Below are 56,639 nucleotides of genomic sequence, written 5' to 3' on the forward strand. Positions count from 1 at the left end.
CACCGTGATCGCCTGCGGCACCGCCGCCTACTCCGGCATGGTCGCCAAGTACGCCATCGAGAAGTGGGCGCGCGTGCCCGTCGAGGTCGAGCTGAGCCACGAGTTCCGCTACCGCGACCCGGTGCTGACGCCGCGCACCCTGGTCGTCTCGATCAGCCAGTCCGGCGAGACCATGGACACGCTGATGGCCGTCAAGTACGCCCGCGAGAAGGGCGCGAAGACGCTCTCCGTCTGCAACACCCAGGGCGCGACGATCCCGCGCGAGTCCGACGCCGTGCTCTACACCCACGCCGGCCCGGAGGTCGCGGTCGCCTCGACCAAGGCGTTCGTCGCGCAGATCGCGGCGCTCTACCTCTTCGGCCTGCACCTGGCCGCGGCGCGCGGCGCGGCCACGCCCGAGCTGATCGCCTCGCAGGCCGCCCAGCTCGCCGCGATCCCGGAGAAGCTCTCGCGCGTGCTCGACGCCTCCGAGGCGATCGCCCAGCTGGCCGGCTGGATGGCGGACACCCGCGCGGTGCTCTTCCTCGGCCGCCACGTCGGCTACCCGGTGGCGCTCGAGGGCGCGCTGAAGCTCAAGGAGCTCGCCTACATCCACGCCGAGGGCTTCGCCGCGGGTGAGCTCAAGCACGGGCCGATCGCGCTGATCGAGCCGGGCCAGGTCGTCTTCGTCATCGTGCCGAGCCCGAGCGAGTCGTACGAGCTGCAGCGCAAGGTGATCTCGAACATCCAGGAGATCAAGGCGCGCGGCGCCCGGGTGATCGCGATCGCCGAGCAGGGCGACGCCGCCGCGATCCAGATCGCCGACGAGGTCGTGCCGATCCCGCTGGCCGACCCGCTGTTCGAGCCGCTGCTCGCGGTGACGCCGCTGCAGATGTTCGCGATGGAGCTCGCCTCGGCGAAGGGCCTCGACGTCGACCAGCCGCGCAACCTCGCCAAGTCGGTCACGGTCGAGTGACCCTGCCGTGATCGTCGGGATCGGCGTGGACGTGGTGGATCTCGCGCGCTTCGAGCGGGCGATCTCCCGCACGCCCCGGCTCCGCGAGCGGCTGTTCGCCGAGAGCGAACGTGACCTGCCGACGGCCTCGCTGGCCGGACGGTTCGCGGCGAAGGAGGCGCTGATCAAGGCGCTCGGCGACTCGGCCGGCGCGCGCTGGCACGACATGGTGGTCGAGCGGGACGAGCACGGGAATCCGTCCTTCGTCCTGCACGGCGCGGCGCGCGCGGCGGCGGAGTCGCGCGGGATCGCGCGGGTGCACCTCTCGATGAGCCACGACGCCGGCGTCGCTTGCGCGTTCGTGGTGGCCGAGTCGTGATCGCGCCGCTCGCCTTCCGCGAGGCGCTGATCGATCTGGACGCCGTCGCGGCGAACACGGCGCGGCTCCGCGAGCTGACCGCTGCGCCCCGGCTGATGGCGGTCGTCAAGGCGAATGCGTACGGGCACGGCGCGCTCGCCGTCGCGCAGGCGGCGCTCGCCGGCGGCGCGGACGCGCTCGGCACGGCCGATCTCGACGAGGCGGTCGCGCTCCGCGAGGCCGGGGTCCTGGCGCCGGTGCTCTGCTGGCTGCACGACCCCGAGCAGGACTTCGACACCGCCCTCGAGCACGGGATCGAGGTCGCCGTCTCCTCGGTCGGTCAGCTCGACCGGCTGGCGCAGGCCGCTGAGGACCGCGGGGTGCGCGGGGCGGTGCAGCTCAAGGTCGACACCGGTCTCAGCCGGAACGGCGCCGCGGAGGCGGAGTGGGGGCCGCTCGCGCAGTCCCTCTTCCGCCACGCGGCGCGCGGCTCGCTGCAGCTCACCGGGCTGTTCTCGCACCTCTCGAACACCTCGCGCGAGGAGGACCTCGCGCAGCTCGCACTCCTGCGCCGGGCGGAGGAGGTGCTGCGCGCGCACGGGACGCCGGCGCCGCTGGTGCACCTGGCCGCCACGGCCGCGGCGCTCCGCCTGCCGGAGGCGCGGCTCGACCAGGTGCGGACCGGCATCGGCGTCTACGGGCTCTCGCCGTTCGACGACGAGACGTCGCTCGGACTCGGCCTCGTACCCGCGATGACCCTGCAGGGGCGCGTCGCCGGAGTCCGGCGGGTGGCCGCGGGGACGGGCGTCAGCTACGACTACGCCTACCGGGCCGCCGGCGAGACGACGCTCGCGCTGGTGCCGTTCGGCTACGCCGACGGGATCCCGCGCGCCGCGTCCGGAGTCGCCGAGGTCTCGATCGGCGGGCGCCGGCACCGCATCGCCGGGAGGGTGGCGATGGACCAGTTCGTCGTCGACGTCGGAGACGCTCCCGTCGCGGTCGGCGACCCGGTGACGCTCTGGGGCGACCCGACCACCGGGGTCCCGTCGGTCGACGAGTGGGCGCGCTGGTGCGGCACGATCAACTACGAGCTGGTCACGCGGATCGGGCACCGTGTTCCGCGCAGGACGGTCGGCGGCGCCGCGGGAGGCGTCCGTGCCTGAGCGCGACCGGTTCGCCGACAGCACCGTCGAGATCGCGGATCCGGAGGCGATGGAGGAGCTCGGCCGCTCCCTCGGCCGGGTGCTGCGCGCGGGCGACCTGCTGGTGCTGACCGGGCCGCTCGGCGCGGGCAAGACGACCTTCACCCGCGGCCTCGGCGAGGGGCTCGGGGTGCGCGGGCCGGTGACCAGCCCGACCTTCGTGATCGCGCGGACGCACCCGCCGATGCACGGCGGGCCGCCGCTCGTGCACGTGGACGCCTACCGGGTCGGCTCCGCGGTTGAGCTGGACGACCTCGACCTCGACCTCGAGCACTCGGTCGTCGTGGTCGAGTGGGGCGCCGGTCTGCTCGACGGCGTCGCCGAGTCCTGGCTCGACATCGTGATCGAGCGCCCGACCGGCGGCTCCGACGCCGAGGACGGCGAGGAGCCGATCGAGCCGCGCACGGTGCGCTTCCGCGGGACCGGCTGGCGCTGAGAGTCTCGCCGACGGGGGTCTCGATACGCCGCTGCGCGGCTACTCGACCAGCATGATCTGCCTGCTGATCGAGTAGCCCTCGGAGAGGGCCGCGGTCATGCTGATCGAGTAGCCCTCGGAGAGGGCCGCCGTCATGCTGATCGAGTAGCCCTCGGAGAGGGCCGCGGTCATGCTGATCGAGTAGCCCTCGGAGAGGCCGTATCGAGATCGATCGAGCGACTGCGGAGCGCCGCGGGCTCCTCGGTCGGTGCCCGTCCGCCCGCGGGTAGCCTGTCAGGGTGCTGCTCGCGATCGACACCTCCTCCGGAACCTCCGTCGCCGTCGTCGGCGCCGACGGGGCGGTCCGCGCCGAGCGCACCGAGACCGACACCATGCGGCACGCCGAGGTCGTCGGCCGGCTGATCCGGGAGGCCCTCGAGGCGGCCGGCATCGGCCCGGACGCGATCGAGGCCGTCGCCGTCGGCATGGGCCCCGGCCCCTTCACCGGACTCCGGGTCGGCATCGCCGCCGCCCGCGCCTTCGCGTTCGGCCGCGGCGTGCCCACCCTGCCGGTCGTCTCGCACGACGCGGTCGCGCTCGGCGCCCTGCGCCACGGCCGCGCCGCCGGCTTCCTCGTCGTCACCGACGCACGCCGCCGCGAGCTCTACTGGAGCGCCTACGCCGGCCTCAACGAGCAGGGCCTGCCCGTCCGCACCGCCGGTCCCGGCCTCGACAAGCCGCCCGCGCTGCCCTTCCCCGAGCTGCCCCGCCTCGAGGCGGAGACGGTGTCCGCCGCCGAGCTGGGCGTCGTGGCCGCGCTCACCCGCGCGGCCGGCCGCGCCCCCGCGGCGGACGAGCCGCTCTACCTCCGCTCACCCGACGTCACGCTCTCCGCCGGTCCCAAGCGGGTCACCGCGTGAGCGCGGAGCTGCGCGACGCCACGGTCCACGACCTCGACGCGATCATGGCGATCGAGGAGTCGGAGTTCACCAGCGACGCCTGGTCCCGCACGATGATGCGCGAGGAGATCCGCAGCCGGCACACCCGCTACCTGGTCGCCGAGGACGCGGGCGAGCTGGTCGGCTACGCCGGGCTGCTCTGCCCGGTCGGCGCGCACGAGGGCGACGTGCAGACCATCGCGGTGCTCGCCTCCGCCCGCCGCACCGGGCTCGGAAGGCGCCTGCTGCGCGCGCTCGTCGCCACGGCGGCGGAGCGCGGTGCCCGCGAGGTCTTCCTCGAGGTCCGCGCCGACAACCCCGTCGCCCAGTCGCTCTACCGCTCGGAGGGCTTCGAGGAGATCGGGGTCCGCCCCGCCTACTACCAGCCCGACGGCGTCGACGCGCTCGTGATGCGCGCGCCGATCGCCGCCTCTCGACAGGAGTCGCCATGACCGCCGGTCCGCTCGTCCTCGGCATCGAGACCAGCTGCGACGAGACCGGGATCGGCATCGTCCGCGGCACGACGCTGCTCGCCAACACCATCGCCTCGTCGATGGAGGAGCACGCCCGCTACGGCGGCGTCGTGCCCGAGGTCGCCGCCCGCGCGCACCTCGAGGCGCTCGAGCCGACGCTGCGGACGGCGCTCGCCGAGGCCGGCGTCTCGCTGCAGGAGCTGGACGCGATCGCGGTCACCAGTGGTCCCGGGCTCTCCGGGGCGCTGATGGTCGGCGTCGGCGCGGCCAAGGCGCTGGCGGTCTCGCTCGGGAAGCCGCTCTACGCGGTCAACCACCTCGTCGGGCACGTCGGCGCCGACGTCCTGCGCGCCGACGGCGGCGAGGGCGGTCCGGTCGAGGTGCCCACCATCGCGCTGCTCGTCTCCGGCGGGCACACCTCGCTCCTGCACGTGCGCGATCTCGTCTCCGACGTCGAGCTGCTCGGCGAGACCATCGACGACGCGGCCGGCGAGGCGTTCGACAAGGTCGCCCGCGTGCTCGGCCTGCCCTACCCCGGCGGCCCGCAGATCGACCGCGTCGCCGCCGGCGGCGATCCGCGGGCCATCCGCTTCCCCCGCGGCCTCACCCTCCCGAAGGACAGGGAGAAGCACCGCTACGACTTCTCCTTCTCGGGGCTGAAGACCGCGGTCGCGCGCTGGGTGGAGAAGCGCCAGGACGCGGGCGAGGCGGTGCCGGTCGCCGACGTCGCCGCGAGCTTCCGCGAGGCGGTCGCCGACGTGCTGCTCACCAAGGCGATCGCGGCCTGCGTCGACCGGGAGGTGCCCCGGCTGCTGCTGGGCGGGGGAGTGGTCGCCAACGCGCGGGTCCGCGAGCTCGCCGAGGAGCGCTGCGCGGCGGCGGGCATCGCGCTGCGGATCCCCCCGCTCTCGCTCTGCACCGACAACGGTGCGATGATCGCGGCGCTCGGCGCGCAGCTGATCGAGGCGGGGCACGCGCCCTCGAGCCTCTCCTTCGGCGCCGACTCCACGCTGCCCGTCACCGAGATCCAGGTGCGCTAGGCGCTCTACCGCAGTGCCGTCGCGCGTCACAAGCGCCGTCCAGGGTTTTGACAGCCCTCCGGGGACGCTGCCACGCTGAGCGCATCCACTCGTTCCTGATCAAGGGGGATCCACCATGACCGCTCCGTACACGCCCGCGTCCGATCGCTACAACATCCTGGCGATCATCGGCTTCATCGCCTCGTTCTTCGTCTCGATCGTCGGCATCGTCCTCGGCTTCATCGCCCTCTCGCAGATCAAGCGGACCGGTGAGCGCGGTCGCGGCCTCGCGATCGCCGCCGTCGTGATCGGCTTCGTCGCGATCATCATCACCATCATCTCCGCCGTCGCGCTGTTCTCCCTCGCGGGCATCGCGAGCACGACGAACTACTGATCCCCACCGCCCCGCCCCGCACGGCGGGGACGGCGGAGCGCTCGAGGAGGGCGACGTGAACGACGAGTCCACCGGCGATCCGGCACCGGGATCGGTGCCGCCCCCGCCGCCGCGGTACGCGCCGCCCTCCGGAGCACCGTCCCCCGCCTCCGCTCCGCCGGCCGCCGGTGCCGCGTCCGGCTGGACCGGGGAGGCCGTTCCCCCCGGAGCCCCGAGCGGCCAGGAGGCCTTCGACGGCTCCGCGCATCCCGGTGCTCCCGCGCCGCGCCCGCCGCTGAACGGCCTCGCCGTCGCGGCCCTGATCTGCGGCATCCTCGGGCTCGCGCCCGCCGCGATCGTCCTCGGGCACGTCGGCTTCGCGCAGGCGCGCCGCTCGGGGCAGCGCGGCCGCGGACTCGCGATCGCCGGCTTCCTCCTCGGCTACCTCGCGCTCGTGCTGCTGCTGGTCGGCGCTCTCGCCTACTCGGCCTTCGTCGGCGGACTCCGGACGGACGGCTACCTCCCGGCCTGAGCCGGTCGGCGGCCTCGTTCTAGACTTCGAGGCATGAGCGACAGCAGCCGGCCCGGGTCCGACGACCGACAGGGCCCTCCCGTCCCCCCTGCTCCCCCCGTGCCGCCGGCGCCCCCGGCCCCGCCGGTGCACTCCGGCGACACTCCGGCGCCCCCGGCCCCGCCCGCGTACTCGGGTGGCACCCCGACGGCACCGGGACAGGGCGCCCAGGACACCCCGCCGCCCGCGTACGGGACGCCGCTCCCGCCGGCCCCGAGCGCCGCGCCGCCGCAGTACGCCTACGTCCCGGCGCCCACGACGGTGCCCAAGACCCTGAGCCTCACCGGCATGATCCTCGGCATCGTCGGCCTGGTGATCTCGATCTTCGGCTGGGGCTTCGGCTTCATCCTGTCCGCGCCCGCGATCGTGCTCGGCTTCCTCGGCCGCCGTCGCGAGCCGGGAGCACGCGGCTTCGCGCTGACCGCGATCATCACCGGCATCGCCGGCGTCGTGGTCTCGCTGATCTACCTGGCCGTCACGATCGTGATCTTCGTGGTCGCCCTCGACGCGGCGACCTCCTCCTCCGGCTACTAGGCGCCGACGGCCGGTCTCAGGAGACGCGCTCGGCGAGCAGGGCGCGGTGGCGCCCCTGGATCCTGGTGAGGATCAGGACGGCGCTACCCCGCCCGGCCAGGCCGAGCTTCCTGCGGAAGCGCGCGGGGTCGACGTCGACGCCGCGCTTCTTGATCTCCAGGACGCCGATGCCGCGGGCGCGCAGCTCGCGCGCGAGGGTGCGCTCGTCCAGGGGCAGCTCCGCGAGCACGCGGAAACTCCGCAGGAACGGCGACGCGGACGGCTCGTCGCCCGTGAGGTAGGCGATGCCGGGCGAGAGCATCCGCGAGCCGCTGGTGCGGGCCAGCTCGCCGAGCAGGCGCGCGCGGATGGCCGACCCGTCCGGCTCGTGCACGAACGCGCCGAGGTCGCCCACCTCCTCGTCGTCGCTGTCGGCCGGGGCGGTGAGCTCCACGGCGCCGGTCGCCGAGAGCAGGAGCGCGGACCGGCGGACGCCCGGCCGAGCGAGCGGACCGAACCACAGGCCCGTCTCGACGAGCTCGCCGTCGACCGACACCCACTGCGCCTCCGCGTCCGCGGGGATCCGCTCGCGGTCGAAGCCAGGCCCGAGCTTCACGCCCACGGGCCGCGCCTCGGCCAGGCCGAAGGCGAAGTCGAGCGAGGGGGAGTAGTCGTCGGGATCGTCGAGGCGCCGGGTCTCCCGGTGGCCGGCGGTGCGGCGGGCCGGGTCGAGGTAGACGGCGTCGAAGCCGTCCAGGTCGAACGCCTCGGCGTCGCCGTGCACGGCCTGCGCGGAGGGGAACGGGGCGAGGTTGAAGCTGGCCAGGGTCGCGGTGATCTCGTCGGCGTCCACCGCGGTCACCTCGAGGTCGATGGCGGCCATCGCGAGCGCGTCGCCGCCGATGCCGCTGCCGAGGTCGGCGATGCGGGTGAGCCCGGCCGAGGAGAAGCGGCCGGCGTGCAGCGCCGCGACTCGGAGGCGGGTCGCCTGCTCGAGCCCGGCGTCCGTGAAGAGCATCGACAGGGCGAACTCGCCGAACTTCCCGGTCGCCTTCGCCCGCAGCCGAGCCTGGGTCAGCACGGCCGACACCAGGCCGGGGGAGTGGCCGGCGGAGCGGAGCGCGGCGACGGCGCGCACCAGGTCGTCCGCGCGGTAGCCGTCGAGCGAGTCGAGGAGCCGGAGGCCCTCGGGGGAGAGGAGCTCGACCAGCTCGGCGCGTTGCATCCGGCCATGCTAGGCCACGCCCTCCGCACGACGCGGCGCGCCTGCCTGGCACTCTGATTGCACGAGTGCCAGCGGAGCCTCTACAGTGGAGCTAGCACTCTCGGAGCGTGTCTGCCAACGGCGGCGCTCCGCCCCCGTCGTCGTCAAGAAAGAGGTCAACCGTGTCGGTGTCCATCAAGCCGCTCGAAGATCGCATCGTCATCAAGCAGGTCGAGGCCGAGCAGGTCACTGCTTCCGGTCTCGTCATCCCCGACACCGCCAAGGAGAAGCCCCAGGAGGGCGAAGTCGTCGCCGTCGGCCCCGGCCGCATCGACGACAACGGCAACCGCGTCCCGCTCGACGTGGCCGTCGGTGACAAGGTCATCTACTCCAAGTACGGCGGAACCGAGGTCAAGTTCGGTGGGGACGACCTGCTGGTCCTCTCCGCCCGCGACGTCCTCGCGGTCGTGGTCCGCTAGAGACGGATCCCCGAAGGGCCCGGCGACGCGAGTCGCCGGGCCCTTCGTCTTCCAGCGCAGTGGGCCCGGCGACGAGAGTCGCCGGGCCCTTCGTCGTGCGCCCGGTCCTCTTCGCGACCGGTGGCCTGATCCTGACGTCCGGTGACCGTTCCGGGCGGTCCGCGGGCGCCGGCCCTGCGTAGCATCGGACGGGTGCCCGCCTCCCGCCTCCCCGCCGATCCCGCCTCGCCGACGACGGGCGACGCCGCGGCCGGCGAGGGCGTCGAGGCCCTGCCCGTGAAGGGCGCCGGCGGCGCGCTGTCGTCGACCGGCCTCTGGTTCGGCTTCGCGGCCTACCTGCTCTGGGGCGCGATGCCGCTCTACTTCATCGCGATGGCCCCCGCCTCGCCGTTCGAGATCGTCGCGCTGCGCGTGCTCTTCTCGCTGGTCTTCTGCCTGCTCCTGCTCACGGTGACGCGCAGCTGGCGCGGCTTCGCGGCGCTCTTCCGCGAGCCGCGGCTGCTCGGCGTGATGGCGATCGCCGGTGTGCTGATCTACATCAACTGGCAGGTCTACGTCATCGCGACGACCACGGGCCACGTGATCGAGGCGGCCCTCGGCTACTTCATGAACCCGCTCGTCACGGTGCTGCTCGGCGTGATCGTGCTGCGCGAGCGGCTGCGGCGGGCGCAGTGGGTCGCGATGGCGATCAGCGCCGTCGCCGTCCTCGTGATCGCCGTCGGCTACGGCTCCTTCCCCTGGGTCTCGCTCGCGCTCGCCTTCTCCTTCGGCCTCTACGGCCTGGTGAAGAGCCGGGTCGGCGGCCGGATGGACGCGGTCAGCGGTCTCACGCTCGAGACGCTCTGGCTCACGCCGCTCGCGATCGTGCAGCTGCTGGTCGTCGGCTCGACGGTCGGGCTGACGCTCGCGACGGAGGGCACGGGGCACGCGCTCATCCTCGCCTCGGCCGGCATCGTCACCGCCGTGCCGCTGCTGCTCTTCGCGGGCGCCGCCCGGCGGCTGCCGCTCTCGATCGTCGGCTTCATCCAGTACCTGACGCCGGTGCTGCAGTTCGTCGTCGGCGCCTTCCTCCTGCACGAGGAGATGCCGCCGGAGCGCTGGATCGGCTTCGCGCTCGTCTGGGCGGCCCTGGCGATCTTCTCAGTCGACCTCGTCTCGGCCGAGCGCCGGAGGCGGCGCATGACGGCCGGACCTGCGGATCGCGTCGCGGGAGAGCGCTCCGACGACGAAAAGTAACGATCAGGTCGCGAAACGCATCTGAAACACCCCCGTATTGTTCACGGCTTCTCCGAAGGTTAGGTTGGCCGAGCGGTTGCCTCCGGCACCGCTCCCACGACAGAACCTCTCAAGGAGAAACATGCGCGTTCACGCGAAGGCCGGGACGGCCCGTACGCGATCCCTCCGGGCGACCCTGAGCGGGGTCGCCTTCCTGGGCGCCAGCGCTCTCGTCCTCGCCGGTTGCGCCAGCGGCGGCGGCGGAGACGCGGGCACCGACGGCGGCGAGTCCGGCGACCTGTCCCTGAAGATCGGCACGATCCTCCCGCAGACCGGCACCCTGGCCGTCCTCGGCCCGCCCGAGATCGCGGGCGTCGACCTCGCGGTCAAGGACATCAACGACGCCGCTGCCGGCCTCACCATCGATGTCGAGCAGAAGGACTCCGGCGACACCACGACGGACATCGCGACGCAGTCCGCGACCTCGCTGATCGCCGACGGCGCGAGCGTCATCATCGGTGCGGCCTCCTCGGGCGTCTCGAAGACGTTCATCGACCAGGTGACCCAGGCGGGCGTCGTCCAGATCTCGCCGGCCAACACCTCGCCGGACTTCACCACCTACGACGACGACGGCTACTACTGGCGCACCGCCCCCTCGGACGTGCTCCAGGGCCGCATCCTCGGCAACAAGATCCTCGGCGACGGCAAGACCAACGTCTCGATCCTGTACCTGAACGACGCGTACGGCACCGGCCTCGAGTCGAACATCAAGGAGACCCTCGAGGCGGGCGGCGCGACCGTCGCGGCCGAGGAGATCTTCGAGCCGGCCTCGACCGACTTCAACTCGGCGCTGACCTCGCTGCTCGCCCCGAACCCGGACGCGCTCGTCGTCATCTCGTTCGACGAGATCACCACGATCGCGGAGCAGCTCGCGGCCAAGGGCTTCGACTTCGCGAACCTCTACGGCACGGACGGCAACTACGGCGTCATCACCGATGCGGACACCAACGTCGACATCGACGGCGCCCAGTTCACCAACCCCGGTGTGCAGGCGTCCGACGAGTTCCAGTCGAACCTCCAGGCTCTCGTCGAGGAGCAGGGGAACGACGCGCTGACGGTGTTCAGCTACGCCCCCGAGTCCTACGACGCCACGGTGCTCGCCGCGCTCGCCGCGCTCAAGGGCGGCGCGACCGACGGAGCGACGATCCGCGACAACCTGCAGGACGTCTCGACCGAGGGCACGAAGTGCACCACGTTCGCCGACTGCGCCACGATGCTCGCCGACGGTGAGGACATCGACTACGACGGCCTCTCCGGCCCGATCTCGTGGGACGAGAACGGCGACCCGACCGAGGCGTCGGTGTCGATCTACAAGTACGGCCCCGGCAACGTCACCTCGTTCGAGGAGACCGTCGACGGCTCGCTGAACTAGCACCCCGCCTGCGGCTCCGGCCGCGACGCGCGAAGGGGCCCGGTCATCCGACCGGGCCCCTTCGTCGTCCCCGGGAGGCCGTCGATCGGCACGGACGCGGCGCTCAGCGCTGCAGGACCGGCGGGTGGGACCTCATGCTGATCGAGTAGCCCTCGGAGAGGGCGTATCGAGATCCACCCGGCTGGTGACGGTGGGTCTCGATACGCCGCTGCGCGGCTACTCGACCAGCATGGTCTCGCTGCGCGAGCATGACTCCGCGGCATGCACGCGGCGCACGCGCGGGTATTCCCTGCTGATCGAGCAGCCCTCGGAGAGGGCGTATCGAGATCCACCCGGCTGGTGACGGTGGGTCTCGATACGCCGCTGCGCGGCTACTCGACCAGCATGCTGGGGCCGCTCGACTCATGCTGAATGAGGGGGCCGCTCGACTGGGAGCTCATGCTGATCGAGTAGCCCTCGCAGAGGGCGTATCGAGATCCCCCCACCGGACGACGGTGGGTCTCGATACGTCCCTGCGGGACTGCTCGACCAGCACGGCCGGAGGGCGTCGGTCGCCGGTAGACCGCCGTACGACGCAGCGAGCGCGCGCCCCCGGGGGGACGCGCGCTCGACGACGTGGCGGTGCGGCCTCAGGAGGCGCGGAGGAGCTCCGCCTCCTGGGCCAGGCGGTAGGTCACGAACGAGCGGCTGTAGTTGCGGCGCTTGCCGCCGGTGGTCTCGGCGATGACGACCTGCGCGTAGACGCCGACCACGGACCAGCGCTCGTAGTCGCCGATCGCACCGGTGCCGAAGGTCGCGCCGAGGGCGACGGGTGCGGGGGTGTAGCTCTTCATGGGTCGGCTCCTTCGAAGACGGGGACCGCGGCGCCGGGAGGGGACGCGGAAGGGGAAGGAATCGGTGCCGAGGGGGGCGGGAATCCGGCCCTGATCAGGGGGAGAGGAGTCCGGTCGAGGTGTCGGCGCCGATGTTTCTTGTCCCCAAAATTACGGCACGGCGGCCGCTGTCCTGACCCTCGGGCGGGGGGTCCCAGCGCAGAGAGAGACTCGATGTCCGTGAGGCGCCGGTGGTCACTGCCAGCGGCAGGAGTCCTCGGCGATGAAGCGGTAGAGCGCCCCGCGCACGGCGTCGGAGACGCCGACCGCGACGACTCCCGACGTGCCGTCGTCGAGCGTGACGGCGACCGGGAGGAACGTGCCGCGCTTGTCCTCCGAGACGGTGTGCGTGTTGCAGTTGCTCGGCAGGATCGCGAGGTCGACGCGGGCGGCGTCCGCGTCGGCGTCCATGCGCACGCCGACGGGCCAGGCGTCCGCTCCCGAGGCGGGCCGGAGCAGGATCGTCCGGCCGATCGCCGCGATCGAGACGCCTCCGTCCGCCCCCGTGGGGGACAGGACGACCTCCAGGTGCGCGACGGGCTCTCCGCCCTCCTGCGCCACCGTGACGGCGTCTCCGGGCACGATCGACACCACCGCCGCCACGCGCTGCGCGAGGCAGTCCTCGGCGTGGATGCGCGGCAGGCTGCCGAGCGGATCGTCCGGCGCGACCACGGCCGTCCCCGACACCCCGCCCTGCGTGAAGGCGAGCCGCACGCGGGCGTCCGCGCCGGGGTCCGCGCAGTCCGGGGGAGCGAGCTGCAGCCGGAGCGCGGTCGTCGTCCCCGGGCGCACCGTGGTCGGGCCGTCGGTGGCGGCCGGGTCGGTGAAGGCGGGGGAGTCGAGCCGCGCCTCCCAGACGTCCAGGGGCTCGTCGGCGGTGTTGGTCACCAGGACCTCGAGCCGGCGGGGACCGTAGTCGTCGCGGTTCTGCTGCACGCCGACGGAGACGCCCGCCGGCAGCTCCGAGACCGGCCCGGGTGCGCAGCCGGAGAGGGGCCCCGCCGCGAGCGCGACGACGATCAGAGCGGCGCGGCGGCGCATCCGGTCCTCCTCCTCGACGACGACGGGCCCGCCCCCGCCTCTCGGCGGGTGACGGGCCCGGGGGTGCGGCGGCCTCAGCCGCCGACGGTGGGCGTGCTCGTGGTGACCTCGTTGGTCGTCGCGAGCGTGCCGAGGTAGAGCTCGATCACCTTCGGATCGTTCATCAGCTCGCGGCCGGGACCCTCGTAGGCGTCGCGGCCCTGGTCGAGCACGTAGCCGCGATCGCAGATCTGCAGCGCGCGGCGGGCGTTCTGCTCGACGATCATGATCGAGACGCCGGCGCGGTTGATCCGCTGGACGTTGACGAAGGTCTCGTCCTGGCGCATCGGCGAGAGACCGGCGCTCGGCTCGTCCAGCAGCAGCATCGACGGGTCCATCATCAGGGCCCGCGACATCGCGACCATCTGGCGCTCGCCGCCCGAGAGCGAGCCGGAGCGCTGCTTGAGGCGCTTGGTCAGCTCGGGGAAGAGCTCCGTCACGAACTCGAGGCGGTCCTTGAACATCTTCGGCTTCTGGTACATGCCCATCTCGAGGTTCTCCTCGATGGTGAGCGACGGGAAGACGTTGTTGTTCTGCGGCACGAAGCCGACGCCCTTGGAGACCAGCTTGTCGGCCTTGAAGCCGGTGATGTCCTCGCCGTTCAGCAGGACCGTTCCCTGGCGGATGTTCACCAGCCCGAACATCGCCTTGAGCAGCGTCGACTTGCCGGCACCGTTCGGGCCGATGATGCCGACGAGCTCGCCCTTCTTCACGTAGACGTTCGACCCGTTCAGGATGTTGACTCCCGGCACGTACCCCGCGTGGAGATCGTGCGTCTCGAGCGTGTTCTGGGTCACTTCTCGTCCTTTCCGAAGTCGACGGCGGGCGCGTCGGTGGTCGGCGCGATGCTCGTCGGTGCGCCGTCCGCGGGGGCGGCCGTCGCGGGGGCGGCGTCCACGGCGTGCGCGACGGCGGGGGAGGGCGCAGCGGCGGGCGCGTCGTCGTGGTGCGGGTGCACGTCGACGCCGGCCGCCTCGGCCCGCTTCTCGACGTCCTCGCGGACGAGGTCCGAGTCCATCTCCTCCGCCACCTCGAGCTGGCCCTCGATGGTGCCGAGGTCGGTGTCGTGGTGCGCGCCGAGGTAGGCGTCGATGACCGCGGGGTCGTTCATCACCGTCGAGGGCGGTCCCTCGGCGACGACCTTGCCCTCGGCCATCACGATCACCCAGTCGGCGATGGTGTTGACCATGTGCATGTCGTGCTCGACGAAGAGCACGGTCATGCCCTCGTCCTTCAGGTTGACGATGTGGCCCAGCAGCGACTGCGTCAGCGCCGGGTTCACGCCCGCCATCGGCTCGTCGAGCATGACCAGCTCGGGCTCCGACATCAGGGCGCGCGCCATCTCGAGCAGCTTCTTCTGACCGCCCGAGAGGCTGGACGCGTAGTCGTCCTTCTTGGTGTCGAGCTTGAACTTCTCCAGCAGCCGGATCGCGCGGTTCTCGATCGACTCCTCCTCCTTCGACCACAGCGGCCGGATGAGCGAGGTGAGGATGTTCTCGCCCTTCTGCCCCTTGGCGCCGAGGAGCATGTTCTCGAGCACCGTCATGCCGCCGAGGGCCTTGGTGAGCTGGAACGTGCGGACCATGCCCATCCGGGACACCTTGTAGGCGGGGACGTTCGCGAGGTTCTTGCCCTTGAAGTTCCAGCGCCCGGTGTTGGGCTTGTCGAAGCCCGTCAGCAGATTGAAGAACGTGGTCTTGCCGGCGCCGTTCGGGCCGATCAGCGCGGTGATCGAGCCGCGCGGGATCTCGACGTGGGCGACGTCGACCGCGGTCAGGCCGCCGAAGCGGCGGCTGACGCCGTCGGCGACGAGGATGGGGTCCTTCTTGACGACCCCGGGGACGATTTCCTGCTCGGTGATGTCCGAGACCGGCGTTTTAGGCAAAGTGCAGATCCTTCTTCTTGCCGAAGATGCCCTGGGGTCTGAAGATCACCAGGAGCATGAGGGCCACACCCACCACGATGAACCGGATCGGTCCGGTCTGCACGGTGGTGAGCTTGATGAGGTCGTTGTTGAGGACCCCGGTGTCGATCCCGAGCGTGAGCAGTCCGTCGGTCAGACCGAGGACGACCCAGAAGATGATCGAGCCGACGACCGGCCCGAAGACCGTCGCGGCACCGCCCAGCAGCATGATCGTGTAGAGGAAGAACGTCAGCTGGGTGCCGTAGTTGTCGGGCTGCAGCGAGCGCGGCAGGATGAACAGCGCTCCGGCCAGGCCGCCCAGCACGCCGCCGAGGATCAGCGCCTGGATCTTGTAGGAGAAGACGTTCTTGCCGAGCGAGCGCACGGCGTCCTCGTCCTCGCGGATGCCCTTGATGACGCGGCCCCAGGGGCTGCGCATCAGCAGGAAGACCAGCAGGCAGGCCAGGAGCACGAGGCCCCAGCCGACGATGCGGACCCACCACTGGTCCTGGTTGTAGGTGAGGATCCCGATCCCGAAGCGCCCCTCCGGCAGCGGGTTGAGGTCGTTGAACGCCTTCGCCGCGCCGTTGATGCCCTCCGAGCCGCCGGTCACCGCCGAGAACTCCGGTGTCTTGACCGAGAGCCGGACGATCTCGGCCGCCGCGATCGTGACGATCGAGAGGTAGTCCGCCCGCAGTCTCAGCGTCGGGATGCCGAGGATGAGGGCGAAGAGAGTCGCCGCGACGATCGTCGCGAGCAGGGAGCCCCAGACGGGCCATTCGAACTTGACCGAGGTGATGGCGAAGGCGTAGCCGCCCACCGCCATGAAGCCGGCCTGGCCGAAGTTGAGGAGGCCGGTGAATCCGAAGTGGATGACCAGGCCGATGGTCGCGAGCGCGTAGGCGGCGACGGTGGGATCGACGATCTGCCCGATCGCCAGCCAGATGAAGTTGAGGTTCATGGTGTCAGCCGATCCGTTCCTTGCGACCGAGGATGCCCTGCGGTCTGACCAGCAGGATGATGATCATGAGGACGAGCGGAGCCACGTACTTGAGGTTCTCCGGGATCCAGATCGTCGAGATGTTCATCATCAGGCCGATGATGAGCGAGCCGACCAGCGCTCCGTAGGCGGAGCCGAGTCCGCCGAGCGTGATCGCCGCGAAGATCAGCAGCAGGATCGACGCTCCGGTGTCCCAGCGCAGCGACTGGTAGTAGCCGATGTAGACGCCGGCCAGTGCGGCGAGGGCTCCGGAGAGCACCCAGACCACGCGGATGACGCGCTCGACGTTGATGCCGGAGGCGGAGGCGAGGGCCCGGTTGTCGGACACCGCGCGCATCGCCTTGCCGATCTTGGTCTTCGTGAGCAGCAGGGCGACGCCGACGATGCAGACGATGCCGACGGCCGCGCCGACGAGGTCGGTGAACTTCAGGCTGATGCCGAGCGCCGGGACCGTGAAGAACGGCGCCGTGCTGTTCGGCAGGGAGAGCCGGTCCGCGCCGAAGAAGAAGACGAAGGTGTAGCGCAGCGCGAGCGACAGGCCGATCGTCACGATCATCAGCGGGATGAGCTGGATGTTCCTCTTGCGCAGGGGCTTCCAGAGGAGTCCGTCCTGCGCGAAGCCGAACACCCCGCCGAGGATCACCGCGATCGGGATCGCCAGCAGCGCCGGCAGCCCGAAGACGCCGGAGAAGAGGTACGCCATCAGCGCGCCGAAGGTGACCAGCTCGCCGTGGGCGAAGTTGTTCAGCCCGGTGACGCCGTAGATCAGCGAGGCGCCGATCGCCGCGAGGGCGATCAGGAGTCCGAAGATCAGGCCGGTGACGACCTTGGGCCAGAAGATGATCCAGAAGGTGTTCGCCGTGACCGGCTGGTTCGCCGCGGTCGAGGTCCCGTCGGGGTTCGTCGCGTCGTTGCCCGTGGTGCCCTCGGTGGCGGGGTTCGTGGGGGCGGCGGAGTCGGTCGGGACCGGAGCGCTCGCGCCCGTGCCGATCGGGTTGGCCGTCGAGACGATGAAGTTCACGATCTGGTTCTGCGAGGAGACGATCGTCACCTGCTTCGGGTTCTGCCCCGCTGCCGGGTAGCCCTTGTCGGCGGGGAGCGTCTCCTCGTCGACCGCCACGCTGAAGGTGCCGGCCTCCTCGAGCGGGAAGACGGCGCGGCCGTCGTCGCCCGTGGTGAGGGTCGCGGTGGCGTCGCCGCCGAGCTCGACGGTCACCCCCACCAGGTTCTCGTTGGTGCCCTGCACGCGGACCCAGGCGATGATCGACTGGTCGGCCGTGGTCTCGGCGGTCGCGGCGGGTGCTGCGGCGGCGACGCCGGTCAGGGTCGCGGCGAGCAGGCCGAGTGCGACCAGGCCGTCGCGGAGCGTGCGGAGTGTGGGGAGCCGCCTAGGCACGGGGAGCCTCCCGGTCCGTCGGATGCAGGGTCGTCGCGCGCTTGTGGCGCGTCGAACGGCTGGCTGTGAGCAAGACGTCTACCTCTCGTCAGGGTGCACAGACGGATGGGGTCCTCGGGCGCGCCCGGATCGCCGTCGTCAAACAACGTTGGTTGACCATACGTTCCGCATGTGTCGGCGGTGTTTCCCCACCTGCACTACTGCGTGACGACATTATGCGGGGCGGAGAGCGCTCCCGTGTCCCCCGCACGGGTCGCGAGCGCGCCCGGAGCACATCGGAGGGACGTCCGGGCAGGAATACCGGGCGCGTCGCCGCGCTTAAGATTGAGCATCCGGGACACCCGTGACCGGATGCGCGACCTCCACCACCGGGCCACCCGCACGACCTGCTAAGGGGCATTGATGGACCAGCCGGATCCCTTCGGATTCCTCGGACTCACCTACGACGACGTCATGCTCCTCCCCGGGCACACCGACGTCATCCCGAGCGAGGCCGACACGGCCTCCCGGCTCACCAAGCGCATCACGGTCGCGACCCCGCTGCTCTCCGCGGCGATGGACACCGTCACCGAGTCGCGGATGGCGATCGCCATGGCCCGTCAGGGCGGGCTCGGCATCCTGCACCGCAACCTCTCGATCGCGGATCAGGCCGACCAGGTCGACCGCGTCAAGCGCAGCGAGTCGGGCATGGTGTCGAACCCCGTCACCACCACTCCCGACGCGACCGTCGCCCAGGTCGACGACCTCTGCGGCCAGTACCGGATCAGCGGCCTCCCCGTCGTCGACGCGAGCGGCGTCCTCGTCGGCATCATCACCAACCGCGACATGCGCTTCGTCTCGCCGTTCGAGAAGGCGTCCACCCTCGTCCGCGACGTGATGACGAGCGCCGGCCTGATCACCGGCCGCGTCGGCATCCCCGACAGCGAGGTGATCGCGCTCTTCGCGCAGCACAAGATCGAGAAGCTGCCCCTCGTCGACGCGCAGGGCAAGCTCGCCGGGCTCATCACGGTGAAGGACTTCGACAAGTCCGAGCAGTACCCGAACGCGACCAAGGACGAGGAGGGTCGCCTGCGCGTCGGCGCCGCCATCGGCTTCTTCGGCGACGCCTGGCAGCGCGCCACCGCGCTCCTCGACGCCGGGGTCGACGTCCTCGTCGTGGACACCGCCAACGGCGACTCCGCGGGGGTCCTCGAGATCATCCGCCGACTGAAGTCGGACCCCGCCTTCGCCGGCGTCGACGTCATCGGCGGCAACGTCGCCACTCGCTCCGGCGCGCAGGCGCTCGTCGACGCGGGCGCCGACGCCATCAAGGTCGGAGTCGGCCCCGGCTCCATCTGCACCACCCGCGTCGTCGCCGGCGTCGGCGTGCCGCAGGTGACCGCCGTCTACGAGGCGTCGGTCGCCGCCCGCGAGTCGGGCGTCCCGGTGATCGCCGACGGCGGGCTGCAGTACTCCGGCGACATCGCGAAGGCGCTCGTCGCCGGCGCCGACACCGTCATGCTCGGCTCGCTCCTCGCGGGCTGCGAGGAGAGCCCCGGCGACCTCGTCTTCCAGAACGGCAAGCAGTTCAAGACCTACCGCGGCATGGGCTCGCTCGGCGCGCTGCAGACCCGCGGCGAGCGGACCTCCTACTCGAAGGACCGCTACTTCCAGTCCGACGTGCCCACCGACGACAAGCTGATCGCCGAGGGCATCGAGGGCCAGGTGCCGTACCGCGGGCCGCTCGCGAACGTGGCGTATCAGCTGGCGGGCGGGCTGCGGCAGTCGATGTTCTACGTGGGGGCGCGGACGATCTCGGAGCTCAAGGAGCGGGGGAAGTTCGTGCGGATCACGGCGGCGGGGCTCAAGGAGTCGCATCCGCATGATGTGCAGATGGTGGTGGAGGCGCCGAACTACCGGCGCTGAGGCTGCTGCTGCTGCTGCTGGTGGCTGGGGTCTGAGGGGGGTCGGCGTCGGGTCGTGAGGGCGGCCCCTCTGCCCGATGGGCCTTCGGCCCATACGCCCACCACACCGGAGGGGCCGCCCTCACGACCCGACGCCTCCCACTCGGGGCACGCGGACCTGGGGGAGACCGAGGGACGCAGCGCGAGCGGCGCTGACGCGCCGCCGCGACTGCGCCTGCTGGCGGCAGCGCGAGCGGGCTGTGCCCGCCGCGACTGCCCTGCCAGGCACGCGCGGCAGCGAGGTCGGAGCGCTATCCGCTGATCCGCGTGCCAGCGGATCGGCGTGCGCGGACTCTCGACGCTCTGCGGGACGCGACCATCTGCCTGAGCCGACCGCGGCCGTGCAACGAGCGCAGCGAGGCGCACGGCGCAGGAAGCACCGCCCGGCGATCCGCGTGCCAGCGGATCGGCGTGCGTGGACGCGAGACGCTCTGCGGGACGCGACCATCTGCTCGAGCCGACTGCGGGCGAGCGACGAGCGGAGGGGCGAGCGCAGCGAGGCACGGAGCGAGGAGCGAGCCACAGTAAACTCGGCCTCATGGAGATCGAGATCGGGCGCGCCAAGCGCGCCCGCCGCGCGTACGCCTTCGACGACATCGCGGTGGTCCCGAGCCGCCGGACCCGCGACCCGGAGGTGGTCTCGGTGAAGTGGGCGATCGACGCGTACCAGTTCAGCACTCCGATCCTCGCGGCCCCGATGGACTCGGTGGTGTCGCCGGCGACGGCGATCACGCTGGGCCGGCTGGGGGCGCTGGGCGTCCTCGACCTCGAGGGGCTGTGGACGCGCTACGAGGACCCGGAGCCGCTGCTGGCGGAGATCCGGGAGCTGCCGGCGGAGCGCGCGACGCAGCGCATGCAGGAGATCTACTCGGAGTCCGTGAAGCCGGAGCTGGTGACGGCGCGGCTCGCGGAGATCCGCGCGGCCGGCGTGACCGTCGCGGGCGCGCTGTCGCCGCAGCGGACCGCCGAGCTGTACCAGACGGTCGTCGACGCGGGGGTCGACGTGTTCGTCATCCGCGGCACGACCGTGTCGGCCGAGCACGTCTCGCGGGACACCGAGCCGCTCAACCTCAAGAAGTTCATCTACGAGCTCGACGTGCCGGTCATCGTCGGCGGGGCCTCGACGTACACGGCCGCCCTGCATCTGATGCGCACGGGCGCCGCGGGCGTCCTCGTCGGCTTCGGCGGCGGCGCCGCCTCGACCACCCGCGCGACGCTCGGCATCCAGGCGCCGATGGCCACCGCGGTCGCCGACGTCGCCGGCGCTCGCCGCGACTACCTCGACGAGTCCGGCGGACGCTACGTGCACGTCATCGCGGACGGCGGCCTCGGCACCTCCGGCGACATCGTCAAGGCCGTCGCGGTCGGCGCCGACGCCGTGATGCTCGGCTCCGCGCTCGCCCGCGCGACCGACGCGCCCGGCGGCGGCTGGCACTGGGGTGCCGAGGCGCACCACCAGCAGCTCCCGCGCGGACGCCGCGTCCAGGTCGGCACCGTCGGCACGCTCGAGCAGGTGCTCTACGGCCCCGCGACCGACGCGAACGGCACCGCCAACCTGATCGGCGCCCTGCGCCGCTCGATGGCGACCACCGGCTACTCCGACCTCAAGGAGTTCCAGCGCGTCGAGGTCGTCGTCGCCCCGTACCAGCCCAGCTAGCCCGCCGGCCGGCCGAGGCGTCCCCGAACGGTCGAGACGTCCCGCAGCAGCTGGACGCTTCGACCGTTCGAGGACGTCTCGGCGGGGCGCACTCCGGCGCGCGCGAGGGCGGCGAGCATCGGGCGCGCGGCGTAGGCGTCCTGCCAGCGCCAGCGGACGACACCGCTGACGAGAGCGCGGAGGCGGTCCTCCCGTCGCTTCTCGTCCAGCAGTGCCTGCTCGGGGCTGCGCCCGCGGAGGAACCGCGGATCCGTGTACTTGTGCGCCCCATCGGCCTCGCCGATGACGTCGGCGTCCTCGAAGAAGAAGTCGACCGGGCCGATCAGGCCCTCGTCGTCGTGGAACGGCCGCTGGAGCACAGGACGGGGGAGCCCCGCGTGGTGCATCGCGACCCGGCTGATCGACTCCAAGGGCGAGTCGGCGCGCTCGTCGGCGAAGTCGATCGCCCGCGCCGCCGCCGTACGGCCGCGGGCCCCGCCGGGAAGGACGGCGAGGCGCTCCCTCAGCTCCTCCAGCTCGAGAAGGTGCTCGCCGTGGCTGCCGCGCATCCGCAGGGCGTGGTCCGCCGCGGTGACGGCGCGCCGGAAGGACGAGAAGCGGCAGAGGTCGAGCACGGTCTGCGCGAGATCGGAGATCGTCAGCCCGTCGACGACCACCACCGAATCGGATGACACGCCGCGGTGCTCCGCGACGCGGTTGCGCGATCGGCTGCCGACCGCCGGCGACGCCGCGACGTGCACGGTCTCGTCGAGCGGCTCGACCAGGGGGAGGTCCCAGACAGCGGCGGCGGATTCACGGAGGAAGACGGGCCGGCCCCACGTCGCGGCGACTGCGTCGATGCGGGCGCGGTGGCGCGCGTCGACTGAGGCGCTCGCCCACTCCGCCGCGCGCACGTGGACCCCGCGACGGAGGCGGACGAACTCCGCCGACCTCCCGCAGGCCCCTCCCCGGAACAGCTCCACCCGTGTCATCCCGGAACCCTCCCACTCCGGGCGCCCTCATCGGCCGGCCTCTCCCCACCTCTGTGGACGGCGCGCGACGCCCTGTGGAGAGCGAGGCGTCCCACTGTGGTCGAGACGTCCTGCTGCGGGTGGACGTCTCGACCGTTCGGGGACGCCTCGGCGGCGGCGACCGGTGGCCGATGGCCGGGTCCTCCGTGGGCGAACGCGGGTCGGGGGTGGGCGGTGGCCGCCTAAACTGGGAGGAATCCCGAGGTCGGAGCGCTGTCAGGCGCGGATGGAGCACGCATGGTCGAGGTCCGCAGGGTCAAGCTGCCCGGTGTCGGTGTCCTGCACACCTTCCTCACCGCCGACGGCGGCAAGGTCGGCGTCATCGCCCACCGCTCGGGTCACAGCGACCTGATCACCTTCGCCGAGGGCGACCAGGACGGCGCGAAGGTCTCGCTCCGCCTCAGCGACGACGAGGCGCACACCCTCGCCGAGCTGCTCGGCGGCACCCAGATCACCGAGTCGCTCACCGCGCTCGACCAGATCCCCGGGCTCTCCATCGACTGGTTCACCGTCGACTACGACGACCACATCGCGGGCCAGCAGCTCGGCAAGCCCGCCGACCGCGGCATCGTCGGCCTCACCGTCGTCGCCGTCGTGCGCGGCGACGCGGCGAACCCCGCTCCCGCCCCCGACTTCCGGGTGTTCCCGGGCGACACGCTCGTCGTCGCCGGCAGCCCCGAGAAGGTCGCCAAGGCCTTCGCCTTCTTCCGCTCCGGCGTCTTCGCCAAGGCTCCCGAGACGCCGCCCGGAGCCTGAGGATGCACCACGGCGAAGACCTCATCGTCCTCGGTGTCCTGTTCGTCGTCGCCTACGTCCTCGGGCGGCTGGGGCGCACGATCGGCCTTCCGGCCATCCCGATCTACATGGTCGTCGGCCTGCTCGCGAGCCCGAACTTCCACCTCTTCCCGCTCGACTTCGAGTCGTCCTACATCGAGCTGACGGCGGTCTTCGGGCTGATCCTGCTGCTGTTCAACCTCGGCCTGGAGTTCGATCAGGACGAGTTCTACGGCAACGCGGCGCGGCTGATCCTCTCCGGCGGCTCCTACATCGCCGTCAACATGGCCGCCGGGCTCGCCTTCGGCTTCGTGCTGGGCTGGGGCAGCCGCGAGGCGCTGATCATCGCGGGCATCACGGCGACGAGCTCGAGCGCGATCGTGACGAAGCTGCTGATCGAGCTCAAGCGCCTCGCCAACCCGGAGACGCCGATGATCCTCGGCGTGACCGTCGTGGAGGACATCTTCATCGCGGTCTACCTGGCGATCGTGTCGGTCGTGCTCTCGGGCGAGACGGAGCCGTGGCCGGTCGTGCTGAAGCTGGTCATCGCGTTCGCGTTCCTCGTGGTGATGTTCGCGATCGCGCGCTGGGGCGGCCGGGTGGTCTCCCGGTTCTTCCGCACCCGCGACGACGAGCTGTTCACGATCCTCTTCTTCGGTCTCGCGATCCTCTTCGGCGGGATCGGCGAGGTGCTCGGTGTGACCGACGCGATCGGCGCGTTCCTGATCGGCCTGGTGATCGGCGCCACCCGCTTCCGCGCGCGGGTCGAGCGGATCGCGATCCCGCTCCGCGACGTCTTCGGCGCCTTCTTCTTCGTGAACTTCGGCCTCGGCCTCGATCCGGGAGCCTTCCCCGACGTCGTCCTGCCGGTGATCGCCGCCGCGGTGATGACGATCGTGCTCAACCTCGGCGCCGGCCAGTTCGTCGCCTGGCTGAACAAGCTGGGTCCGCGCGCCGGGCTGAACGCGGCGTTCATCCTGCACAACCGGGGCGAGTTCGCGCTGATCCTGGCGACGCTCTCGCTCTCGGCGGGGCTCGACGAGCGGATCCAGCCGTTCGCGGGTCTCTACGTGCTGATCATGGCGATCGTCGGCCCGATCCTCGCGTCGCGCTCGGAGAGCATCGGGCAGTTCCTCTCGCGGCGGCGGCACCGGCCGAAGCCGGCCACCCGCAGCGCGATGGCGGAGGAGGACTTCGCCCTGGTCGAGGCGGCGATGGCGGACGGGGCGGCGGACGAGCGTCCGGCGGCCGACCCCGCCGAGGCGCCGGTCGCCGAGCCTGCTCCCCGCCCGCGCCGGCCCGTCGAGCCGGACGAGCTGGACGACGAGTTCCCGGACCCGATGCGGCAGGCCCTCATCGACCAGGCCATGCAGCAGTCCGACGGCATCGACTCCGACCGGCCGCGGCGCCCGCGCGAGCCCGACTACTGATCCACCCGGCGCGGTTGCTCGGCGGACGCCCTCTGCTGATCGAGTAGCCCGCGGAGCGGGCGTATCGAGATCCACGTGAATCAGAAGGACGAGTCTGCAGGCCCGCCGTGCTGATGGCGGTGGGTCTCGATACGCCCCTGCGGGGCTACTCGACCAGCATGGGAGACGCTCCTGCGGGGCTGCCGGCCTGCAGGGGAGACGCCCCTGCGGGGCTGCTCGACCGGCATGGGAGACGCCCCTGCGGGGCTGCTCGACCAGCATGCAAGTGGGCTGCGGAGCAGGCGAGGGCCTCGCTTCATGCTGATCGAGTAGCCCGCGGAGCGGGCGTATCGAGATCCACGTGAATCAGCAGGAGGGATCTGCAGACCCGCCCTGTCGGTGACGGTGGGTCTCGATACGCCTCTGCGGGGCTGCTCGACCAGCAGGAGGGGCAGCGATCCGAGGGTCCTCCCACCCTGGTTCGTTAGGATTCACCGGTCCGCCGCCGCCGAGCGGATCCGCCCCGAACGAGGAACGCATGACGCAGAGCGCCCCGCCGCAGAGCACGGTCTGGCAGGTCGCCCGGCGACCGCGCTGGCTCGCGGCCCTGGCCCTGGCCCTCGTCATCGCGGGGCTCTTCGCGGCCCTCGGCCAGTGGCAGGTGGGACGCGCGGTCGAGGCCGCCGCGCCGGACTCCGGCGTCTCCGAGACGGTGCTGCCGCTCGACGAGGTCGCCGCCCCGTCGCGCCCGATCACCGCGACCGCCGACGGCCAGCGCGTGGCGGGCAGCTCCGAGCTCGTCCTGGGCGGCGCCGAGATCCTCGGCGGGCGCCTGAACGGCGAGCAGCCGGGCTGGTGGGTCATCGCGCGCACCCGCACCGCTGACGCCGACCTCGTCGTCGCCTACGGCTGGACCGCGGACGAGGAGCAGGCGCGGAGCGTCGCCGAGCGCCTGAACGACGGCGCGGAGGCGGCGCCGACCGGCTTCACCGGCCGCCTCGTCGCGAACGAGGCCGCCGAGGTGCCCGCCGAGGGCAGCGATCCGATGACCCTCACCACGCTCTCGATCCCGGCGCTGATCAACCGCTGGCCGGACCCGCCGCTGGACGTCTACCAGGGCTACGTCGTCGTCGACCAGCCGGTCTCCGGGCTCGAGGCGATCGACTCGCCGGCCCGCGTCACCGACGTCTCGCTGAACTGGCTCAACGTCTTCTACGCGATCGAGTGGGTCGTCTTCGCCGGCTTCGCGCTCTACCTGTGGTTCCGCTTGGTCCGTGACGCCTGGGAGCGCGAGACCGAGGAGGCTCTCGAGGCCGCCGAGCTCGCGCAGAGCCCGGTCACCGCCTCCGCCCCGTAAACTGGACCCCATGCCCCTCGAGCCCAAGCCCGCGCAGTTCCCTGCGATCCGGAGCGCGCTGCGCTTCTACCGGGTGACCTCGATCATCACCGGCGTGATGCTCCTGCTGCTCTGCGCGGAGATGCTGCTGAAGTACGTGTTCCACCTCGAGCTGTTCGTCTTCGGGCAGCAGGGGATCGCGCACTTCGCCCCGATGTACGAGGTGCCGGGCGGCGAGTGGAAGTCGAGCGGGACGGGCGCGAACCTGTCCACCGGCATCCTGATCGCGCACGGCTGGTTCTACGTCGTCTACCTCTTCGCCGACTTCCGCCTGTGGAGCCTGATGCGCTGGCCGTTCTCGCGGTTCGTCCTCATCGCGCTCGGCGGAGTCGTGCCCACCCTGTCCTTCTTCGTCGAGACCCGCATCGCCCGCGAGGTGGAGCAGTACCTCGAGCGGCGCACCGCCGCCCTCGAGCCGACGACCCCGACCGACTCCGTGGAGGCCCCCCATCAGTGAGCAGTCCGGCGCCAGCGCGCCGCAGTCCGCCCCGCAGCCGCACCTCGCCGCCCAGCCCGTGCTCGTCGTCGACTTCGGCGCCCAGTACGCGCAGCTGATCGCGCGGCGCGTCCGCGAGGCGAACGTGTACTCCGAGATCGTCCCGTCCGGCACGACGGCCGCGGAGATCGCCGCCAAGTCGCCGGTCGGGATCATCCTGTCCGGCGGTCCCTCGAGCGTCTACGAGGAGGGGGCGCCGCAGCTCGACCCCGCGATCTTCGACCTCGGCATCCCCGTGCTGGGCATCTGCTACGGCTTCCAGGTGATGGCCAAGACGCTCGGCGGCGAGGTCGCGAACACGGGCCTGCGCGAGTACGGCGCGACCGACGCGTCCGTCACGGCCGACGGCGGCGTGCTCCTCGGCGACCAGCCCGTCGACCAGACGGTGTGGATGAGCCACGGCGACCAGGTCTCGAAGGCGCCCGCCGGCTTCGACGTGCTCGCCTCGACCGGCTCGACCGCCGTCGCCGCGTTCGGCAGCGACGAGCGCCGCCTCTACGGCGTGCAGTGGCACCCCGAGGTCAAGCACTCCGCGCACGGCCAGGCCGTGATCGAGAACTTCCTGCACCGCGCCGCCGGCATCCCCGCCGACTGGAACTCCTCCAACGTCATCGACGACCAGGTCGCACTGATCCGCGAGCAGGTCGGCACCGGCCGCGTCATCTGCGGCCTGTCCGGCGGCGTCGACTCCGCGGTCGCCGCCGCGATCGTCCACCGCGCGGTCGGCGACCAGCTGGTCTGCGTCTTCGTGGACCACGGCCTGCTCCGCAAGGACGAGCGCCGCCAGGTCGAGGAGGACTACGTCGCCGCCACGGGTGTGCGCCTGGTGACCGTCGACGCGCGCGAGCAGTTCCTCGACGCGCTCGCCGGTGTCAGCGACCCGGAGCAGAAGCGCAAGATCATCGGCCGCGAGTTCATCCGCACCTTCGAGGGCGCCGCCGAGGCGCTCGTCCTCGAGGCGCAGGGCGAGGGCACCTCGATCGACTTCCTCGTGCAGGGCACGCTCTACCCCGACGTCGTCGAGTCGGGCGGCGGCACCGGCACCGCGAACATCAAGTCGCACCACAACGTCGGCGGCCTCCCCGAGGACCTGCAGTTCGCGCTCGTCGAGCCGCTGCGCACCCTCTTCAAGGACGAGGTCCGCGCCATCGGCCGCGAGCTCGGGCTGCCCGAGGCGATCGTCGGCCGCCAGCCGTTCCCCGGCCCCGGCCTCGGCATCCGCATCGTCGGCGAGGTCACCCAGGAGCGGCTCGACCTGCTCCAGGAGGCCGACGCCATCGTCCGCGCCGAGCTCACCGCCGCCGGGCTCGACGGCGAGATCTGGCAGTGCCCGGTCGTGCTGCTCGCCGACGTCCGGTCCGTCGGCGTCCAGGGCGACGGCCGCACCTACGGCCACCCGATCGTGCTGCGCCCCGTCTCCTCCGAGGACGCGATGACGGCCGACTGGACGCGACTGCCCTACGACCTGCTCGCCCGCATCTCCAACCGCATCACCAACGAGGTGAGCGGCGTGAATCGCGTGGTGCTCGACGTGACCTCGAAGCCGCCGGGAACGATCGAGTGGGAGTAGCCGCGATCGCGGTCTGAGAACGGGCCTCCTGCGGGGGGCCCGTTCCTCGTTTCCGGGCGGGTGGTCCGATGAGCAGGTGATTCCGGCGCGAGAGCGCGCTCGCCCGCGTCGGACGTCGACGGGCGGCCGGATCGCCTGCGAATCGGACGGGGGCAGGCGGGGCGGGCGGGTCAGACGGGGGTGTCGAGGACGCCGACGAAGCGGGTGCCGATGCCGTCGTACTCGTCGCGGCGGTGGCCCTCGGGGTGGTGCGGCCACGCGTCGGGGGAGTGGTCCTCGCAGACGAGGAAGCTGAAGTCGGGCCACCACTTCTTCGGGCGGGCCGACTCGGAGCGACCGCAGATGGCGCAGTCCAGGGTCACCCAGACCGGGCGCTTCCCGGTGCGGTTCTCGCGCGACTGGGCGAGCCAGGCCGGCGGATCCTGCTCCAGGGCGACGAGCTCCTCCTCGGAGAGGCGGGTGGGCAGCCCGTGCCGCGTCGCCATCTCGACCGGGATGTCGAGGCGCTGAGCGGCTTCGCGTCGCGTGATCATCGGATCACCCTAGCCGAGCGCCGGCCGGGCGGCCCGGGTGCGCGGCCGGAGCGACGCCCGCGCGACCAGCCACTCCAGCGGCCCCTGGCCGACGAAGCGACGCCAGAGCAGGGCACCGAACACTGCGACGACAGTGAAGGACGCGAGCAGCGTCCAGCTCTGCCAGGCGGCGAAGTCGAAGGGCTCGTAGGGGATCAGGTAGACCGCCAGCGCGACGAGCTGCACGGAGTAGACCGTGAGCGGCATGGCCCCCACCGCGGCGAGCGGCGCGGTGACCGCGCGGACGACGGCGAGGCGCGCGGCGAGCGCGGTGAGCGCTCCGATCGCGACGGCCGCGACACCGCCGGCGCCGACGATCTCGGCGGTGGTGCTCGAGTGCGCCTCGACGCTCTCCGGCCCGCCGAGGGCGAGGCCGACACCGTAGCCGAGGACCGCGGCGATCGCGCCGCCGATCACGAGCCGGCGCTGCGTCGTGGCCGAGCGGATGTCGCAGCGCGCGATCAGCAGCCCGAGCATCACGTAGGCGAGCCAGGAGGGCACGGGGTAGTACTCGGTCAGCCAGGTGAGCGGCATCCGCGCCAGCAGGGCGTCCTCGGGGGAGAGCGTCGCGATCCAGTCGTTCCCGCCGGTGACGATGCGGTCGACGAGCAGGGGGCCGCCGATCGCGAAGCCGGCGGCGAGGGCCGCGAGCACCGCCCGCGGCAGGAACATCAGCAGGGCCGCGACGACGAACATCACACCGTAGTGCGGCAGGATCACCGCGATCGGCGTGCCGAGCAGAGTCAGACCGACCCCGATGACGAGCAGGTAGAGGCCGCGCAGGAGGATCGACGCGGTGTCCAGGAGCGGCCGGGTCGAGCGCGTCGCCCCGCCGGACATCAGGCCGATCGAGACGCCCGCGAGGACGGCGAAGAGGACGGCGCTGCGGCCGTCCCAGATCATCTCGCGCTCGGCGGGGGCGAGGTGCGCCGCGAACATCCCGAGCACGGCGAGACCGCGCGCGACGTCGAGGCCGACGATGCGGGTCGGAGCGGCGGCCATCATTCCTCCATCGTCTCAAAAGCGGCGGGCGGGGCTTCGCGGCCCGGCCGCAGAACGACGGACGGGCGCCCGACCGGTGAGGTCGAGCGCCCGTCGGGCCGGTCCGGATCGCTCCGGAGCGGATGTGACTACTGGCGGAAGATCGAGATCAGTCGCAGCAGCTCGAGGTACATCCAGACGACGGTGACGAGGATGCCGTAGGCGCCCGTCCAGCCGTAGATGCGCGGGGCGCCGTTGCGGACGCCCTGCTGGATGAACTCGAAGTCCATCACGAGGGAGTAGGTGGCGAGCGCGATGGCGATGAGGCCGATCACGATGCCGATGAAGCCGGTGCGGAGACCGAAGCCGCCGCCCACGCCGAACAGGCCGAGGCCGAGGTTGACCAGCGAGAAGACCGCGTAGCTGATCATGCCGATGAAGAAGATCTTGTTCAGCTTCGGCGAGGTGCGGATCTTGCCGTTCATGAACAGCGCCAGGGTGACGCCGATCACGACGAACGTCGCGAGCAGGGCCTGGACGACCGCGCCCTCGTAGAGGCTCTCGAAGACGCCCGAGATCCCGCCGACGGCGATGCCCTGGAAGGCGGCGTAGCCGAGGATCAGACCCGGCGACGGCACCTTCTTGAAGGCGTTGACGATGCCGAGGACCAGCGCGACGAGCACGGCCGGCAGCATCAGCCCGGGGACGAACCAGCCCACCGCGGCACCCGCGAGGAGCACGACGAAGGCGAGAGCCGTCTTCGCGAGGGTGTCCTCGACGGTCATCCGGTTGGTGTCGGCCGAGCCCGCGGCCGGACGGTTGTACATCTGGTCGAGCGTGCCGGGCGACACGTCCGGGACGTCCTGCACGCGGCCGGCGTAGCCCCGGTTGCTGAACTCCGGACGACCGAACGCCGGGTTGTTGCTTGCCATGGTTCCTCTTCTCTCAGGTGCGCTCGACGGTGACGGACGGATCCGTCGGGACTCGCGGAGCTGAGTCGCTGTGACTGCGGGATCCACCGGCTGCCCTCTCGGGCCACAGGCGGTAGGTCCACAGTATCTGAGAACATCTCTCAGAGTCTGGCTATTCCCTTCGCGGGAGCCCCGGTTCCGCCCGGAGTCGGCTGCCGCCGCCCGTAGGATCGCCGCATGCCGACCCGTCCCGTCCCGCTCGTCATCGGCCACCGCGGGGCCAGCGGCTACCGCCCGGAGCACACCAGATCGGCCTACGAGCTCGCGATAGCGCTCGGCGCCGACGCCGTCGAGCCGGATCTCGTCGCCTCGCGCGACGGGGTGCTGGTGCTCCGGCACGAGAACGAGATCTCCGGCACGACTGACGTGGAACGTCGCCCCGAGTTCGCGCAGCGCCGCACGACGAAGCGCGTCGACGGCAAGGAGATCACGGGCTGGTTCACCGAGGACTTCACCTGGGCCGAGCTGTCGACGCTCCGCGCCCGGGAGCGGCTGCCGGCCGTCCGCGCCTCGAGCGCCACCTTCGACGGGCAGTTCCCGATCCTGCGCTTCAGCGATCTCCTCGCCCTGCTCGACCGGGCGGGGGAGGAGTCGCCCCTGTCGCCGCCGGGGCTCGTGGCCGAGATCAAGCACGCCACGTACTTCGATGCGCTGGGTCTGCCGCTGGACGTCCTCCTCGAGCAGGAGCTGGCCGCGGCGGGCTGGGCGCGCACCGATCCGCGTCTCACGATCGAGAGCTTCGAGAAGACCGTCCTGGAGCGCCTCGCCGTCCGCGGAGTGGGCGCCCGGCGCGTCTACCTGATCGAGTCGCGCGGCACTCCGCCCGACCTCGTGGCGGCGCACGGCTCGCGGGCGACGCCCTACGCCGACTTCGTCACTCCCGCCGGCCTCCGCGGACTGGCGGGGACGGTCGACGGCGTCAGCGTCGACAAGAGCATGCTGTTCGGCCGGGACGGCGCGGGGCGGGCCGTGGGGACGAACTCGCTGGTCGCCGACGCCCACGCGGTCGGGCTGCAGGTCTACACCTGGACGCTGCGCGCCGAGAACCGCTTCCTCGAGAAGGTGCACCGCGTCGGCCGCGAGCCGGAGGCGTACGGCGCCTGGCAGGACGAGTTCCGCGCGATCCTGCGCACCGGGATCGACGGGGTGTTCGCGGACCAGCCGGATCTGGCCATCGAGGCGCGCGCCGCCGAGGACGACGCCTGGGCGGGGTCCGCCGGCTGATCCCGAGCGCGCGGCCCGGCGAGTGCGCAGGCGACCGGGAGCCTCCGCTGGCATCATCGGGCCGACGACCCCGCCGCCCGGCGCCCCCGCCGGTGCCGACCGACCCCGCCCCGCGCATCCCGAGAGGAGCCCGACCGTGAAGACCCGCGCCCGTATCACCCGCCGCTGGATCGTGTTCGCCGTGCTCGCCGCGCTCGGGGTCGCCGTGGTCTACGGGCTCGCCGTGCTCACCCCGCAGGGGCAGGCGGCCGAGAACTCCGGGCTGCGCGGCGCCGACCTGGTCTTCGGCCGAGCCACCGGCACGGCGGCGGGTGCGCTCGCCGACGTCACCCCGGTGTCGATGATCGGCGGTGCGCTGCTGGTCGCGGCGATCGCGCTGATCCGCCGCCGTCCGGCGCTGGCGCTCGCCTCCGTCGGCTCGATCGTGGTCACGGCGGGGCTGACGCAGCTGCTCAAGAACGTCGTGCTCGAGCGGCCGCTGCTCGTGGAGACCGACTCCTGGTACACCGGCGGGAGCTTCCCGAGCGGGCACACGGCGGCGGCGGTGTCGGTGGTCTTCGCGCTGGCGATGGTCGTCCCGGGGCGCGGGCGCACGGTCGTGCTGGCGATCGGCGGCGCCGTGGTGGTGCTGGTCGGGAACCTGACGATGGCCGCCTCCTGGCACCGCGCGAGTGATGTGCTGGGCGCCGATCTGGTCGGTCTCGCCTCCGCCTCCCTGGCCTGCGCCTGGCTGTCGACGCGGGCGCAGGTGGGGCGGGCGCCGCGGAAGCCGCCGCGCCGGGCGGTGCTGCGGGTGCTGCTCGTCTGCTCGATCGTGCTCGTGCTGACGCTCGGGGCGCTCGCCGTGCAGGGCATCCAGTACTACCCGGACGACACCAAGGACCTCACGGCGTTCGTGCTGCTGCAGGTGCTCGCGGTGGCGACCTCCACCGTCGCGGTGGTCGGCTTCGCGCTGGCCTGGCGCGGGCTCGACATCGGCGGGCCGCTCTCCGCGCCCGTGCGGCGGTCGCGCGCCGCCTGATCGGGGCCCGACCGCGCGGCGTCCCGCGGCGGGGTGTCGGAGGCGCGATCTACACTCGGAGGGACATGAGCCTCCTCTTCGATCCGAGCGATTCCCGCGCCACCCCGGTCATCGTCGGCGCGCCCGGCGGGCCCTCCGGCGACTCCGCGCGCACCGACCCCGAGCACGAGCGCCTCGTCGCGGGGCTCAACCCGCAGCAGCGCGAGGCGGTCGAGTACCGTGGCGACGCGCTGCTCATCGTCGCGGGCGCTGGGTCCGGCAAGACCAGCGTGCTGACGCGGCGCATCGCGAGCCTGCTCGGCAGCGGCGAGGCCTGGCCCAGCCAGATCCTCGCGATCACCTTCACCAACAAGGCGGCCGCCGAGATGCGCGAGCGCGTCGAGAAGATCGTCGGCCAGGCCGCCGAGGGGATGTGGATCTCGACGTTCCACTCCGCCTGTGTGCGGATCCTGCGGCGCGAGGCCGAGAACTTCGGGATGACCTCGTCGTTCACCATCTACGACTCGGGCGACCAGCGGGCGCTGCTCAAGCGGATCGTGAAGGACCTCGAGGCGGACTCGCTCGGCATCACGGTCGCGAGCGCCTCCTCGAAGATCTCCAAGCTCAAGAACGAGCTCGCCGACGTCGACTCCTACGCGCGGACCGCGAACATGAGCGACCCGAACGAGGAGATGTTCCTCCAGGTCTTCCGCGCCTACTCGCGCGCGCTCGAGAGCGCGAACGCCTTCGACTTCGACGACCTGATCGCGCAGACGGTCTACCTCTTCCGCGCCTTCCCGCACGTCGCGGCGAAGTACCAGCGCCGCTTCCGGCACGTGATGGTCGACGAGTACCAGGACACGAACCACGCGCAGTACTCGCTGATCCACGAGCTGACCCGGGCCGTGCCGCCGGCCACGATCGCGGCGGCCGCCTTCGACCGGCCCTACCGCGGCCCGGTGACGGCCGACGGCTCGATCCCCGGCGCCTCGCTCACGGTCGTCGGCGACTCGGACCAGTCGATCTACGCGTTCCGCGGGGCGGACATCCGCAACATCGTCGAGTTCGAGCGCGACTTCCCCGGCTGCCGGGTGATCCTGCTCGAGCAGAACTACCGCTCCACCCAGAACATCCTCTCGGCCGCGAACGCCGTCATCTCGAACAACTTCGACCGCCGCGCGAAGAACCTCTGGTCGGCCAGCGGCGAGGGCGAGAAGATCATCGGCTACACCGGGTACTCCGGCCACGACGAGGCGCAGTTCGTCGTTGACGAGATCGCCCGGATCCACGCGGCCGGCACCGGCTACGACGAGATCGCGGTGTTCTACCGCACCAACGCGCAGACCCGCGCGCTGGAGGAGATCTTCATCCGCTCGGCGCTGCCCTACCGGATCCTCGGCGGTACCAAGTTCTACGAGCGCGCCGAGATCAAGGACGCGCTCGCCTACCTGATCACCGTCGCCAACCCGGCCGACGTGCTGGCGCTGCGACGGATCATGAACACGCCCAAGCGCGGCATCGGCCCGGCGACCGAGGCGCAGCTGCAGTCCTTCGCGGACACCAACGCGGTGACGCTGCGCGAGGCGATGCGGAACGCCGGGTCGCTCGGCATGGGCCCGAAGGTGACGAAGGCGATCGTCGACCTCGCGACGCTGCTCGACGAGTGCGCGCTGATGCTCGACCCGGCGCGGCCCGAGGGCGAGGCGAAGGTGCACGAGGTGCTGTCGGCGCTGCTCTCCCGCAGCGGGTACATCGACATGCTCCGCGCCAGCCGCGACCCGCAGGACGAGGCGCGCGCCGAGAACGTCGACGAGCTGATCGCCGTGACGAAGGAGTTCGCGCGCAACAACCCCGACGGCGGTCTGGTCGACTTCCTGACCGAGGTGTCGCTGGTCGCCGCGGCGGACGACCTCGACGACGACTCGGGGACCGTGTCGCTGATGACCCTGCACACCGCGAAGGGGCTCGAGTACGACGCGGTGTTCCTCACCGGCATCGAGGAGGACCTGCTCCCGCACCGCATCTCGGCGAACGAGCCGGGCGGCCCGGCGGAGGAGCGGCGGCTGTTCTACGTGGGCATCACCCGCGCGCGCAAGCGGCTCTACCTCTCGCTCGCGATGACCCGCGCGCAGTACGGCGAGACGTCGGTCGCGATGCCGAGCCGGTTCCTCCAGGAGATCCCGGCCGAGCTGATCGAGTGGCGGCAGTCGCCGGGGGCGGCGACCTCGCGCGGCGGCACGCAGCCGCGGGCGCTGAACGCGCAGCGTCCCGGGTTCGGCCGCTCGAAGTCGAACACCGAGTTCCGCCAGGCGCTCGCCGCGGCGCCGAAGGCGAAGGGCGAGTTCCCCAACCGGATCACCGGGATGGTGCGCGACAACGGCGACCTCGAGCTGATCGCGGGCGACCGCATCCGGCACACCGACTTCGGCGAGGGCCGCGTGAACGCGGTCACCGGCGAGGGCAGCAAGCGGGTCGCGCACGTGCTCTTCGACCAGGTCGGCGCCAAGAAGCTGCTGATCAAGGTCGCGCCCATCGAGAAGATCTGAGCCGGTCGGAATGCCCCGTGCCGGTCGACGAGTCCTGAGCCGCTTCAGAGGCCCTGCGGGCGACTCCGGGTCGAGGGGGCGCGGGCCGCTCGCGGCGCGGGTGGCGACGGAGGCGTTCGCGCCGCCGGTGCTGGCGATGGTCGTCCCGCTGATCGTGGGCGCGCGGGTCGCCGACCCGCCGCTGCTGGGCGTGGCCTGGGGAGCACTCGCGGCGCTGTTCGTCGGCGTGCTGCCGTACCTCGTCGTGCGGCTGCTGATGCGCGCGGGGCGGATCCGCGGCGATCACCACGTGCCGGACCGCCGCGAGCGGGCCCTGCCGATCGGGCTCGCGCTGGTCTCGATCGTGGTCGGGCTCGTGCTGCTCGCCGTGCTCGGCGCGCCCGCCGCGGTCACGACCTTCGGCGTGGTGACGGTCGCGGTGCTCGCGGTGATCGGGATCGTCAACCTCGGCTGGAAGCTGTCGGGGCACGCCGCGGTCGTCGCGACCTGCGCGGTGGTGGTGCTGATCGCCTACGGCCCGTGGTCGCTGCTGATCACCGTGCCGATCGCGCTCTGGACCGGCTGGTCGCGCGTGCGCCTCGGCGCGCACACTCCCGCTCAGGTGATCGCGGGCGCCCTGGTCGGCGCCGTGCTCGCCTCGCTGGTCTGGTCCCTCCTGAGCTGACCCCCTCCGCGAGATGCCACTTGTGCACGCTCGACACGGCGTGTCGCGTGCACAAGTGGCATCTCGCGGCGGGGGAGGGGGTTACTTGTCGCAGGCGATGCCGTCGCCGTCGTTGTCGAGGCGGTAGCTGTCGGGGCCGACGACCGTGACCGGGCCCTGGATGTAGACGGGGCCGTCGCCCTTTCCGGAGGCGCAGTCGCCGTCGGAGGCGATCGGGACGCACTCGCCGGCGTAGCTGGAGTGGCAGTCGGCGTCGGCTGCCGCGGCGACCGGGGCTGGGGCGGGGGCCGGGACCAGCGTGCCGACGCGGGTGACGTCGTCGACCGCGGGTGTGGTGACCGCCTCCGACAGCTGCGCGCGGGAGACCTCGACGCCGTCGTGCTTGACGACCTCGAAGGTGCGGGTGAGCACGCCGTCGACGCCCGCGACGACGGTGCTCGTGCCCTGCGCTGCGCTCGGGTCGTCCTCGGAGCGCGAGGAGCGGGCGATAGGAGCGGTCTCGGTGACCTGCTCGGTCGTGATCAGGACGGTCGGGGTCGGCGTCGGCGTGCGGGTGGGCGCCGGCGTGGTCGTGCGGGTCGGAGCGGCGGCGAACGACGCCGGGCTCTCGGTCCCGGACGCCACCGCCTGCTCGTCGGCCGGTGCCGGCGCGGACGTGGCTCCGAACGCCGAGGTGCTCAGGACGAGCACGAGCATCGCGGCGGCCCCCGTCATGGCTGAGGCGCGGCGGCGGCGCGGCAGTCCGAGCCAGGTCGGCCGGCGCAGGAGCACACCGTAGGCGGCCGTGATCAGCACGACGAGAGCGACCATGATCAGCGCCGACCAGGGCCCGCCCGTCAGCCAGGCGACGAGGGCGAGGAAGGCGGTGACGCCACCGACGACCCACTGCAGCGGCGTGAGGCGGAGGCGGGTGAGCCGCAGCGATCCCGCCCGCAGCGGCCGCCGCCCGGACGGGCTGCGGTCCGCGGAGGCGGGGGCGGCGGGAACGCTGTCCTGCGGCCGGCCCGCGGACCGGAGGAGGGCGGGCAGGGCGGCCGCCCTCCGGCGGACGGCGGACCGCGGATCGGCGGAGCGGGCGTTCCGGCGGGCGCGACCCGGCAGATCGGGCGGGAGGTGCGGGTGGCGGGGGCTCATCGTCGTTTCTTCCTGGTGGCGCGGCGGGACGCCTCAGCATGCCCCACGTGACCCCTCCTCCGTGTCCCCCGTACAGGGCGGCATCCGAAGGACGCCCGCCCCCGCGAGATGCCACTTATGAGCGCGACACGCCGGGAAAGGCGTGCACAAGTGGCATCTCGCGGGGAGGGGCGGACCCGGGCCGGGGTCAGGAGTACTGGGCGACGAGCTCGCGCTTGAGGATCTTGCCGCTGGGGCCGAGGGGGAGAGCGTCGACGAGCTCGATGCGGCGGGGGAACTTGAAGGCGGCGAGGTGCTCGTTGGCGTAGGCGATCAGCTCCTCCGCGGTCGCCGTCGCCGAGGGCAGCAGCACGACGGCGGCCATGATCTCCTGGCCGTGCTTCTCGTCGGGGACGCCGAAGACGGCGGCGTTGGCCACGGCGGAGTGCCCGATCAGGACCTCCTCGACCTCGCGCGGGTACACGTTGTAGCCGTTGCGGATGATCATGTCCTTGGTCCGGTCGAGGATGCGGATGTAGTCCTCGTCGTCCTTGGTGCCGAGGTCGCCGGTGCGGAACCAGCCGTCGACGACCGCGGCGGCGGACGCCTCCGGGTTGCCGAGGTAGCCCTTCATCAGGTTGTGGCCGCGGACCACGATCTCGCCGAGCTCGCCGCGGGGGAGCAGCTCGATCCGGTCGACGACCTCGGGGCGGGCGACCTCGACGTCCACGCCCCAGATCGGCGTGCCGACGGTGCCGGCGCGCGGCGGGACACCGACGTGGTTGAACGTCGCGACGGGCGAGGTCTCCGTGAGGCCGTAGCCCTCGTAGATCTCGACGCCGAACACCTCGCGGAACCGCTCGATCACGGCGACGGGCAGGGCCGCTCCGCCGGAGACCGCGTAGCGCAGCGGCGGGCGGTCCTCACGGCGGGTCGCGGCGTCGAGCAGCGCGACGTACATCGTCGGCACGCCCTCGAACACGGTGCACTCGTGCGCGATCATCGCCTCGAGCGCGGCGTCGCCGTCGAACTTGGGCACGAGCACCACGGTCGCGGCGGTGCGGAACGCGGTGTTCATCGCGCAGACCTGGCCGAAGGTGTGGAAGAGCGGCAGCGCGCCGAGGACGACGTCACCCTGGTGCAGGTCGAAGGTGTTCATCAGGAGCACGTCGGACTGCGAGACGATCGCGAAGTGCGTGCCCTCGGCGCCCTTGGGCCGGCCGGTGGTGCCGCTGGTGTAGAGGATCGTCGCGGTGTCGAACGGCGAGCGCGGCACGTAGGTGTCGATCGGCGTCGCGTCGGCGGCGAGGTCCTCGAGGCGGGGGAACGGGCTCTCCATGCTGTCGGGCACCAGGACGCTCAGCACGGGCACATCGGCCAGGGCCGCTCCGGCGGCGCCCTCGGCCAGCAGCGGGGCGGCGCAGATCAGAGCGGTCGCTCCGGAGTCGCGCAGCACGTAGGCGATCTCGTCGTGCTTGAGCAGCGCGTGCACCGGCACCACGACGGCGCCCAGGGCGAGGACGGCGAAGTAGCCGCGCGGGAAGTCGGGGACGTTCGGGATCAGCAGCGCGACCCGGTCGCCGGGGCCGATGCCCTGCGCGCGGAGAGCACCGGCGTAGGCGCGGGTCTGCTCCCAGAGGGTCCCGTAGTCGATGGCCTGCGGGCCGACCCGGACCGCGATCGTCCGCGGCGTGCGGCGGGCCGCCTCCGCCAGGATCGCCGCGACCGAGACGCTGCCGAACCCGGCCGGGGGCGGGGGTGCGGCGGGTGCCTCGGCGGTTCGCGGTTCGGTGATGCTCATCGGGGCTCCAGTCGTCGTTGACGGCCCTGGCGGTGTGCCGGGTTCTCCACGGTAGATCCGGGGGAGGCGCCGTTCAAGGGCGCCGCACCGGATGCTCAGCGTGCGCGCTCGGGGTGCCGGAGCACGACGAGCGGGCCCGGAACACTCAGCGCCAGGCTGTGGCTGACCGAGCCGAGCAGCAGGCGCAGGAACGCGCCGCGTCCGTGACTCCCGATCACGAGGAGGCGCGAGGAGGCCGCGAGCGCGGTGAGGCGCTCGACCGGGTCGCCGCGGACGAGCGAGCGGCGCACCTCGAGATCGGGGTGCGAGTCGCCGAGGCCGACCAGTGACTCGGCGAGCAGGAGGTTCTCGTCCTCCTCGATCGCCTCGATGACGCGGCGCTCGACGGGCACGGACTCGCTCCAGGCGCCGGGGAGCTGCCAGGCGTGCAGGGCGAGCAGCGGCTCGTGCCGGCGGTCGGCCTCGTCGGCGGCGAAGCGGATCGCCGAGAGCGAGACCTCCGAGCCGTCCGCGCCGACGGCGATTCCCGTCCGGGTCCGCTCCCCGCCGTCGGGCTCGGGGATCAGCGCGACGGCCGAGCGGGAGGCCGCGGCGACCCGCACGGCGACCGGGGCGCTCCGGGCGACGGCGCGGCGGCTGAGCGGATGGGCGCCGAGGACGAGCAGGGCGCCGGCCGGAGCGGCGTCGGCGAGCACGTGGACGGTCGCACCCTCGAGCACCCGCGAGCGCACGGTCACCTCCGGGGCGTCCGCCGCGGCGACCGAGCGGGCCTCGTCGAGGGCCTCGTCCGCGAGCACGCGTTGAGCAGAGCCCGCGCCGCCCAGGCCGGCCCGGGGCGGCTCGACCACGGCGACGAACTCGACGGGCAGGCGATGCGCCCGCGCGAACTCGAGCGCCCAGTGCAGGGCGGCCCCGCTCCGGCCCGCTCCGCCGATCCCGACCACGACCGCGTCCATGAACGCCTCCTCTTCGAGTGCCCGCAGGCGTCATCATCCTCTTCGCACGGCGAGAAGGGCAGTGCCGACTCCGTCGCGCCGGCGCCCGTACAGTCGGTCGAGCCGCCGGGTCGATCGGACGACCGCGCCGGCGAAGCGACGAGCACGGAGGAGGACGGCATGCGCGGCGAGGCCACGCTCTACACCGAGACGATCGCGACGGCGCCGTTCGCGCTGGCCGTGATCGCGGAGGCGACCGGCTCGCGGGTGGTCGGCGCGCGCACCGCGGATGCGCACGTCCCGCTCTACAGCGGGCCGACCAGCGCGCGGGTCTCGGTCGCGGGCTTCGGCGACAGCGTGCCGATCAGCGTCGACGTCCGCGACGAGCGCGGGCAGGACGAGGCGCGCGCCGCGGCGCAGGCGCTCGGGCTGGAGCTCGCCGCCTACGCGGGCTGGACGATCACGGCCGGCTTCTGAGACTCCGGTCGGACTCCGCGCGCACCCGGGCCAGGAAGAACCGGCTCGGCGCGGTGCGCACCGCGGTCGGCAGGACGCGGTAGACGGCGAAGGTGCGGGCGAGCGCCCGGTCGAACCGCGACTGCTGCCGCGCGCTCCAGCGGAAGCCGAACGGCGCGCGGAGCTCCGGTGGCAGGAGGCCCGCCGTCATCAGCCTCAGGTAAGGGCCGACCGGGCGCAGCCACCAGGCGGCGATCCCGCCGTCGAGCAGGTCGTGGGCGACCCGGCGCGCGGCGGGCGTGACCTCGAGCCGGGCGAGCTCCCGCTGCCAGTAGGAGTCGAAGGCCGCGCGGGAGTCGGGCCAGAGCTCCTCGGGCATCTGCAGCGCGGTGCCGACGACGCGGGAGCGGTGCACGATCTCGTCCGCCTCCTCGCGGCCGAGCGGGCCGAAGGCGCCCTCGTGGAGCTGGAGCATCGACTGGGTGATCGTCGCGGCGACCCAGCGCTGGAGCTCCGGATCGAACGCGGTGTAGCCGGGGCCGCGGACCGGCGCGTGCGCGCGGTTCACCCGGCGCTGGACGGAGCGGACGTCCTCGGGGCTGCCGAACTGCAGGGCGTAGAGGTAGGAGAGGGTGCCGAACAGCCGGCCGAGCGCGCGGTGGACGAAGTCGGAGTGCTCGGCGACGCCGGCGCCGACGGCGGGGTGCGCGATCTGCAGGAGGATGGCGCGCGCGCCCGCGACGAGGAAGACGCCCTCGCGGAAGACGTCGCGGTGGACGGGCGCGCGCAGGGGCATTCCTCCACGGTACGCGGGGCAGGTCCCTCCCCACTGCGCGTTCCGGCCACCTCTCCACAGTCCGCGGCTGTGCGCCCCCCGGCGCAGGAAGCGCCCGCGGGGTCCGGAGTAGAGTTGGCGCGGCCCAGGAAGAGTGCCGACACAGAACCGTGCCGAGACTCCGGACAGCGCAGCGGACCACCAGCGCGGATCCGGACAGCACGGACCGCCGGCGCCGTGGGCCGACCTCGGACTCGGAACGCAAGCGCGCTCGGCGCGGAATGGGAATGCAGCGTGGATCTCTTCGAATACCAGGCCCGTGATCTGTTCGAGAAGTACGGCGTGCCCGTGCTCCCCGGCATCGTCGCCGACACGCCGGAGGAGGTGCGCGCCGCGGCGGAGAAGCTGGGCGGCGTCACCGTCGTCAAGGCGCAGGTCAAGATCGGCGGCCGCGGCAAGGCTGGCGGCGTGAAGGTCGCGAAGACCGCGGACGACGCGTTCGAGGCGGCGAAGTCGATCCTCGGTCTGGACATCAAGGGCCACGTCGTCAAGCGCGTCATGGTCGCCGGTGGCGCCCGCATCGACCGCGAGTTCTACTTCTCGGTCCTGCTCGACCGGGCGAACCGCTCCTACCTCTCGCTCACCTCCTACGAGGGCGGCATGGAGATCGAGCAGCTCGCCGTCGAGCGCCCCGAGGCGCTCGCGCGCGTCGAGGTCGTCCCCGGCCAGGGCATCGACCAGGCCAAGGCCGAGGAGATCGCCCGCGCGGCGAAGTTCCCGGAGGAGCTGATCGCCAAGGTCGCCCCCGTGCTCGTGAAGCTCTACGACGTCTACACCGGCGAGGACGCCACGCTCGTCGAGGTCAACCCGCTCGTGCTCACCGAGGAGGGCGACATCGTCGCGCTCGACGGCAAGGTCTCGATCGACGAGAACGCCGGCTTCCGCCACCCCGAGCACGCCGCGCTGGAGGACAAGGACGCGGCCGACCCGCTCGAGGCCAAGGCCAAGGAGAACGACCTCAACTACGTGAAGCTCGACGGCGAGGTCGGCATCATCGGCAACGGCGCGGGCCTGGTCATGTCCACGCTCGACGTCGTCGCCTACGCCGGCGAGAAGCACAAGGGCGTGAAGCCCGCCAACTTCCTCGACATCGGCGGCGGAGCCTCCGCCCAGGTGATGGCGAACGGCCTCGACGTGATCCTCGGCGACGAGCAGGTCAAGAGCGTCTTCGTCAACGTCTTCGGCGGCATCACCGCCTGCGACGCGGTCGCCAACGGCATCCTGCAGGCCCTCGAGATCCTCGGCGACTCGGCGACCAAGCCGCTCGTCGTGCGCCTCGACGGCAACAAGGTGGAGGAGGGCCGCGCGATCCTCGAGGCCGCCGCCAACCCGCTCATCACCCTGGCCGCGACGATGGACGAGGGCGCCGACAAGGCCGCCGCACTCGCCGCCGCGTAACGACCCCCTCGACTCAAGGAATCAGAGAACAAGCATGTCGATCTTCCTCAACAAGGACTCCAAGGTCATCGTCCAGGGCATCACCGGCGGCGAGGGCACCAAGCACACCGCGCTGATGCTCAAGGCCGGCACGAACGTCGTCGGCGGCGTCAACGCCCGCAAGGCCGGCACGACCGTCACCCACGGCGACGTCGAGCTGCCCGTCTTCGGCACCGTCAAGGAGGCCATCGAGGCCACCGGCGCCGACGTGTCGATCGCGTTCGTCCCGCCCGCCTTCTCGAAGGACGCCGTCATCGAGGCGATCGACGCCGAGATCGGCCTCCTCGTCGTCATCACCGAGGGCATCCCGGTGCAGGACTCGGCCGAGTTCTGGGCCTACGCCCAGGAGAAGGGCAACAAGACCCGGATCATCGGCCCGAACTGCCCCGGCATCATCACGCCGGGCGAGTCGCTCGTGGGCATCACCCCCGCGACGATCACCGGCAAGGGCCCGATCGGCCTCGTCTCCAAGTCGGGCACGCTGACCTACCAGATGATGTACGAGCTGCGCGATCTGGGCTTCTCGACCGCCATCGGCATCGGCGGCGACCCGATCATCGGCACCACGCACATCGACGCCCTCGCGGCGTTCGAGGCCGACCCCGAGACCAAGGCGATCGTGATGATCGGCGAGATCGGCGGCGACGCCGAGGAGCGCGCGGCCGACTTCATCAAGGCGAACGTCACCAAGCCGGTCGTCGGCTACGTCGCGGGCTTCACCGCTCCCGAGGGCAAGACGATGGGCCACGCCGGCGCCATCGTCTCCGGCTCCGCGGGCACCGCGCAGGCGAAGAAGGAGGCCCTCGAGGCCGCCGGAGTCCGCGTGGGCAAGACGCCCTCCGAGACGGCCGACCTGCTCCGCGAGGTGTACGCGGCGCTGTAGCGCACTCACGTCCCGCGCGCGCCGCGGGACACGATCGGACGGGATCCTCTGCTCGGCAGGGGGTCCCGTCGGTCGTTCGGGCCCCCGGCGGCGGTAGCGTGCAGGGGTGACCCGCCGCCTCGGACTCGACTTCCTGACCTTCGTGCCCTACCCGGAGGGCCCCGAGCAGCCGGGTGACGCGGCGAGGAGCCTCGAGGACGGCCTCGCGCTGTTCGAGCTCGCGGAGGAGCTCGGCTACGACACCGGCTGGGTGCGCGTGCGGCACTTCGAGCGCTTCCTCGCCTCGCCGATGACCTTCTTCGCCGCCGCCTCGCAGCGCACCCGGCGCCTGCGCCTCGGCACCGCCGTGATCGGCGCGCGCTACGAGTCGCCCGTCCGCCTCGCCGAGGACGCGGCCACCGTGGACCTGCTCTCCGGCGGCCGACTCGACCTCGGCGTCAGCAGCGGATTCGCGCACCTCGCCTCGGTCTTCGACGGCGTCTTCGGGCAGGCAGAGCGGGAGTTCCGCGCCGAGGCGCAGGAGCGGATCGAGCGCCTGCGCGATGCGCTCTCGGGCTCGGTGCTCGGCATCGCGGAGTCGGCACTGATGTCGGTGCCGGTCGGCGATCCGCTCGTGCAGCAGCCGCACGCGCCCGGTCTGGCCGACCGGCTCTGGTACGGCGCCGGCACCACCGCCTCCGCGGTCCGCGCCGGGGAGCAGGGCATGCACCTCCAGGTCTCGACGCTGAACACGGAGGAGACCGGGCTGTCGTTCGCGGAGCAGCAGGCCGCGCAGATCCGCGCCTACCGCGAGGCCTTCGCCGCCGCCCGCCCCGGGCGCACCTCGCGGGTCACGGCGGGGCGCATCGTGCTGCCGCTGACCGGCCCCGCCGACGAGGAGGCGCACCGCCCCTTCATCGAGGGCTACCTCGCGCGGATGGACGACGACGGCCGGCCGCGCACCGCCGACCGCTCGATCATCGCGGCGCCGATGCGCTTCAGCCCGCTGCACCTCGGCACGGCCGACGAGATCGTCGCCTCGCTCGCGGCCGACCCCGCGCTGGCGGAGTCGGACTCGCTCACGATCACGCTGCCCGCGGTCGGCGGGGTCGAGTCGCACCGGCGGATCCTGCGGACGATCGCCGCGGAGATCGCGCCGCGGCTGGGCTGGACGCCGGCCGCCTAGACCCGGCGCAGCAGGAGCAGCGAGAGCGGGCGCTGGGCGATCAGCAGCAGCAGCCACCAGAGCCCGACGGAGGGCACGAGCAGCGCGAGCGCGAGGGCGAGCACGAGGAGCGCGAACGGGACGACGGCGGGAGCGAGCCGGACCGGCCCGGCGCCCTCCCGCAGCAGGTGCGGTCGGCGCCGCAGCCGCAGCTCGATCAGCAGCAGTGCGCCGCTCACCACGACCATCGTGCCGATGTAGAGACCGATCGTCGCGCGCGAGTCGGGCAGCAGGGCGATGGCGCTGGTCGAGAACGGGAAGAACGCGATCGCGACCAGCCAGAGCAGATCGAGCCAGACCAGCCCCGCGTCGTAGTCGCCGGCCAGCTCGAAGACCCGGTGGTGCGGCATCCAGAACACCGCGATCAGCGTGAAGGAGAGCGCGAAGGCGAGCACCGAGTCGAGGTGCCGGCCGAGGACCTCGCCCACGCCGCCGCCGTCGCGGCCGATCTCGGGGGCGAGCTCGACCAGCGGGAGCACCAGGATCGTGATCGCGATGGCCACGGTCGCGTCCGAGAAGTTCACCAGGCGGTCGAGGCCCCGCTCCGTGCGGGTGGGCCGGTGCCGCTCGGGCGCGTGCCCGCGGTGCACCAGGCGCTCGATCGGGCCGGAGAGCAGCAGCAGCAGGAGCGCGAACATGTTGACGCTCGGGACGGTGACGGCGAGCACGAGCGCGGCGGCCAGCAGCGCGAGCACGATCAGCGAGCGCGAGAGCGAGCGGAGCGGGTCCGTGCCGGGCACGAGGAGGGCGGGGTCCCGGCGCAGGATCAGCTGCATCGCCAGGGTCGCGGTGCTCGCGACGATCATGGTGCCGATGTAGAGCGCGAACACGCTCGGGTCGGTGGTGAAGACGTTCGACAGCAGATTGGCTGCGAACGGCAGCAGCACGATCGCCGCCAGCCAGACGAAGTTCACCGCGACCAGCGCGGGGGAGTAGCGGGCCACGCCCTCGAAGACCGCGTGGTGCACCAGCCACAGCCGACCGATCACAGCGAAGGTGATGAAGAAGGCCGAGAGGGTGCCGTAGTGGCCGGCGAGCAGCGCGCCGAGGTCGGTCGCACCGCCCTCCTCGACGACGTCGACGAGGGGGAGCACGAGGAACGTGATCGCGATGGCGACCGTCGCGTCGGTGAAGTTCACCAGGCGGTCGAGTCCGCGCTCGGTGCGGGAGGCGCTGGTCGTCACGGCTCGACCCTAGGGGACGGTCCGTCCCGTGAGGCGGGTGGATCTCGATACGCCCGCTGCGCGGGCTACTCGATCAGCATGCATTCGCCCGCTGCGCGGGCTGCTCGTTCACAGCGTGATGGGGCCGTCCCGACGCGCGTCGATGAGCATGAGCAGCCCATGCTGGTCGAGTAGCCCCGGAGGGGCGTATCGAGACCCGACGTCGTCAGTCGGGCAGGGCTTCCGCTCCTCGTCCGGGGCGTCGCTGAGCGGTGCCGGGCGGGGCCGCCGATAGGCTCGACAGGCTCATGAACCGGATCACCGTCGCACTCCTCGCCGCCTTCGACGCCGCGCTCTCGGCGCTGATCGGGCTCGCGATCCCGCTCGTGCCGCTGACGATCCTCTGGGCCGTCCAGTACGACACGGCGGTCGACTGGAGCGTCTTCTGGCGCGTCGCCGCGGACGCCTGGCTGCTCGGTCACGGCGCGGATCTGCAGGCCGCCTTCGCCCCCGACTCCCCGCTGGCGCTCGGGCTGCCGGACGGCGGGCAGCCGTTCGCGATCACGATCGCGCCGCTCGCCTTCGCGCTCCTCGCGATCCTGCTCGGCGCCCGCACGGGCCGTCGCGCGCAGGAGTCGCCCTACCGCCTGCTCGGCATCGGCTCCGCGATCGCCACCTACCTCCTCGTCGCGCTGCTGGTGACCCTCGGCGCGACCACCGACGTCGCCCGGGTCGACGTCCTGCAGGGCACGCTGCTCCCGCCGCTCGTCTTCGGCCTCGGCGTGGTGATCGGAGCCGCGACCCACTCGGCCAGGAGCGGCGAGCGCGACCCGATCGGCGAGTTCGCCGAGCGGACGCTGCACCGCCTGCCCTACCCGGCCGCGCCGCTCGTCCTCGCCTCACTGCGGGGCGGGACGCTCGCGGCGGCCGGTGTGATCGGCGTCGCCGGCGTGCTCGTCGCGGTGCTGCTGGTCGCCGACTACGCCGCCGTCGTCGCGCTCTACGAGGGTCTCGGCGGGGAGGCGCTCGGCGGCCTGGCGCTGACGCTCGGGCAGCTGGCGATCCTCCCGAACCTGGTGATCTGGGCGGCGAGCTGGCTGATCGGACCGGGCTTCGCCCTCGGCGCCGGCTCGTCGGTCGCTCCGGCCGGGACGCTGCTCGGCCCGATCCCCTCGATCCCCGTGCTCGCGGCGCTGCCGCAGGGCGAGCTCGCCTTCGCCTTCCTCGGTCTGCTGGTGCCGCTCCTGGCGGGCTTCCTCGCCGGCTGGCGGATGCGCGCGGAGGTCGTCGAGGGGCTCGACGGGCGCTCGCTGCTGCGCTGGGGTGCGGCTGCGGCGGGCGGCATCGGTGTGGTCGGCGGTCTGCTGCTCGGGCTGCTCGCCTGGTTCTCGGCGGGAGCGGCCGGGCCGGGGCGCCTCGTCCAGGTCGGGCCCGACCCGCTGCTCGTCGGGGCGTTCGCGGCGCTCGAGCTGGCGCTCGCCGCGGGTCTCGGGCTGGCCGCCGGCCGCATCCGCCGCGGCTGAGCGCCGGGCCCGACCGCCGGTGGTCGCCGCGGAGGCGTCCCCCTAGACTTGCGCAGTGCTGAAGTTGGTCGTCCTCATCTCCGGCGGTGGCTCCAATCTCCGCGCGCTGCTCGAGGCGACGCGCGACGACCGCTTCCCCGCCCGCGTCGTGGCGGTCGGCAGCGACACCGACGCCGACGGCCTGCGCCACGCCGAGGCGCACGACGTCCCCTCCTTCACCGTCACGCCCGGCGCCTTCGCCTCCCGCGACGCCTGGGGCGCGGAGCTGCTCGAGCAGATCCAGGGCTGGCAGCCCGACCTCGTCGTCTGCGCCGGCTTCATGCGGATCCTGCCGCCCGTCGTCGTCGACGCGCTCAGCCCGCGGATGATCAACACGCACCCCGCCCTGCTGCCGCTCTTCCCCGGCGCGCACGCCGTCCGCGACGCCCTCGCCGCCGGCGCCACCGAGACCGGAGTGACGGTGCACGTCATCGACACCGGCGTCGACACCGGCCCGGTCATCGCCCAGGAGAGCCTCGCCGTGCTCCCCGGCGAGAGCGAGCACGCGCTGCACGAGCGCATCAAGACCATCGAGCGTCGCCTGCTGGTGCAGACGGTGCTCGACATCGCCCACGGAACCGTCGACCTCGAGGAGCTCGCCCGCGCATGAGCATCACCGCACACGACCCCAGCAGCTACGACGACCGCGATGTCGTCCCCGTTCGCCGGGCGCTGATCTCGGTCAGCGACAAGACCGGACTGCTCGAGCTCGCCTCGGCGCTGGCCGGCGCCGGCGTCGAGCTGGTCTCCACCGGCTCGACCGCCGCGACCATCCGCGACGCGGGCCACTCGGTCACCGATGTCTCCGCCGTGACCGGCTTCCCGGAGTCGCTCGACGGCCGGGTGAAGACCCTGCACCCCGGCGTGCACGCGGGCATCCTCGCCGATGTGCGCCTCGCCTCGCACCGCGAGCAGCTCGAGCAGCTCGAGATCGCGCCGTTCGAGCTCGTCGTCGTGAACCTCTACCCCTTCCGCGAGACCGTCGCCGGCGGCGCCGACGCGCCGACCGTGGTCGAGAACATCGACATCGGCGGCCCTGCGCTCGTCCGCGCCTCGGCGAAGAACCACGCCAACGTGGCGATCGTCGTCGATCCGGCCGACTACGCCGGCATCGTGGCCGCGCTCGGCAGCGGCGGCACGACGCTCGCCGCCCGCCGCACGCTCGCCGCGCGCGCCTTCGCACACACCGCCTCGTACGACTCCGCCGTCGCCGCCTGGTTCGCCGGGCAGGAGGCGGGCGGCGAGTCGGAGTTCCCCGGCTCGGTCGAGATCCGCGGCACCCGGCAGCAGGTGCTCCGCTACGGCGAGAACTCGCACCAGAAGGCGGCGCTCTACGTCTCGCCCGACGGCACGGGCATCGCCCAGGCGCGCCAGCTGCACGGCAAGGAGATGTCGTACAACAACTTCGTCGACGCCGACGCGGCCGTCCGCGCGGCCTACGACTTCGTCCTCCCCGCCGTCGCGATCATCAAGCACGCCAACCCGTGCGGCATCGCGATCGCCGGCGCGAAGGCCATCGACCCCATCGCGTCCGCGCACCGCCGCGCGCACGAGTGCGATCCGGTGTCGGCCTTCGGCGGCGTCATCGCCGCGAACCGGACCGTCACCCTCGCCATGGCCGAGACGGTGAAGGAGATCTTCACCGAGGTGCTCGTCGCCCCCGGCTTCGAGCCCGAGGCGCTCGAGGTGCTGAAGACCAAGAAGAACCTGCGCCTGCTGCAGCTCCCCGACTTCTACGCCCCCGTCGAGACCGAGTTCAAGCAGATCTCCGGCGGCATCCTGCTGCAGGAGCCCGACCGCTTCGTCGGCGGCCCCGGCGAGGTCAGCTCCGGCTGGGAGCTCGTCGCCGGCGAGCCCGCCGATGCCGACACGATGCTCGACCTCGAGTTCGCCTGGAAGGCCTGCCGCGCCGTCAAGTCCAACGCGATCCTGCTCGCCAAGGGCGGCGCCTCCGTCGGCGTCGGCATGGGCCAGGTCAACCGCGTCGACTCCTGCCACCTCGCCGTCTCCCGCGCCGGCGACCGCGCCCCCGGCTCCGTCGCCGCCTCCGACGCGTTCTTCCCCTTCGCCGACGGCCTCGAGGTCCTCCTCGCGGCCGGCGTGAAGGCCGTCGTCCAGCCCGGCGGCTCGGTCCGCGACCCCGAGGTCATCGAGGCCGCGAAGCGCGCCGGCGTCACCATGTACACGACGGGGGAGCGGCACTTCTTCCACTGAGCGCCGCAGGCGCTCAGTGGGCGCCTTCTTCCACGCCGCTCCTCGCGCGGCGTGGCGCGGTCGGCTCCGCGGGTGGTGCGTTCCGCAGAGCGGGTCGCGTCGGCGCTCTCGGGAATCGCTTGGCACGCGATCCCCGATGAAGCGCCTCTCCCGGTGCTGTCTTCCACGCCGCTCCCTGCGCGGCGTGGCGCGGTCGGCTCCGCGGGTGGTGCGTTCCGCGGAGCGGGTCGCGTCGGCCGCCGCGGGAATCGCTTGGCACGCGATCCCCGCACGCGGCCTCTCCCTTCGGGAGTCGGGGTCTGCCCGCTCCACTCCTCAGAAGTTGTCGTAGTCGAGCGTCGAGTACGACAAGATTTGCGGACTCGGGGTGCGAGCCCGACGCCGCGCACCCACTCTCCAGAAGTTGCGGTAGTGGGGTGCGATTACCGCAACTTCTGCGGACTCGGGGAGCGAGCCCGGCGCCGCGCCGTCACTCTCCAGAAGCTGCGGTAGTGGAGCGCGGGTACCTCAACTTCTGCGGGGTCGGCGGGCGGCGTGCGCGGGACTGGTGCTCCACTCGCGGGAAGTTGCGGTGGTGGCGCGCGACTACCGCAACTTTTGAGGAGTGGCGGGGGAGCGGGCGGGGCGCGGCCCGGGGCGCGGCTCTCAGACGGCTGCAAGGGTCTGGGCAGGGGGCGCAGGGGTGCGGGCGCGTAGGGTCTCCGGGTGCCCTCCGACTCGACGCTGAACGCGCCCACCGCTCCGACCACCGCGAACGCCCCGACCGTGGGGCGGCGCCTGCTGACGGCGCTCGCCGCCGCGGCGGCCACGGCGGTCGCGGCCCACCTCGCCAACCTGCTCGCCTTCTTCATCGGCAACCAGCTGGCGCCGACGTCGATCCCGCAGGTCAACGCCTACTTCCTGCTCTCGAGCGTGCTCGCCTTCGTGGTGGTGCTCGTCCTCGCGGCGGCCGGACTGCTCGCCCGCGCCTGGACGGCGGCGATCGCCGGACTCGTCGCGGGGCTCGTCGGCGCCGTCTTCGGCACGCTCGTGCAGGCGAGCGCGAGCGGCACCCCGATCACCGGGGAGGTCTGGGGATCGATCGTCGCGACCTTCGGCGGGCTCAACCTCGTCTTCCTGCTCGCCTTCGTGATCGCCGCCGCGACCCTCGGCCACCGCATCGCCGTCGCATCGACACCTGCCCGCGCCCGGAAGTCCTCGGCCGCCACCGCCCGTCCGGAGCGCCGCATCGCCCTCATCCGGCAGCCCGCGGACGACCTCGACGCCGGCGAGCTCACCCACCTCGAGCGCGTCCCGGTCGACCGGGTGAAGGCGCTGCAGCAGTGGGAGGAGTACGTCGATGCGCTCGAGGAGGCCGGCTGGGAGACCGTCCAGGTCGCCACGGCGCCCGAGCTGCCCGACTCCGTCTTCCTCGAGGACGCGCTGCTCGTCGTCGACGGGCACGCGGTCCTCACCCGCCCGGGCGCCGAGTCGCGCCGCGGCGAGGTGGACGGCGCGGAGGAGGCGGCTCGCGCTCTCGACCTGATCGTGCACCGGATCGAGGCGCCCGGCACCCTGGAGGGCGGCGACGTCCTCCGCGTCGGCTCGACCGTCTACGTCGGCCGCGGCGGCCGCACCAACGCCGAGGGCGTCGCGCAGCTGCGGGCCCTGCTCCGTCCGCTCGGCCTGAGCGTCGTCGCGGTCCCGCTCACCCGCGCGCTGCACCTCAAGAGCGCCGTCACCGCGCTGCCGGACGGCACCGTGATCGGCTGGGAGTCCGTCGTCGACGAGCCGCGGCTCTTCCCCTCCTTCCTGCCGATGCCGGAGGAGGGCGGCGCCCACGTGGTCGTGCTCGGCCCGGACACGCTGCTGATGGCGGCGTCCGCGCCGCGGAGCGCGGAGCTGCTCCGCGAGCTCGGCTACCGCGTCGTGACGGTCGACATCTCGGAGTTCGAGAAGCTCGAGGGCTGCGTGACCTGCCTGTCGGTGCGGGTGCGCTGACGGCCTCGGCGCCGCTCGCGCGGGTTCGTCCAGCGGGCTCGGTCGTGGAGGAGGGAGGGACCCGACGATCCGCGCCCGCGGTCGCCGAGCGGTGGACGCCGCCGAGGGACCGGGTATAGCCTTCAAGGCTGCCCAGAGGCCCGCAAGGGGCCGGCGGCATCCCCGCCCTCGCGACGCCACGGTGCCGCAGGGCTCCGTCCTCCGTCGCGAAAGCCCAGCACCGTGCTCGCACAGTCCTCTCCGCCCGCCGCTCCGAAGCGCCCGAACACCCTCCGCACTCTGCTGCGCCTGGTCCCGTTCGTCGGCGACGCGCTGCCCCGCCTGGTCGGCGGCATCGCGATCGCCCTCGTGGCCAGCCTCGTCTCGCTCGCGATCCCGATCGTCCTCCAGCAGCTGGTCGACGGACCGCTCGGCGACGGCGCGACCGCCGCCGGCTCCGGCGACCTCGGCCCGCTGATCGGCCCGGTCGTCGTCGTGCTCCTGCTCGGCGTGCTCGAGGCCGCCGCCATCGCGCTGCGCCGCCGGATGGTGCTCACCCCGAGCACGCGGGTCGAGGCGCGGATGCGCACCGCGCTCTACCGCCAGCTCCAGGACCTGCCCGTCTCGTTCCACGACCGCTGGCAGAGCGGGCAGCTGCTCTCGCGCGCGATGAGCGACCTCAGCCTCATCCGCCGCTGGATCGCCTTCGGCTTCGTGCTGCTGGTGGTCAACGCGCTGACGATCGTCGTCGGCTTCGGCGTCCTGGTCTACTGGAACCCGATCCTCGGCGCGCTGTTCGTGGCCTGCTCGATCCCGGTCTGGATCTACGGCTTCGCCTTCGAGAAGCGCTACTCGAGCATCGCGCGCCGCAGCCAGGACCAGGCCGGCGACCTCGCCACGACGGTCGAGCAGTCGGTGCACGGCATCCGCGTGATCAAGGCGTTCGGCCGTCACCAGCACGCGCTCGCCGGCTTCGCCGATCAGGCGGAGAAGCTGCGCGGCACCGAGGTGGAGAAGGCGAAGGCGATCGCGGGCATCTGGGTGGTCCTCCTGCTCATCCCCGACATCGCCTTCGCGCTCTGCCTCCTCGCCGGCGTCTGGCTGGCGGCCGACGGGCAGCTCAGCGTCGGCGAGCTCTTCGCCTTCTTCGCCACTGCGACCGTGCTGCGCTGGCCGGTGGAGTCCATCGGCTTCCTGCTCTCGATGACGTTCGACGCGCGCACCGCCGTCGACCGCTACTTCGAGGTGATGGACAGCCGGAACACGATCACCGATCCGGAGTCGCCCGCGACGATCGCCCGCCCGCTCGGCCGAGTGAGCTTCCGAGACGTGCACTTCCGCTACCAGGACGCGCCCGAGCGCTTCGCCGATCTGCTCGACGGCGTCGATCTCGAGGTCGAGCCCGGCGAGACGATGGCGCTCGTCGGCCTCACCGGCTCGGGCAAGACGACGCTCACCGCGCTGCTGCCGCGCCTCTACGACGTGACCGGCGGGGCGATCGAGATCGACGGTGTCGACGTGCGGCACCTCCGGCGCGACGAGCTGCGCTCCCACGTGGGCATGGCCTTCGAGGACGCGACGCTCTTCTCCACCTCGGTGCGCGAGAACGTGCTTCTCGGCCGCCCGGACGCCTCGGAGGCGGAGCTGCTCGAGGCGCTCGAGATCGCCCAGGCGGACTTCGTGCACTCCCTGCCGAACGGGCTGGACACCACCGTGGGCGAGGAGGGGATGAGCCTCTCCGGCGGCCAGCGCCAGCGGCTCGCCCTCGCGCGCGCCATCGCCGCGCGGCCCGCCGTCCTCGTCCTGGACGATCCGCTGTCGGCCCTCGACGTCGACACCGAGGCGCGGGTGGAGAAGGGCCTGCGCCGCGTGCTCGGCGACACCACCGCGCTGATCGTCGCGCACCGCCCCTCGACCGTCGCCCTCGCCGACCGCGTCGCCCTCCTCGAGGAGGGCCGCGTCACGGCGGTCGGCACCCACACCGAGCTGCTCGCGAGCAGCCCGCACTACCGCTTCGTCATCTCGAGCCTCGAGGAGGACGAGCTCGCCCGTCCCCGGGGCACCGAGCGCGTCGGCTCGCGACCGCGCGCCGAAGCCGAGCTGACGGACCTGACCGACCTCACGGAGTTGGAGACCCGATCATGAGCACTCTCGGATCCACCGAGGAGCGCGACGACCTCACGCGCGCGGAGTCCGCGGCCCTGCGCCGGCGCTCGCTCGCGCTGCTCGGGTCGCTGCTGCGCCCGCTGCGGATGCGGCTGGTGCTGACGGCCGTCGTCGTGGTGATCTCGACCGCCGCGCAGGTCGCCGGACCGGCGCTGATCGCACTGGGCATCGACAACGGGCTGCCGGCGATCCTCGACGGCGACGCGACCCCGCTGGTCCTCACCGTGATCGCCTACGTCCTGACCGGCGTCGTCGGCGCCGTCCTCGTCGCCTGGTACACCGTGCTGTCGGCCCGGGTGAGCCAGGCGATCCTGATCGACCTGCGCAAGCGCGTCTTCCTGCACACCCAGAAGCTGAGCCTGGAGTTCCACGAGAACTACACCTCCGGCCGGATCATCTCCCGGCAGACCAGCGACCTCGACTCGATCCGCGAGCTGCTCGACTCCGGCATCAACCAGCTCGTGCAGGGCGCCCTCTATATGGGCTTCGTCGCCATCGCGCTGGTCTCGCTCGACGGCGTCAGCGGCCTCGTGCTCGCCTGTGCCCTCGTGCCGCTGGCGATCCTGACCCGCTGGTTCCAGAAGCGCTCGCAGTCGCTCTTCCGCGGCACCCGCGTCGCGTCGTCCCGACTGATCGTCCAGTTCGTCGAGACGATGACCGGCATCCGCGCCGTGCAGACCTTCCGCACCCAGCAGCGCAACGAGTCGGCCTTCGGCGTCGTCGTCGAGCGCTACCGGGTCGCCTACAAGAAGGTCTTCGGCGTCTTCGGCACCTTCGACCCCGGTCTCGTGCTGATCGGCAACGTCACGATGGCGGCCGTGCTCATCCTCGGCGGGATGCGGGTGCTCGACGGCGGTCTCGAGATCGGCGCCCTGCTCGGCGTGCTGCTCTACACCCGGCGCTTCTTCGCTCCGGTGCAGGAGATGGCGATGTTCTACAACTCCTACCAGTCCGCCGCGGCCGCGCTCGAGAAGATCTCGGGCGTTCTCGCGGAGGAGCAGAGCGTCCCGGATCCGGCGCACCCCGTCGACCTCCGCGAGGCGCGGGGGGCGCTCGGCTTCGAGGGCGTCCGCTTCGCCTACACGACCGACCGGGAGATCCTGCCGCGCTTCGACCTGCGGATCCCCGCCGGCCAGACGATCGCGCTGGTCGGCTCGACCGGCGCCGGCAAGTCGACGCTCGCGAAGCTCATCTCCCGCTTCTACGACCCGACCGACGGAGTGGTGACCCTCGACGGCGTCGACCTCCGGCAGCTGCACCCGAAGGACCTTCGGCGCGCGATCGTGATGGTGACCCAGGAGGCGTACCTCTTCTCCGGCTCCGTCGCGGACAACATCGCGATCGGCCGGCCCTCGGCCTCCTACGACGAGATCGTCGACGCGGCGAAGGCGGTCGGCGCCCACGCGTTCATCCAGGCGCTGCCGGACGGCTACGACACCGACGTCAACAAGCGCGGCGGACGGGTCTCGGCCGGTCAGCGCCAGCTGATCTCGTTCGCGCGGGCGTTCCTGGCGGACCCGGCGGTGCTGATCCTGGACGAGGCGACCTCCTCGCTCGACATCCCGAGCGAGCGGCTGGTGCAGCTCGGCCTGCAGACGCTGCTCGCGGACCGGACCGCGGTGATCATCGCGCACCGGCTGTCGACGGTCGCGATCGCCGACCGGGTGCTGGTGATGGAGCACGGCCGCATCGTCGAGGACGGGACGCCGGAGGCGCTGATCGCGGGCGACGGCCGCTTCGCCACGCTGCACGCGGCCTGGCGGGACTCCCTGGTCTGAGCCGGAGGGCCCGCCGCCGCGTCAGGGCGTCCAGCGCGCGGCGCGGACGTCCACCCGGTAGCCGCTCGGCGTCGTGACGAGCGGCGTGCCCTCGCGGTCGTAGTGCGCGCGAGCGCGCTCCTCGTGCCCGATCGCGGGGGCGCCGCCGGAGCGGACCACCCGCCACCAGGCGACGTCGGAGCCGTAGCGGGCGAGCACCGTGCCGACGGCGCGGGCGGCCCGGGTGCCGAGCACCGCGGCGATCTCGCCGTAGGCCATCACGCGGCCGGGCGGGATCGCGTCGACGACGGCGAGGACCGCGGAGACGAAGTCGGCGGGATCCGGGTCGGCGGAGGAGGCCGCCGGAGTGCCGGTCAGAGCTTCAGCGCCCCGATGTTCTCGCCGTACGGGGTCTCGCCGATGACCTCGAAGCCGATCCAGCGGAAGAACTGCTCGGGGCCGTCGGCGCCGGACTCCCAGATCACGGTGAGGGTGTCGAAGCCGCGGGCGCGCGCCTCGTCGGCGGCGGCGCGGACGGCGAAGGTGCCGACACCGCGGCCCTGCTTGGCCGCGTCGATGTTGATCCGCCAGATGCAGCTGCGGAACTCCTCCGGCGCCTGCGGGTCGAAGTGCGCGTGGATGAAGCCGACGAGCTCGTCGCCGTCGAGGATCGCCCGCTGCCAGGCGGCGCCCGGGTCGATCACGGCGGCGGCCGCGGAGTACGACTCCGGTGCGACGAACTGCTCCTGACCCGGTTTGAGGCTCAGTCCGTTCACGGCGGAGATGTTCGCGGCCGACAGCTCTTCCAGGCGGAGGTCACTCATGCCGCCCAATCTAGCGGCCCGGCTCGGCGGCGGTCATCCTCCTCGCGGACGAGCGTCGCGGCGCGCACGGTGCGGGGCTCCTCCCCGCGGAGAACTGTCTCGACGTCGAGACAGTTCCGGCCTCGGGTAGGCTGGTCGAGGCCGTCTGGAGCGGCCGCGGAGCCACCCGTCCCTCGCAGCAGCGGGGCGGTGCAACGAGACCCTGGGAGTGCAATGTCGAAGATCAAGGTTGAAGGAACCGTCGTCGAGCTCGACGGCGACGAGATGACGCGGATCATCTGGCAGAAGATCAAGGACACCCTGATCCACCCGTACCTCGACGTGAACCTCGAGTACTACGACCTCGGCATGGAGTACCGCGACCAGACCGACGACCAGGTCACGATCGACGCCGCCCACGCCATCCAGAAGCACGGCGTCGGCGTCAAGTGCGCGACCATCACGCCCGACGAGGCGCGCGTCGAGGAGTTCGGCCTGAAGAAGATGTGGAAGTCGCCGAACGGCACGATCCGCAACATCCTCGGCGGCGTCATCTTCCGCGAGCCGATCATCATCTCGAACATCCCGCGCCTGGTGCCCGGCTGGAACAAGCCGATCATCATCGGCCGCCACGCCTTCGGCGACCAGTACCGCGCCACCGACTTCGTCTTCAAGGGCAAGGGCACGCTCACCGTCGAGTTCACCCCCGAGGACGGCTCCGAGCCGATGAAGTTCGAGGTCTACAAGGCCCCCGACGACGG

Annotated in this window: 54 protein-coding genes (2 of these 54 only partly in view); 35 read left to right on the forward strand and 19 right to left on the reverse strand. The window is 72.3% G+C overall.

Translation table 11 applies throughout. The annotated features are described in order from the left end of the window. The 4 genes in view from glmS to tsaE are tightly spaced (at most 49 nt apart) and all read left to right on the forward strand, a layout consistent with a single transcriptional unit that may run on beyond the window. Positions 1-955, forward strand: the 3' portion of a protein-coding gene (glmS, locus tag EDF17_RS02810; protein ID WP_123445077.1) for a glutamine--fructose-6-phosphate transaminase (isomerizing). Its footprint begins 893 nt before the window's first position; 955 of the gene's 1,848 nt are visible here — the last part of the coding sequence; its start codon lies beyond the left edge, outside the window; its stop codon occupies positions 953-955. Positions 956-962: 7 nt separating this feature from the next. Then, the gene (locus EDF17_RS02815; RefSeq protein WP_123445078.1) at positions 963-1,313 is read left to right on the forward strand and encodes a holo-ACP synthase; all 351 of its coding nucleotides are present in this window, start codon (positions 963-965) and stop codon (positions 1,311-1,313) included. After that, positions 1,310-2,455, forward strand: coding sequence for an alanine racemase (gene alr / locus EDF17_RS02820; RefSeq protein WP_123445079.1), 1,146 nt, complete (start codon positions 1,310-1,312; stop codon positions 2,453-2,455). The genes EDF17_RS02815 and alr overlap by 4 nt, the downstream gene beginning before the upstream one ends. A gap of 49 nt (positions 2,456-2,504) precedes the next feature. Beyond that, positions 2,505-2,930 carry a tRNA (adenosine(37)-N6)-threonylcarbamoyltransferase complex ATPase subunit type 1 TsaE gene (tsaE, locus tag EDF17_RS02825; protein WP_123445363.1) on the forward strand — a complete coding sequence of 142 codons (426 nt, stop codon included), beginning with the start codon at positions 2,505-2,507 and terminating at the stop codon, positions 2,928-2,930. Between the two features lie 39 nt (positions 2,931-2,969). Here tsaE and EDF17_RS20415 read toward each other — a convergent pair whose 3' ends face one another. After that, entirely contained in the window at positions 2,970-3,101 is a 132-nt protein-coding gene (locus EDF17_RS20415; protein ID WP_260321473.1) for a hypothetical protein, read from the reverse strand. A 107-nt stretch (positions 3,102-3,208) separates the two neighbouring features. Between EDF17_RS20415 and tsaB the strand changes: the two genes are divergently transcribed. The 6 genes from tsaB (at position 3,209) to EDF17_RS20420 (ending at position 6,817) form a co-directional block, all read left to right on the forward strand. Beyond that, positions 3,209-3,829 carry a tRNA (adenosine(37)-N6)-threonylcarbamoyltransferase complex dimerization subunit type 1 TsaB gene (tsaB, locus tag EDF17_RS02830; RefSeq protein WP_123445080.1) on the forward strand — a complete coding sequence of 207 codons (621 nt, stop codon included), beginning with the start codon at positions 3,209-3,211 and terminating at the stop codon, positions 3,827-3,829. Next, positions 3,826-4,299 (forward strand): ribosomal protein S18-alanine N-acetyltransferase, encoded by a 474-nt coding sequence (rimI, locus tag EDF17_RS02835; RefSeq protein WP_243732768.1) that lies wholly within the window; start codon positions 3,826-3,828, stop codon positions 4,297-4,299. Before tsaB ends, rimI begins: the two co-directional genes overlap by 4 nt. Beyond that, positions 4,296-5,360 (forward strand): tRNA (adenosine(37)-N6)-threonylcarbamoyltransferase complex transferase subunit TsaD, encoded by a 1,065-nt coding sequence (tsaD, locus tag EDF17_RS02840; RefSeq protein ID WP_123445081.1) that lies wholly within the window; start codon positions 4,296-4,298, stop codon positions 5,358-5,360. The genes rimI and tsaD overlap by 4 nt, the downstream gene beginning before the upstream one ends. Positions 5,361-5,475: 115 nt before the next feature. Then, positions 5,476-5,733 (forward strand): DUF4190 domain-containing protein, encoded by a 258-nt coding sequence (locus EDF17_RS02845; protein ID WP_123445082.1) that lies wholly within the window; start codon positions 5,476-5,478, stop codon positions 5,731-5,733. A gap of 55 nt (positions 5,734-5,788) precedes the next feature. Continuing rightward, on the forward strand, positions 5,789-6,244 hold the full coding sequence (locus tag EDF17_RS02850; RefSeq protein WP_123445083.1) for a DUF4190 domain-containing protein: 456 nt from the start codon (positions 5,789-5,791) through the stop codon (positions 6,242-6,244). Positions 6,245-6,277: 33 nt separating this feature from the next. Continuing rightward, on the forward strand, positions 6,278-6,817 hold the full coding sequence (locus tag EDF17_RS20420) for a DUF4190 domain-containing protein (protein ID WP_159423392.1): 540 nt from the start codon (positions 6,278-6,280) through the stop codon (positions 6,815-6,817). Between the two features lie 16 nt (positions 6,818-6,833). Here the strand turns inward: EDF17_RS20420 and EDF17_RS02865 are convergent, their stop codons facing one another. Further along, complete coding sequence (locus tag EDF17_RS02865) at positions 6,834-8,021, reverse strand: class I SAM-dependent methyltransferase (protein ID WP_123445086.1); 1,188 nt, start codon at positions 8,019-8,021, stop codon at positions 6,834-6,836. Between the two features lie 161 nt (positions 8,022-8,182). On the opposite strand from EDF17_RS02865, the gene groES reads away from it, so the two are divergent. From groES to EDF17_RS02880, 3 genes are all read left to right on the forward strand, one after another. Continuing rightward, complete coding sequence (groES, locus tag EDF17_RS02870) at positions 8,183-8,479, forward strand: co-chaperone GroES (RefSeq protein ID WP_068251574.1); 297 nt, start codon at positions 8,183-8,185, stop codon at positions 8,477-8,479. 270 nt (positions 8,480-8,749) lie between these two features. Then, on the forward strand, positions 8,750-9,715 hold the full coding sequence (gene rarD / locus EDF17_RS02875) for an EamA family transporter RarD (RefSeq protein WP_123445365.1): 966 nt from the start codon (positions 8,750-8,752) through the stop codon (positions 9,713-9,715). 121 nt (positions 9,716-9,836) lie between these two features. Continuing rightward, on the forward strand, positions 9,837-11,126 hold the full coding sequence (locus tag EDF17_RS02880; RefSeq protein ID WP_123445087.1) for an ABC transporter substrate-binding protein: 1,290 nt from the start codon (positions 9,837-9,839) through the stop codon (positions 11,124-11,126). 629 nt (positions 11,127-11,755) lie between these two features. Here EDF17_RS02880 and EDF17_RS02885 read toward each other — a convergent pair. The 6 genes from EDF17_RS02885 to EDF17_RS02910 all read right to left on the reverse strand — a co-directional run bounded on the left by EDF17_RS02885 (position 11,756) and on the right by EDF17_RS02910 (position 17,377). Beyond that, a complete protein-coding gene (locus EDF17_RS02885) occupies positions 11,756-11,959 on the reverse strand; it encodes a hypothetical protein (RefSeq protein WP_123445088.1) in 204 nt (67 codons plus the stop codon). A 234-nt stretch (positions 11,960-12,193) separates the two neighbouring features. Then, complete coding sequence (locus tag EDF17_RS02890) at positions 12,194-13,039, reverse strand: hypothetical protein (RefSeq protein WP_123445089.1); 846 nt, start codon at positions 13,037-13,039, stop codon at positions 12,194-12,196. A 74-nt stretch (positions 13,040-13,113) separates the two neighbouring features. Next, entirely contained in the window at positions 13,114-13,875 is a 762-nt protein-coding gene (locus EDF17_RS02895) for an ABC transporter ATP-binding protein (RefSeq protein ID WP_123445090.1), read from the reverse strand. Beyond that, positions 13,872-14,963 carry an ABC transporter ATP-binding protein gene (locus EDF17_RS02900; RefSeq protein WP_123445091.1) on the reverse strand — a complete coding sequence of 364 codons (1,092 nt, stop codon included), beginning with the start codon at positions 14,961-14,963 and terminating at the stop codon, positions 13,872-13,874. The genes EDF17_RS02895 and EDF17_RS02900 overlap by 4 nt, the downstream gene beginning before the upstream one ends. After that, positions 14,956-15,942: a branched-chain amino acid ABC transporter permease gene (locus tag EDF17_RS02905; RefSeq protein WP_123445092.1), complete on the reverse strand. Its 987-nt coding sequence runs from the start codon at positions 15,940-15,942 to the stop codon at positions 14,956-14,958. The genes EDF17_RS02900 and EDF17_RS02905 overlap by 8 nt, the downstream gene beginning before the upstream one ends. A 4-nt stretch (positions 15,943-15,946) precedes the next feature. Further along, positions 15,947-17,377: a branched-chain amino acid ABC transporter permease gene (locus EDF17_RS02910; protein WP_243732769.1), complete on the reverse strand. Its 1,431-nt coding sequence runs from the start codon at positions 17,375-17,377 to the stop codon at positions 15,947-15,949. 402 nt (positions 17,378-17,779) lie between these two features. Between EDF17_RS02910 and guaB the strand changes: the two genes are divergently transcribed. Next, on the forward strand, positions 17,780-19,282 hold the full coding sequence (gene guaB / locus EDF17_RS02915) for an IMP dehydrogenase (RefSeq protein WP_123445093.1): 1,503 nt from the start codon (positions 17,780-17,782) through the stop codon (positions 19,280-19,282). A gap of 576 nt (positions 19,283-19,858) precedes the next feature. After that, on the forward strand, positions 19,859-20,977 hold the full coding sequence (locus tag EDF17_RS02920) for a GuaB3 family IMP dehydrogenase-related protein (protein ID WP_123445094.1): 1,119 nt from the start codon (positions 19,859-19,861) through the stop codon (positions 20,975-20,977). Here the strand turns inward: EDF17_RS02920 and EDF17_RS02925 are convergent. Then, positions 20,974-21,948, reverse strand: a complete 975-nt coding sequence (locus EDF17_RS02925; protein WP_133671850.1) for a hypothetical protein — start codon at positions 21,946-21,948, stop codon at positions 20,974-20,976. The two genes, EDF17_RS02920 and EDF17_RS02925, sit on opposite strands and share 4 nt — an antisense overlap. 276 nt (positions 21,949-22,224) lie before the next feature. Here EDF17_RS02925 and EDF17_RS02930 point away from each other — a divergent pair, with 276 nt between their 5' ends. The 5 genes from EDF17_RS02930 (at position 22,225) to guaA (ending at position 27,632) form a co-directional block, all read left to right on the forward strand. Further along, positions 22,225-22,743: a TrkA C-terminal domain-containing protein gene (locus EDF17_RS02930; RefSeq protein WP_123445096.1), complete on the forward strand. Its 519-nt coding sequence runs from the start codon at positions 22,225-22,227 to the stop codon at positions 22,741-22,743. A 2-nt stretch (positions 22,744-22,745) separates the two neighbouring features. Further along, positions 22,746-24,191 (forward strand): cation:proton antiporter, encoded by a 1,446-nt coding sequence (locus EDF17_RS02935; protein WP_123445097.1) that lies wholly within the window; start codon positions 22,746-22,748, stop codon positions 24,189-24,191. A gap of 517 nt (positions 24,192-24,708) precedes the next feature. Next, positions 24,709-25,527, forward strand: coding sequence for an SURF1 family cytochrome oxidase biogenesis protein (locus EDF17_RS02940; protein WP_123445098.1), 819 nt, complete (start codon positions 24,709-24,711; stop codon positions 25,525-25,527). Positions 25,528-25,537: 10 nt separating this feature from the next. Further along, entirely contained in the window at positions 25,538-26,023 is a 486-nt protein-coding gene (locus tag EDF17_RS02945) for a DUF3817 domain-containing protein (RefSeq protein WP_123445099.1), read from the forward strand. Positions 26,024-26,081: 58 nt separating this feature from the next. After that, a complete protein-coding gene (gene guaA, locus EDF17_RS02950) occupies positions 26,082-27,632 on the forward strand; it encodes a glutamine-hydrolyzing GMP synthase (RefSeq protein WP_208110562.1) in 1,551 nt (516 codons plus the stop codon). A gap of 170 nt (positions 27,633-27,802) precedes the next feature. On the opposite strand, the gene EDF17_RS02955 is transcribed toward guaA, so the two are convergent. The 3 genes from EDF17_RS02955 to EDF17_RS02965 all read right to left on the reverse strand — a co-directional run bounded on the left by EDF17_RS02955 (position 27,803) and on the right by EDF17_RS02965 (position 30,117). Further along, positions 27,803-28,165 (reverse strand): hypothetical protein, encoded by a 363-nt coding sequence (locus tag EDF17_RS02955; RefSeq protein ID WP_123445101.1) that lies wholly within the window; start codon positions 28,163-28,165, stop codon positions 27,803-27,805. Between the two features lie 9 nt (positions 28,166-28,174). Further along, a complete protein-coding gene (locus tag EDF17_RS02960) occupies positions 28,175-29,206 on the reverse strand; it encodes a DUF418 domain-containing protein (protein ID WP_166649583.1) in 1,032 nt (343 codons plus the stop codon). A 128-nt stretch (positions 29,207-29,334) separates the two neighbouring features. After that, entirely contained in the window at positions 29,335-30,117 is a 783-nt protein-coding gene (locus tag EDF17_RS02965) for a Bax inhibitor-1/YccA family protein (protein WP_123445103.1), read from the reverse strand. A gap of 216 nt (positions 30,118-30,333) precedes the next feature. Here EDF17_RS02965 and EDF17_RS02970 point away from each other — a divergent pair, with 216 nt between their 5' ends. The 4 genes from EDF17_RS02970 (at position 30,334) to EDF17_RS02985 (ending at position 35,590) form a co-directional block, all read left to right on the forward strand. Next, the gene (locus tag EDF17_RS02970; protein ID WP_123445104.1) at positions 30,334-31,380 is read left to right on the forward strand and encodes a glycerophosphodiester phosphodiesterase family protein; all 1,047 of its coding nucleotides are present in this window, start codon (positions 30,334-30,336) and stop codon (positions 31,378-31,380) included. A gap of 136 nt (positions 31,381-31,516) precedes the next feature. Continuing rightward, on the forward strand, positions 31,517-32,401 hold the full coding sequence (locus tag EDF17_RS02975; protein WP_123445105.1) for a phosphatase PAP2 family protein: 885 nt from the start codon (positions 31,517-31,519) through the stop codon (positions 32,399-32,401). Between the two features lie 65 nt (positions 32,402-32,466). Next, the gene (locus EDF17_RS02980) at positions 32,467-34,926 is read left to right on the forward strand and encodes a UvrD-helicase domain-containing protein (RefSeq protein WP_123445106.1); all 2,460 of its coding nucleotides are present in this window, start codon (positions 32,467-32,469) and stop codon (positions 34,924-34,926) included. A gap of 100 nt (positions 34,927-35,026) precedes the next feature. Then, positions 35,027-35,590: a phosphatase PAP2 family protein gene (locus EDF17_RS02985; protein ID WP_123445107.1), complete on the forward strand. Its 564-nt coding sequence runs from the start codon at positions 35,027-35,029 to the stop codon at positions 35,588-35,590. 81 nt (positions 35,591-35,671) lie between these two features. Here the strand turns inward: EDF17_RS02985 and EDF17_RS20215 are convergent, their stop codons facing one another. The 3 genes from EDF17_RS20215 to EDF17_RS03000 all read right to left on the reverse strand — a co-directional run bounded on the left by EDF17_RS20215 (position 35,672) and on the right by EDF17_RS03000 (position 39,460). Next, complete coding sequence (locus EDF17_RS20215) at positions 35,672-36,724, reverse strand: G5 domain-containing protein (protein ID WP_243732770.1); 1,053 nt, start codon at positions 36,722-36,724, stop codon at positions 35,672-35,674. A 187-nt stretch (positions 36,725-36,911) separates the two neighbouring features. Next, positions 36,912-38,504 (reverse strand): long-chain fatty acid--CoA ligase, encoded by a 1,593-nt coding sequence (locus EDF17_RS02995; RefSeq protein ID WP_123445108.1) that lies wholly within the window; start codon positions 38,502-38,504, stop codon positions 36,912-36,914. Positions 38,505-38,599: 95 nt separating this feature from the next. Further along, on the reverse strand, positions 38,600-39,460 hold the full coding sequence (locus EDF17_RS03000; protein WP_123445109.1) for a universal stress protein: 861 nt from the start codon (positions 39,458-39,460) through the stop codon (positions 38,600-38,602). Positions 39,461-39,619: 159 nt separating this feature from the next. Between EDF17_RS03000 and EDF17_RS03005 the strand changes: the two genes are divergently transcribed. Then, positions 39,620-39,916 (forward strand): hypothetical protein, encoded by a 297-nt coding sequence (locus EDF17_RS03005; RefSeq protein ID WP_123702176.1) that lies wholly within the window; start codon positions 39,620-39,622, stop codon positions 39,914-39,916. Here the strand turns inward: EDF17_RS03005 and EDF17_RS03010 are convergent. Beyond that, positions 39,900-40,691, reverse strand: coding sequence for an oxygenase MpaB family protein (locus EDF17_RS03010; RefSeq protein WP_123445111.1), 792 nt, complete (start codon positions 40,689-40,691; stop codon positions 39,900-39,902). The two genes, EDF17_RS03005 and EDF17_RS03010, sit on opposite strands and share 17 nt — an antisense overlap. 273 nt (positions 40,692-40,964) lie before the next feature. Here EDF17_RS03010 and sucC point away from each other — a divergent pair, with 273 nt between their 5' ends. The 3 genes from sucC to EDF17_RS03025 all read left to right on the forward strand — a co-directional run bounded on the left by sucC (position 40,965) and on the right by EDF17_RS03025 (position 44,215). Then, positions 40,965-42,128, forward strand: coding sequence for an ADP-forming succinate--CoA ligase subunit beta (gene sucC / locus EDF17_RS03015; RefSeq protein WP_123445112.1), 1,164 nt, complete (start codon positions 40,965-40,967; stop codon positions 42,126-42,128). A gap of 34 nt (positions 42,129-42,162) precedes the next feature. Next, positions 42,163-43,050: a succinate--CoA ligase subunit alpha gene (gene sucD, locus EDF17_RS03020; RefSeq protein WP_123445113.1), complete on the forward strand. Its 888-nt coding sequence runs from the start codon at positions 42,163-42,165 to the stop codon at positions 43,048-43,050. Between the two features lie 106 nt (positions 43,051-43,156). Then, entirely contained in the window at positions 43,157-44,215 is a 1,059-nt protein-coding gene (locus EDF17_RS03025; protein ID WP_123445114.1) for an LLM class flavin-dependent oxidoreductase, read from the forward strand. Here EDF17_RS03025 and EDF17_RS03030 read toward each other — a convergent pair. Beyond that, a complete protein-coding gene (locus EDF17_RS03030; RefSeq protein WP_123445115.1) occupies positions 44,212-45,438 on the reverse strand; it encodes a TMEM175 family protein in 1,227 nt (408 codons plus the stop codon). The two genes, EDF17_RS03025 and EDF17_RS03030, sit on opposite strands and share 4 nt — an antisense overlap. A gap of 287 nt (positions 45,439-45,725) precedes the next feature. Here EDF17_RS03030 and EDF17_RS03035 point away from each other — a divergent pair, with 287 nt between their 5' ends. The 6 genes from EDF17_RS03035 to EDF17_RS03060 all read left to right on the forward strand — a co-directional run bounded on the left by EDF17_RS03035 (position 45,726) and on the right by EDF17_RS03060 (position 55,096). Then, entirely contained in the window at positions 45,726-46,940 is a 1,215-nt protein-coding gene (locus tag EDF17_RS03035) for a DUF6350 family protein (protein ID WP_123445116.1), read from the forward strand. Between the two features lie 55 nt (positions 46,941-46,995). Next, on the forward strand, positions 46,996-47,589 hold the full coding sequence (purN, locus tag EDF17_RS03040; RefSeq protein WP_123445117.1) for a phosphoribosylglycinamide formyltransferase: 594 nt from the start codon (positions 46,996-46,998) through the stop codon (positions 47,587-47,589). Further along, entirely contained in the window at positions 47,586-49,193 is a 1,608-nt protein-coding gene (gene purH, locus EDF17_RS03045) for a bifunctional phosphoribosylaminoimidazolecarboxamide formyltransferase/IMP cyclohydrolase (protein ID WP_123445118.1), read from the forward strand. Before purN ends, purH begins: the two co-directional genes overlap by 4 nt. Before the next feature lie 705 nt (positions 49,194-49,898). Continuing rightward, complete coding sequence (gene ddaH / locus EDF17_RS20525) at positions 49,899-51,173, forward strand: dimethylargininase (protein ID WP_311316434.1); 1,275 nt, start codon at positions 49,899-49,901, stop codon at positions 51,171-51,173. A 222-nt stretch (positions 51,174-51,395) separates the two neighbouring features. Next, a complete protein-coding gene (locus EDF17_RS03055; protein WP_123445119.1) occupies positions 51,396-53,297 on the forward strand; it encodes an ABC transporter ATP-binding protein in 1,902 nt (633 codons plus the stop codon). Beyond that, positions 53,294-55,096 (forward strand): ABC transporter ATP-binding protein, encoded by a 1,803-nt coding sequence (locus EDF17_RS03060; RefSeq protein WP_123445120.1) that lies wholly within the window; start codon positions 53,294-53,296, stop codon positions 55,094-55,096. Before EDF17_RS03055 ends, EDF17_RS03060 begins: the two co-directional genes overlap by 4 nt. A 21-nt stretch (positions 55,097-55,117) precedes the next feature. On the opposite strand, the gene EDF17_RS03065 is transcribed toward EDF17_RS03060, so the two are convergent. Together EDF17_RS03065 and EDF17_RS03070 are read right to left on the reverse strand one after the other, a co-directional pair. Continuing rightward, entirely contained in the window at positions 55,118-55,555 is a 438-nt protein-coding gene (locus tag EDF17_RS03065) for an MGMT family protein (protein WP_311316435.1), read from the reverse strand. After that, entirely contained in the window at positions 55,450-55,899 is a 450-nt protein-coding gene (locus EDF17_RS03070; RefSeq protein WP_123445122.1) for a GNAT family N-acetyltransferase, read from the reverse strand. Before EDF17_RS03070 ends, EDF17_RS03065 begins: the two co-directional genes overlap by 106 nt. Before the next feature lie 213 nt (positions 55,900-56,112). On the opposite strand from EDF17_RS03070, the gene EDF17_RS03075 reads away from it, so the two are divergent. Beyond that, on the forward strand, positions 56,113-56,639 hold the 5' end (the start) of the coding sequence (locus EDF17_RS03075; RefSeq protein WP_123445123.1) for an NADP-dependent isocitrate dehydrogenase. It continues 691 nt past the right edge of the window; only the first 527 of its 1,218 coding nucleotides appear in the window; the start codon lies at positions 56,113-56,115; the stop codon falls past the right edge of the window.

Origin of the sequence: Rathayibacter sp. PhB1 (assembly GCF_004362935.1) — a bacterium.
GTDB lineage: Bacteria > Actinomycetota > Actinomycetes > Actinomycetales > Microbacteriaceae > Rathayibacter > Rathayibacter festucae.

Coding starts and splice junctions, on each gene's coding strand:
- EDF17_RS02890 (WP_123445089.1), bottom strand. CDS start 13,039: ATGCGCCGCCGCGCCGCTCTGATCGTCGTCGCGCTCGCGGCGGGGCCC.
- guaB (WP_123445093.1), top strand. CDS start 17,780: ATGGACCAGCCGGATCCCTTCGGATTCCTCGGACTCACCTACGACGAC.
- EDF17_RS02920 (WP_123445094.1), top strand. CDS start 19,859: ATGGAGATCGAGATCGGGCGCGCCAAGCGCGCCCGCCGCGCGTACGCC.
- EDF17_RS03035 (WP_123445116.1), top strand. CDS start 45,726: ATGAACCGGATCACCGTCGCACTCCTCGCCGCCTTCGACGCCGCGCTC.
- tsaD (WP_123445081.1), top strand. CDS start 4,296: ATGACCGCCGGTCCGCTCGTCCTCGGCATCGAGACCAGCTGCGACGAG.
- EDF17_RS03005 (WP_123702176.1), top strand. CDS start 39,620: ATGCGCGGCGAGGCCACGCTCTACACCGAGACGATCGCGACGGCGCCG.
- EDF17_RS02995 (WP_123445108.1), bottom strand. CDS start 38,504: ATGAGCATCACCGAACCGCGAACCGCCGAGGCACCCGCCGCACCCCCG.
- EDF17_RS02925 (WP_133671850.1), bottom strand. CDS start 21,948: ATGACACGGGTGGAGCTGTTCCGGGGAGGGGCCTGCGGGAGGTCGGCG.
- EDF17_RS02955 (WP_123445101.1), bottom strand. CDS start 28,165: ATGATCACGCGACGCGAAGCCGCTCAGCGCCTCGACATCCCGGTCGAG.
- purH (WP_123445118.1), top strand. CDS start 47,586: ATGAGCATCACCGCACACGACCCCAGCAGCTACGACGACCGCGATGTC.
- tsaE (WP_123445363.1), top strand. CDS start 2,505: ATGGAGGAGCTCGGCCGCTCCCTCGGCCGGGTGCTGCGCGCGGGCGAC.
- EDF17_RS03000 (WP_123445109.1), bottom strand. CDS start 39,460: ATGGACGCGGTCGTGGTCGGGATCGGCGGAGCGGGCCGGAGCGGGGCC.
- EDF17_RS20215 (WP_243732770.1), bottom strand. CDS start 36,724: ATGAGCCCCCGCCACCCGCACCTCCCGCCCGATCTGCCGGGTCGCGCC.
- EDF17_RS02945 (WP_123445099.1), top strand. CDS start 25,538: ATGCCCCTCGAGCCCAAGCCCGCGCAGTTCCCTGCGATCCGGAGCGCG.
- EDF17_RS20415 (WP_260321473.1), bottom strand. CDS start 3,101: ATGACCGCGGCCCTCTCCGAGGGCTACTCGATCAGCATGACGGCGGCC.
- EDF17_RS02940 (WP_123445098.1), top strand. CDS start 24,709: ATGACGCAGAGCGCCCCGCCGCAGAGCACGGTCTGGCAGGTCGCCCGG.
- EDF17_RS02885 (WP_123445088.1), bottom strand. CDS start 11,959: ATGAAGAGCTACACCCCCGCACCCGTCGCCCTCGGCGCGACCTTCGGC.
- EDF17_RS02980 (WP_123445106.1), top strand. CDS start 32,467: ATGAGCCTCCTCTTCGATCCGAGCGATTCCCGCGCCACCCCGGTCATC.
- EDF17_RS03070 (WP_123445122.1), bottom strand. CDS start 55,899: ATGAGTGACCTCCGCCTGGAAGAGCTGTCGGCCGCGAACATCTCCGCC.
- EDF17_RS02960 (WP_166649583.1), bottom strand. CDS start 29,206: ATGGCCGCCGCTCCGACCCGCATCGTCGGCCTCGACGTCGCGCGCGGT.
- EDF17_RS02930 (WP_123445096.1), top strand. CDS start 22,225: ATGGTCGAGGTCCGCAGGGTCAAGCTGCCCGGTGTCGGTGTCCTGCAC.
- EDF17_RS02845 (WP_123445082.1), top strand. CDS start 5,476: ATGACCGCTCCGTACACGCCCGCGTCCGATCGCTACAACATCCTGGCG.
- EDF17_RS02970 (WP_123445104.1), top strand. CDS start 30,334: ATGCCGACCCGTCCCGTCCCGCTCGTCATCGGCCACCGCGGGGCCAGC.
- EDF17_RS02905 (WP_123445092.1), bottom strand. CDS start 15,942: ATGAACCTCAACTTCATCTGGCTGGCGATCGGGCAGATCGTCGATCCC.
- EDF17_RS03060 (WP_123445120.1), top strand. CDS start 53,294: ATGAGCACTCTCGGATCCACCGAGGAGCGCGACGACCTCACGCGCGCG.
- EDF17_RS03010 (WP_123445111.1), bottom strand. CDS start 40,691: ATGCCCCTGCGCGCGCCCGTCCACCGCGACGTCTTCCGCGAGGGCGTC.
- EDF17_RS02865 (WP_123445086.1), bottom strand. CDS start 8,021: ATGCAACGCGCCGAGCTGGTCGAGCTCCTCTCCCCCGAGGGCCTCCGG.
- EDF17_RS02880 (WP_123445087.1), top strand. CDS start 9,837: ATGCGCGTTCACGCGAAGGCCGGGACGGCCCGTACGCGATCCCTCCGG.
- EDF17_RS02965 (WP_123445103.1), bottom strand. CDS start 30,117: ATGGCAAGCAACAACCCGGCGTTCGGTCGTCCGGAGTTCAGCAACCGG.
- EDF17_RS02935 (WP_123445097.1), top strand. CDS start 22,746: ATGCACCACGGCGAAGACCTCATCGTCCTCGGTGTCCTGTTCGTCGTC.
- EDF17_RS20420 (WP_159423392.1), top strand. CDS start 6,278: ATGAGCGACAGCAGCCGGCCCGGGTCCGACGACCGACAGGGCCCTCCC.
- sucD (WP_123445113.1), top strand. CDS start 42,163: ATGTCGATCTTCCTCAACAAGGACTCCAAGGTCATCGTCCAGGGCATC.